Source organism: Streptomyces sp. NPDC091289 (genome assembly GCF_044757365.1).
Classification (GTDB): Bacteria; Actinomycetota; Actinomycetes; order Streptomycetales; family Streptomycetaceae; genus Streptomyces.
Genome location: NZ_JBIVUT010000028.1, coordinates 56,256 through 113,926, shown reverse-complemented (window position 1 = coordinate 113,926; position 57,671 = coordinate 56,256). Strand labels below are relative to the sequence as shown.

The window sequence follows — 57,671 nt, the reverse complement described above, 5'->3', positions numbered from 1 at the left end:
GCGTGCGTTCGCGGAGTTTGCCGAGCAGTTCGGCGTCCGCTCCGTCATCCACCACGAGGTGGTCCAGGTCGGCGACGGGCCCCACCCGGTGCAACGCGGTCCGGGCCAGCTTGGTGTGGTCCATGAGCATCACCTTCGTCGCCGCCGACGCCAGCATCGCCCGCTTCACCAGCACCACATCCTGCTCCTGGTGGTAGGCCATCCTGGCGTCGAGAGCCGACGTGGAGACCGCGACAACGTCAACAGACAACGCCTCCACCGCCTCGACGCACGGCATCCCGAGGAAGGAGTCATGGGTACGTGAGTACTCGCCGCCCAGTGCGATCAGACGGATGCCCTCGCACCCGGTGAAGACGTCGAGCACCCGGCGGGCGTTGGTGACCACGGTGAGCGGGGCGAGGTCGACCAGCAGGCCGGCCATGACCAGCACCGTGGTGGAATCGTCGAGCATCACCGACATGCCGGGCTCCACCAGTTCGGCGGCGGCGCGCGCGACGGCGTTCTTCTCCGCCGTGTTGACGCCGAGCCGGTAGTCGAGGCTCGACTCGAACACCGTGGACGGCAGAGCCGAAGCGCCGCCGCGGAAACGTCGCAGGACCCCTTGCCGCGCGAGGTCGTCGAGGTCGCGGTGGACGGTCATCAGGCTGACGCCCGTGAGCTGGGCGAGAGCGGCGCCCGTGGCCGTGCCCTGCTCCACGACATGGTCGGCGATGAGCCGTCGGCGTTCTTCGGCGGATCTCTTGGTCATGGGGGTCAGTCTCCCGCAGGGCTCGGGCCGGGCGCGGGGGCGGGGAGTGCGGGGGTGGGGAGCCCGGTCGTGGGGAGCGCGGTCGTGGGTACGTTGAGCGAGCGCAGCGCCGTGTCCGTGCCCCGCATCTCGATCTCCGTGACGGCTCCGTTGTCCAGGCGCGGGAAGATCCGCCGGTAGTGCCCGAGGGGAAGTCCGAGGAGTTCGCACAGGGCGATGCGCAGCAGGGTGTTGTGGGCGACGACGAGCACCTTGCCTCCCTGGTGACGGTGCGCGAGGTCGCGCAGGGAGCCGGTCGCCCGGGCTGCGGCGCGGGCGACGGGCTCCGAGCCGGGGAAGGCGCCGGCGTCGGCGTCCTCGCGGAACCTCCGTACGGCTTCGGGGTCCTCCTCGGCCATCTCCTCGACGGTCCGGCCCTCCCCCCATCCGAAGTCGACCTCCCGCAGCCCCTCCTGGACCTCCACCGCCAGGCCCAGCGCCACCGCCGCGGGGCTCGCCGTCAGGCGGGCGCGGCTGAGCGGGGAGCAGGCGACCGCGTCCACGCCGGCATGGGCGGCCCAGGATCCGAGGTCGGCCGCCTGGGCCAGGCCTCTGGGCGTGAGGGCTACGTCGGTGACCCCGGCGTACCGGTTCTCCGCGTGCCACTCGGTCTCGCCGTGCCGCACCAGCAGGAGACGAGAGGTCATGGAGACCGCCCTTCGCGTCGAGGTCGAGAGGTCGATGCCGAGTGTGGGTGGAGCCGGGTGGGTGGAGCCGTTCGCGGCCCGGTGCATTGCCGGTTCACGTGGGCGCTGTTAAATTTAACAGAAATTCCACAGCCCAGGACCGGCCTGTCGCGGCTCGGATCACGCTCCGACCTGCTCGCCACGCAATCCCCCGGCTCCCTCGCAGAAGGAATCCGATGTCATGCGCATCCTCGCCGCAGGCGACCACTTCGTCCGTCCCTCGTTGATTCGCGCGGCTGTGAGCCAGGAGTTGTCCCGCACGGGCGGGGAGCTTCCGGAGTTCGCGGAGCTGACCCTCCCCTGGCCCCACGAGCCCTTCGGTCCGGTCGCGGAGGTCCGTGAGGCGAGCGGCACGGAGGACGAGCTCGTCGAGGCGCTGACCGGGGCGTCCGTCTGTGTGACGCAGATGGCCCCGTTCACCGAGCGGGTGTTCGCCGCATCGCCCGGTCTGCGTCTCGTCAGCGTTTCGCGGGGCGGGCCGGTGAATGTGGACCTGGCCGCCGCCACTCGTCACGGAGTCAGGGTCAGCTTCGCCCCCGGCCGCAACGCGCCTGCCGCCGCCGAGTTCGCCGTGGGGCTGATGCTCGCCGCGATGCGGCGTATCGGCACCGCCGACGCGGAGCTCAAGCGGGGTGTCTGGCGGGGCGATCTGTACGCGTACGAGGAGAGCGGCGGCGAGCTCGGCGGGGCCACGGTCGGACTGGTCGGTTACGGCGCCATCGGCCGCATCGTGGCTCGGGTGATGCGCGCCTTCGGTGCTCATGTGCTCGCGGCCGATCCGTACGCCGACGCTGCCGCGGTCACGGCGGACGGGGTCGAACTCGTCGAGCTGGACGCCCTCCTGAGCCGGAGTTCGGTGGTGAGCCTGCATGCCCGTCTGACCGAGGAGACCCACCACCTGATCGACGCCCGACGTCTCGGGCTGCTGCCGCACGGCGCGGTCCTGGTGAACTCGGCCCGGGGCGGGCTCCTCGACCACGCACCGTTGCCGGAGTTGCTGCGCGGTGGCAGTCTCGGGGCGCTCGCCCTCGATGTGTACGACATCGAGCCGATCCCCGCCGACTGGGCCCTGCGGGACGTACCGAACGTGATCACCACCCCCCATCTCGCGGGCGCGACCCGGCAGACGGCACACCGTGCGGCGACCATCACCGCCGCCGAGGTCGGCCGCTTCCTGCGGGGGGAGGAGTTGTCGCACCTCGCGAATCGGGATGTCCTGGCGGCCGGTCGGCCCTGACGGCCGCCGCCGACGACGCCCGGGAACCCATCGGCCCGCACAGGAGGTACCAGGCGTGAGCACCATCATCGGCGTGGACATCGGGACGTCGGTCACCAAGGCCGTGGCGTTCGACGGGACCGGCGGCGCCCTGGCCTCCGCGAGTCGGCGCTCGCATGTGGAGATGTTGTCGGGCGGGCGGGTCGAGCAGGATCTCGACGATGTCGTGGCCGGGGTCGTCGATGTCGTTCGCGAGGTCGCCGCGGCCCTCGGCCGTACGCCGGACGCCGTGGCGCTCACCGGGCAGGGGGACGGTCTGTGGCTGCGGGACTCCGAGGGCCGTCCGGTGCGGCCCGCCATTTCCTGGATGGACGCGCGGGCCTCGGACCTGGTGACCCGCTGGCTGGTCGACGGCACGATCAGCACGGCCTACGCGCACACCGGCTCCGGAATGTTCCCCGGGTGCCACGGCCCGCTGCTGAGCTGGCTCCAGGAGCACGAGCCGGACTCGCTGGACCGGGCCGCCGTCGCGGGGTACTGCGTCGACGCGGTCGCCCAGCGCCTGACCGGCCGGGTGTGCCTCGACGCCTCCGACGCGACGCTGCCGTTCCTCGACCCCCGTACCCGCCGTTACGCGCCCCGGGCCCTGGCGGCGTGCGGTGTCGAGGACCGGGCGGGGCTGCTGCCGCTTCCGGCCGCTCCCGGGACGGTGCTCGGGCTGGACGGTCGGGGTGCCGGACTCCTGGGGCTGCCCGAGGGGTTGCCGGTCGTGGCGGGGCCCTACGATCTGCCGGCCTGCGCGATCGGCAGCGGGGTGCGTGAGGTGGGGGACGGGGTCCTCATCCTCGGCACGACCCTCGCGAGCCAGGTGCTGACCGACCGCGTCGATCTCGATCCGCTCGCCGAGCCCGCCGGCATGTGGCTGTGCACGCCCGACCCCGGCCGGTGGCTGCGGGCCATGCCCGCCATGGTGGGAACGGCGGCGCTGGAGTGGGTGCTGGCCCTCGTCGGCGCGACCACGGCCGATGTCGACGCCCTGCTCACGGACAGCCCGCCCGGCGCCCGGGGCGTCCGGGCCTTCCCCTTCCTGTCCGAGGCGGGCGAACGGGCCCCGTTCGTCGAGCCGTCGGCCCAGGGCAGGCTCGACGGGCTCAGTCTGGCGACCGGCCGGGCGGACGCCGTCCGGGCCGTCTGCGAGGCCATCGGGTACGCGGCCCGGCACTGCCTGGACACGGCGGGGCTGAGCGGCACGCTCGCCCTGTGCGGCGGCGGCACGCGGTCGGTGATGTGGGCCCGGCTGATCGCCGACGTCCTCGGTCGGCCCGTCCGTATTCCGCTGGAGGAGCAGGTCGGGGCGCTCGGTGTGGTGTCCGTCGCCCGGGCCTCGCTGTCCCCCGGGTACGAGGCGCCGCCGGGGCGCCATCAGGTGGTCGATCCGCGGGAGGACGTACGGGCACTGTACGAGGACGGATACGAGCGGTACCGGGCCGAGCTGGCGACGGCCCGGACCGCGTGGGGAGCTCCCGCGCGGTTACGTGGACGGCTCTGAACGCTCGCGCTGTCCTGCCGCTGTCCTGCCCGTCGCTCTGTCGGCTGTCCTGACCGCCTCCTGTTATTTATGACATGGCCATTGACACTACTAACATCTGCGCTGTTAATTTGACACGGAGGAGGCTCTCCGCCTGAAGACCGGGAGATTCCAGTGAAGCAACGCTCTGTCAGATCGTTTGCCGCAGCCTTATCCGTGATGACGGTGATCGTCTCCGCCGCTGCCTGCACGACGAAAGCACCGAACGGGTCGAACGGCTCGGACGGCAGCTCGTCGAAGGACGCGAAGATCGCATTTCTGATGCCCGATATCGCCTCCACCCGGTACGAGCTGTACGACGCACCGCTCTTCAAGGCCAAGGTGAAGGAGCTCTGCGGCGGTTGCCAGGTGCTGTACCAGAACGCGGGCGGCGATGCCGCCAAACAGCAGCAGCAGGCCGACTCCGCTCTCGCGCAGGGCGCCGACGTCATCGTGATCGACCCGGTGGACTCCGCAGCGGCGGCCAGCACCGTCCGCACGGCGCAGGGGCGAGGGGTCCCCGTCATCGCGTACGACCGGCCGATCCCGGCGGTCAAGGCGGACTACTACGTCTCCTTCGACAACGAGAAGATCGGCTCCATGATCGGCAAGTCCCTGGTGGACCATCTCAAGGCCGGCTCGGCCGAGGGCGGTCTCCTCCAGGTCAACGGATCACCGACCGACGCGGCGGCGGGCCTGATCAAGAAGGGCATCCACAGCGCGGTCGACTCCAGCGGATTCGATCTCCTCGCCGAGTACGACACCCCTGCCTGGGAACCCGGGAAGGCCCAGAGCTGGGTCAGCGGCCAGATCAGCAAGTTCCCGGGAAAGATCGCCGGAGTGGTGGCCGCCAACGACGGCACGGGCGGCGGATCCATCGCCGCGTTCAAAGCAGCCGGGGTGACCGTGCCGCCGGTGACCGGGAACGACGCCGAACTCGCCGCCGCGCAGCGGATCATCAAGGGCGATCAGTACAACACCATCTCCAAGCCCATCAAGACCGTCGCGGAAGCGGCGGCCACCGCGGCCTACGCCTTCGCCCAGGGAAAGAAGCCCCGGGGCGACACCACGCTCTTCGGCACCCCCTCGGAACTCTTCACCCCCACCGTGGTCACCCGGAAGAACATCGCCGAGGTTCTGGTGGGCGACGGAAAGCCGCTGAAGACCGCTGAGGTGTGCACGGCGACGTATGCGGCCGCCTGCGCCGAGGCAGGCGTCACGTAGTCGCACGAGACGGCTGCGGCACCGCACGGACATCCACGGTGCCGCGCGGTCGTCCACGGAGGGCAGGACACGTTCCCGCCCTGCCGGGGCCACCACTCCCCTGCCCGCCCGCCTGCCTCGGAAGGTCGGTCGATGTCTGCTGAGTCCTTGCCCTCCCCTCAAGGGACACCGGGCGACTCGCTGCTCTCCCTGCGCGGGATCAGCAAGTCCTTCGGCGCGGTCGCCGCACTCACCGATGTCGCCCTCGACGTCGCCGCGGGCCAGGCCGTCGCTCTGGTCGGCGACAACGGCGCGGGAAAGACCACCCTGGTCAAGGTCCTCTCCGGGGTGCACCAGCCCGACGCCGGAACCATCGGCTTCGGCATCGGGACCGTCTCCATCCCCTCCCCCGCCACCGCACAGCAGCTCGGCATCGCGACCGTGTTCCAGGACCTCGCCCTGTGCGAGAACCTGAACGTGGTGGAAAACCTGTTCCTCGGGCGGGAGTTGCGTGGGCTGCGCCTGGACGAGGTGGCCATGGAGGTCCGCTCCCGTGCTCTTCTCGGCGAGCTGTCGGCGAAGATCCCCTCCGTGCGCGTCCCGGTCGCGGCCCTGTCCGGCGGCCAGCGGCAGACGGTGGCCATCGCGCGGACCCTCCTGGGCGACCCCAAGGTGATCATCCTCGACGAGCCGACGGCCGCTCTGGGGGTGGCGCAGACAGCTGAGGTGCTCAACCTGATCGAGCGTCTGAAGGAGCGTGGCCTGGGCGTCATCATGGTCAGCCACAACATGGCCGATGTGCGGGCCGTCGCCGACACCGTGGCCGTCCTGCGGCTCGGCCGCAACAACGGCGTCTTCGACGCGGCCGAGGCGACGGCGTCGGACCTGGTGGCGGCCATCACCGGAGCCACGGACAACGTGGTCAGCCGCCGCGCCGGCCGGGACCGGAGCGTGGGCGGCGGCACGGAAGCCGCGGGCGAGGGGGAGGCATCATGACGGAACCGGCCACGGCCACGAGCCCGGAGCTCTCCAAGGGCGGCCTCCGGAAGCCGGCGACCTGGTCCGACGCGTTGCGCGACCAGGGGCGGGCGGTGTCCGGCCGGCTGCGCGGCGGCGACCTCGGGCTCCTGCCCGTCCTCGCCGGGCTCGTGGTCATCTGGGTCGTGATGCAGATCCTCAACCCCATCTTCCTGTCGAGCGCGAACCTCACGAACCTCGCCCTCGAAAGCGTGCCGGTCGGCATCATCGCCCTGGGGGTCGTCTGTGTCCTCCTCGTCGGCCAGATCGATCTGTCGGTCGGCTCGGTCAGCGGACTCGGCGCCGCCGTCCTGGCGGTCCTCTTCGTGGACCGGGGGTTGCCGGTCTGCCTCGCCGTGACCGCCTCGCTCGTCCTCGCGGGGCTGATCGGCTGGTTCTACGCCCAGGTCCACAACCGGATCGGGGTGCCCAGCTTCGTCATCACCCTCGGCGGTCTCCTCGGCTTTCTCGGCGTGCAGTTGTGGATACTCGGGCCCAAGGGCTCGATCAACCTGCCCTTCGACTCGGGTCTGGTGACCTTCGCCCAACTCCAGTTCCTGCCGCCCTGGCTGGCGTACACGCTGGTCGTCGCGGGCGCGGCGGTGCTGTACGCGACCGGTGCCGCCCGCGCCGGGGAGCGCCGCCGGGCGGGCCTCGCCGCCACCTCCCGGCGCCTGCTCGTCGGACGGAGCCTGGCGCTGCTGGCCGGCCTCGGCGCGGCGGTCTGGTATCTCAACCGGGACCGGGGGGTGGGCTGGATGTTCGTGTTCTTCCTGGCCCTGGTGCTGGCGTTGCACTACGTCCTGTCCCGTACCTCGTTCGGCAAGTCGATGTATGCGGTCGGCGGCAACATGGAAGCCGCCCGGCGTGCGGGCGTGAACGTGAAGGCCGTTCTCACCACCGCGTTCGTGCTGTGCACGACGCTGGCGTGCGTCGGCGGGATCCTCTCCGCCTCGCGGCTCGCGGCGGCCAACCAGAGCAGTGGCGGCGGTGACGTCAACCTCAACGCCATCGCGGCGGCTGTCATCGGCGGCACCAGCCTGTTCGGCGGCCGGGGCACGGCGTTCGCCGCTCTGCTCGGCGTTCTGGTGATCCAGTCGATCTCCAGTGGGCTCACGCTGCTGAATCTCGACTCCGCCTACCGCTTCATGGTCACCGGCGGGGTATTGCTGCTGGCGGTGTCGCTGGACGCCGTGGCCCGGCGTTCGCGGGTCTCCCACGGCAGGGCCTGAAGTACCGCAGGGCCTGAGACACCGCGGGACCTGACGTACCGCAGGGCCTGAAGTACCGCTCGTATCCGGTGGCGCCGCTCACCCCAGGATCACGATCTCGGAGGAACCATGCGAAGCCGCGCACTCGCTCACACCGCCGCCCTGTTCCTGTCCACCGCCGTCGCGTCGGCCCTCCTCTCGGCGGGCGGGGGCGCGGCCCATGCCCGTACGCCGTCCCCGCCCTCCTCCTCCCCTTCCTCCGCCTCACACAACGGCGCCGTGCCGCCCTCGCCTTCGCTGCCCGCTTCCGTCGACGGCGGGGCCTGGCGGTCCGGGCATCTCCAGGGCACGGCCATCGACCGCCGCCGGGGCCACATGTACTTCTCCTTCACCGATCTGCTGGTGAAAACCGATCTTGAGGGCAGACCCATCGGGTCGGTCACCGGATTCACCGGTCACCTGGGCGATCTGGACTTCAACAGCGGCGACGGCCGGGTCTACGGCTCCCTCGAATACAAAGCCGCCAAGGCGTTCTACATCGCGATCTTCGACGGGGCCCGCATCACCCGGATGAACATGGACGCCCGGACCACCCATGTGGTCTCCACCGTCCATCTCCGGGAAGTCGTACGGGACTACACCGCCGACATGAACGGCGACGGGGTCTTCGACGGCGACACCGCCAATACCCCCGACCACCGCTACGGCTGCAGCGGGATCGACGGTGTCGCCTTCGGACCCGACCTGAACCGCAGGGGCGGCGGCCGGCTCACTGTCGCGTACGGGATCTACGCCAACACCACCCGCACCGACAACGACCACCAGGTGCTGCTCCAGTACGACGTGCGTGACTGGAGAAGGTACGAGAGGCCGCTCACGGAAGGTGCGCTGCACACCAGCGGCCCCGCCTCTCCCGGCGGCAAGTTCTTCGCCTACACCGGCAACACCAGATACGGCGTCCAGAACCTGGAGTACGACGGGCACAGCGGCAACTGGCTGATGGCCGTGTACAAGGGCACGAAGACGGCCTTCCCCAACTACTCGCTCTACGTGCTGGACGGGTCGAAGCCCGCCCGCCGGGGAGTGGTGAAGGGACAGCCGCGGCCCGAGTCCGGCCGCATCGTCTCTCTTCTCCCGCGCGGGCTGTTCCACGAGCCGTCCGGTGTGTACGGGTACGAGTCGGCGGGCCAGTACGGTCTGGTCTCGCTCGACAACGGCCGCTTCTACCTGGGCGAGGCGGGTACGGCCGACTCCGGAGGGACCGTCTTGCAGACCGGCCGGGCGGTGCTGCACCGCTGGACGGGCGGGGTGCCGAACCCCTTCACGGTGCCGGACACCCCATAGGCCGTGCCTTTCGGATCTTGCATGGTGACCGGCATGTCCGTCCACGGAAGCCTGCGACCCGGCCGAGTTGGCCGCTCTCCGCGAGATCTTCGCGTCCCGCCCCGAGCGCCTGCTTGCCGAAGCTCTTTCCGCTCACGGAGGCATGGCGGGGGGAGACGGAGCGCGACGAGTGTGTTCGACGTAGTCGGCGAGATTGACCGTCGGCGTCTCGGTGGACTCCACCATCGTGCGCGCGCACAGCACGCGGCCGGCGCCAGGACCGACCCGCCACCGGCACCTGCCGGCTGCGGTCATGAATCGCCGTGCTGGTCATCCGTCCCGGACGCAACCGGCTCGGCGTCGAGCGGCCGGCGACAGCCGGCGTCATGCAACTTGCTCATCGCCGAGTAGCCATGGGACACCAGCACCTGGGCCAACCGGGCTGCCGCGGCGACCACGGCAGGCCAGTCCGGTGAGTCCAGATAGACCTCGTCGCGGGCAGCGGAGCCGACCGAGTCCTGCACCGCGTTATAGGCGGTAGCAAGACCTGCCATCAGTTCGACCTCCTCCTCGCTGCGAAGGCACTGCCCCAGCCAGGGCGACGGATGGTCCGCATCGCAGAAATCGTCGAAAAGCACATGCACCGTGTAGTCGAGGTCCTCGGACTGACCCGGGTCGAGCCACACCTCTCGCTGCCATGTCGGGCTCGCCAGCGCCACGACGGCAGACACGACATGGAGGCGGTGGTACGGCAGAGCAATACCGTGATCAATCACGAGCCAAGAATCGCATGATCGGGCCGGACAGCTCCTAGTGTTGTCCGGCGGACCCCTGGAGAATCCCGCCCACGACGCAGGCAACTATCCTCGCGTCGTGAACAGTCACGCGTTCGAGCTGATGTGGGGAGGCGTCGCTCTCGTGGGCGGGGGGCTCCTGGCTGCCAATGTCCGAGGGTCGGCCGACCGGTTCCAGGCGATGTCCTACGCCTACCGATCATGGCCGGGGAGTGTCATGACGTGCAGAGTGATAGGGGGCGTCTTCGCCCTCGTGGGAGCGGGGAGCCTCGTTGCCGCCGGACTCTGAACCGCACGCGGTGTGGCGGCGTCTGCGCTGTTTCATGACCTTGGCTGTCAGCGTCCGAGCCAGAGAGCCGGATCGCCGCGGCAGCGGATGCCGGTCGTCCTCGGCACGCCCCTGTCGGGGTGCGATACGTTGCCCGGCATGGCTGAACTCGGTCTCGCCCCCTGGCCTCCCGCCCCGATCCGGACCGAACGGCTCGTGCTCCGCGCGTCCGAGGCCCGGGACCGTGCGGTGTTCATCGAGTTGTTCGCGTCGCCGGAGGTGGGTACCTACCTCGGTGGCCCGCGGCCACGTGATGCTCTCGAGCGCGCGGTGCCCGAGGTGCCCGGGCGGCGCCCCGGTCTCTTCGTGACGGAGCTCGACGGGGAGATGATCGGCATGGTCACGCTCGACCGGCGCGACGCGGAGCGTCCGGGGCATGTCCGTCCGGATGCCGGGGAGGCCGAGCTCGGCTATCTGTTCCTGCCGGAAGCGTGGGGGCGCGGGTACGCCGCCGAGGCGTGCGCCGCCGCACTCGGCTGGTTCGCCGGTGTGCTTCCCGGTGAGCCGGTGGTGCTCTGTACGCAGACCGCCAACGGCCGCGCGATGCGCCTCGCGGCCACGCTGGGCTTCGTCGAGGTGGAGCGGTTCGAGGAGTTCGGCGCGGAGCAGTGGTTCGGGGCCCGGTCCCCGGTCACGCCGTCCGGTTGAGTCCGTAGCGGACAACTGCCTCACGGGCCCTGCCGAGTTGAGCCGGTTCATGCCGGACGGCTGTTACACAACGATCATTGAGTGCGTTCGAGCGGCCTCTGCATACTTCAGAAATCCGGGGCGTACACATATCCGAACACGTCCCGTGCGGCCGGGTTTTCGCCCGCCCGATTCACTCCTGAGCAGGGACTGTCTTGAGTAAACGATCAATGAAGGCCTACGCCGTCGTGGCGGCCGCCGTGGCCGTGACGATGGGCATGACCGGCCCGGCGTCGGGGAGGACCGGCGGCCCGGACACGGCATCCCCGGTCACCGCCGAGGCCTTGGAAGCAGCCGGCGGGACCGTGCACACCGTCACCCTGATCACCGGCGACCGGGTTCTCGTGGACGCCGAGGGCCGGGTCGGTGGCATTCAGCGGGCCGAGGGCCGCGAGGACATTCCCTTCTTCACCGAGATCCACGACGGCCGCACCCATGTGGTGCCGCGTGACGCACGGCAGTTGATCGCCGACGGCACCCTGGACCGGCGGCTGTTCGACATCACCGGACTCGCCGAGCCGGAGAGCCGCAAGGCCCACCGGGCCGGCCTGAAGGTGATCGTCGGCTACCGGGGGGCGGCGGCCGGGTCGGCCCGCGCCGAGGTGCGGTCCGCCGACGGCACCACCGTCCGCCGGACCCTGTCGGCGCTCGACGCCGATGCCGTCACCACTGCCGCCGCCACCGACAGCACGGGCGCGCTGTGGGACGCCCTGACGCGTCAGCGGCGCGACGGTTCGGCGGCCGCCGCGTCCGGCGTCGCGCGGATCTGGCTGGACGGTGTGCGCAAGGCGTCGCTCGACCGCAGCACCGGCCGGATCGGCGCCCCGGCGGCCTGGGCCCGGTCGTTCGACGGCACCGGTGTGAAGATCGCCGTCGTGGACACGGGCATCGACGCCACTCATCCGGACCTGGCGGGCCGGGTCGCGGCGGAGCGCAACTTCAGCGCCTCCCCGGACGCCGAGGACCGTAACGGGCACGGCACCCATGTGGCGTCCACGGCGGCCGGCACCGGAGCGAAGGACGCCCGGTTCAAGGGCGTGGCCCCCGGAGCTCAGCTGATCAACGCCAAGGTGCTGGACGATGAGGGTTTCGGTGACGACTCCGGCATCATCGCGGGGGTCGACTGGGCTGTCGCCCAGGGCGCCGACGTCATCAGCATGAGCCTGGGCGGCCTCGACACCCCCGGCATCGACCCGATGGAAGCCCAGGTCAACAAGGTCTCCGCGGAGAAGGGCGTCCTGTTCACGATAGCGGCGGGCAACAACGGTCCCGGCCAGGGCACCGTCGCGTCGCCGGGCAGCGCCGACGCGGCCCTGACCGTGGGCGCCGTCGACGACGACGACCTTATCGCCGACTTCTCCAGCGTCGGCCCCCGTAACGGTGACAAGGCCGTCAAGCCCGACATCACCGCGCCGGGCGTGTCCATCACGGCGGCCGCGGCGGCGGGAACGGAGGATCAGGACCCGCCCGGCTACCGGAGCCTGAGCGGTACGTCGATGGCGACCCCGCACGTCGCGGGCGCCGCGGCGATCCTCAAGCAGAAGAACCCCACCTGGACGGGCGCACAGATCAAGGCCACCCTGACGGGCTCGGCCGAGGGCGGCTCCCACTCGGTGTTCCAGCAGGGCGCGGGCCGGCTCGCCGTCGACAGGGCGATCGACCAGAGCGTCGTCGCCGACCCGGTGTCGGTCTCCCTGGGCACCCAGCAGTGGCCCCACACCGACGACTCCCCCGTCACCGAGCAGGTGACGTACCGGAACAACGGCAGCGCCGATGTGACGCTGGATCTGTCGCTGGCGGCACCCACCGGCGCGGACGGACAGCCCGCTCCGGACGGGTTCTTCACCCTCGGGGCACAGCGGGTCATGGTCCCGGCGGGCGGTACCGCCGCCGTGGACCTGACGGCCGATACCCGGCTCGGCGGTACGGTCGACGGCTCCTACTCGGCCACCGTCGTCGCGTCCGGGGACGGCCGGAGCGTACGCACGGCGGCAGCGGTGGAGCGCGAGGCGGAGTCGTACGAGGTCACCTTCACCACCACCGGGCGGGACGGCGCGCCCAGCACCGGCTGGCAGGCCGACCTGAAGGGGTACGACGGCTCCGCCTCGGGCCTGCGGTTCTTCCCGGATCTCTCGTCCGGTTCGGCCACGGTCCGGCTGCCGCGCGGCACCTACAACCTGTCGGCGGACCTGCTGGTCGACCCCGCGGCCCCGGGGAAGGGCGCCGATCTGATCAACAACCCGCAGTTCTCGGTGACCGGCCCGACCACGGTCGACCTCGACGCCCGGACCACCCGGCCGGTGTCGTTCACGGTGCCGGACACGACGGCCACGCCGACGCGCGCGGGGATGATGTACTCCCTGAACACGCCCGACGCGGGCATCACTCTGTGGAGCGACTTCACGAGCTTCGACAACGTGCGCACCGCCTTCCAGGGGTCCCCGGTGACCGGCGATTCTTCCCTCTACCAGCAGTGGTCCGCGCACTGGAAGCAGGGGGCCACCGAGTACAACGCGCTCGCCGGCAGCCTGGTTCCGGAGCTGGCGACCGGCTACAGCAAGACCTACACGACCAAGAACATGGCCCTGGTGAAGGTGGGGATCGGGTCGTCCGTGCCCGGCCTCGACGGCATCGTCAAGGCGTACGGCGAAGTGGCCGAGGGCGGTGTCGACCCGGTCTTCTCCGTGCGTTCCCTGCCGGAGACCCGGAAGGTGTATCTGTCCACGGACGACGGGGCGGTCTGGAACATCCTGGCGGGTGTGCTGGGTGAGAAGGACCCGGCGGGCAACCGGCAGATCGAAGCGGTCTACTCCTTCGAGGGGACGCGGCGGTTCGAGCCGGGGACGACGCACACCGAGAACTTCCATGTCGGGGTGATGGGGCCGAAGATGAGTGCGGGCGACGGGATCGTCCGCGACGGCGACGACATCCACGGCTCGCTGATGCTGGTCAGCGACGGGCCGGGCCACCCCGGGTTCGCCCGGTACGACAGCGCGAGCACCACCATCCACCGTAACGGCGTGCTGTACGCGAAGGAGGACGCGGCCGTCGACGAGCGGTTCTTCACGCTGCCTCCGGAGTCCGCCACGTACAAGGTGGCGACCACAATCAACCGGAACCCGGCGGTCTACCGCGCCGGTACGCGGATCGACGCCTCGTGGACCTTCACCTCGGCCCGCACGGAAGCCCCGACGACGCTGCCGGTCTCCACGGTGCGTTTCCTGCCGCGGCTCGCTCCGGACTCCACTGTTCCGGCGGGCGGCAAGCAGACGTTCCCGGTCGTGGTGCAGGGCGCGGCGGCCGGAGCCGGTCTCAAGTCGCTGCGGGTGCTGGTCTCGTACGACGGCACGAAGTGGCTGCCCGCCGAGGTCACCGCGGGCAAGGTCACCGTGCGCGCCCCGGAGAAGGGCAAGGCGGTGTCGCTGAAGGCGGTCGTCGTCGACAAGAAGGACAACGAGTCGACGGTCACGATCCACAACGCCTTCTTCGGCAGGTGAAGTACCGCCGCCGGGTTGGCGGGGCACGGCCCGGGGTGAGTTGAGTCGAGGAGAGCGGCTCGCCGGAACGCATGTTCCGGCGAGCCGCTGTCTCTGCGTGCGGGCCGACCGTTCTCCTTCTTCGTCCGGGGATCAGCCTGCCGGTGCCGGGACCGGGCGCACGGGGCAGTCGGCCGGGGCGAGGCGTCCGTCCTGCCCGACCAGGGTGACGGACACGGCCCCCTTCGCGTGCGCCGCGTACGCGGCCGTGCAGACGAGCTGATCGCGGGCGGGGGCGGCCAGCCGCGTCACCCGCAGGCGCAGCTCGACCGCGACGGTGGTGCCGTCCACCTCGACCCGGTCCACGGAGGTAGCCGCGCGCGGCAGGGTGGGGGCGTTGCGCATTCCGGCCCCTCGTTCGGCCTTGTCCGGTCCGGCGAGCAGGGCGGTGACGGCCGCGAGCGGTGAGGACTCTCCCGTCTCCTCGTCCGCCGTGCCCGGCCCGTCGGCGCCCGTGCTCGCCCTCTCCCAGGGATGCTCGACGATCCGGGGCACGGGCAGGAGTTCGTCGTCGGGAGAGAGGAAGAACAGCAGGACGCGTCCCTCACGTGGGGGAAGCAGATCGGCGACGACCGGCCGGCCCGCCTCGATCACGGCCGTCTCCTGGATGCCGCAGCCGGCGAGCGTGCTCCCGGCGAGCATCAGGAGCGCGGCGAGCCGAACCGCCGGGCGCCTGGGGAACGTCGGCTTCCTCATGCGGTGGCCTCCGTTCGTCGGTCGCGGCTGTCCGCCGGCTCGGGGTCGTGGGCGGGATCCGGGCCGTCCGGCGCGTCGTTTCCGCACGCGGGCCCGTCGAAGGGCAGCCGTACCGTGAACCTGGCTCCGCCGTCGGGGGTGTTCTCCGCGTGGATCGTGCCGCCGTGCAGCCGTACGTTCTCCTCGGTGATCGCGAGTCCGAGGCCGCTGCCCGACGAGCGGGAGCGTGCGGTGTCCGCCTTGTAGAAGCGGTCGAAGATGTGCGGCAACGCGTCGGGGGCTATCCCGGGGCCGCTGTCGCGCACCTCGGTGATCAGCGCGCCTCCGTGTGCCGAGAGCCGTACGGTGACCGGTTCGGCGCCGTGGTCCAGGGCGTTGCCGACGAGGTTGGCGACGATGACGTCGAAGCGGCGCGGGTCGAGGCGGATCCGGAGCCCGTCGGGCAGTTCCGCGCGGACCCGGCCGTGCCACTGTCTGCCGGACAGGGTGCTGCGTACGGCCTCCGCCGCGTCCACCTCGTCGGCGTTGAGCTCCGCCGCGCGGGCGTCGAAGCGGGAGATCTCCATCAGGTCCTCCACCAGCACGGCCAGTTTGCCGGTCTCGGCGCTGATCAGGCGGACCGCTCGCGCGGTGTCGGGGTCGAGCGTCCCGGCGTCCTCGTCCAGCACGTCCGTGACGGCGAGCATCCCGGCGAGCGGGGTGCGCAGTTCGTGCGAGACGTCCGAGGCGAAGCGCCGGGCCCGCCCGCCGGCGTCCCGCAGCTCCTGCACGGAGTGTTCGAGGCGGGCGGCCGAATCGTTGAACGTCCTTGCGAGGTCGGCCATTTCGTCCCGGCCGTGTACGGGGATACGGGTGTCGAGCTGCCCGCCGCCCATGAAGTGCGCGGCGCGCCGCAGTTCGCGTACGGGGCGCAGCACGCTGCGTGCGGCGAGCAGGGCGGGCACCAGGGCCACGGCCAGTCCCGGGAGTGCGCCGTCGCGGGCGGCGGTCACCAGTGCGTCGATGTCCACCTCCTCGTTCGTCATGGGCATCACGGCGTACAGGACGAGACCGCTGGGCACCACGTCACCACCGGCGACGACCCTGGTCATCACCGGCATCCCGATCGTCAGGTAGGCGCGCCCGTCCTTGACGACCCGTTGGAAGCTGCCGTGCGGGGATGTGAGCGCGGTGCGGCGGAGCTTCTCGGTCAGCACCCCGGAGGCGGGGCGGTCACCCGAGGAGACGCGGAGCGTGCCGTACTCCGCGAAGACGATCCACGGATGGGGTTGGGAGCGTGCCGCGATGTCGTAGAGGTGCCACCGGAGCGATTCCTGGTCCATGGGCAGGCTGGGGACGAACCGTTCGGCCTCCTCGCGGAAGGAGACGACGGCGGTGTCCTGCGCGCGTTCGAGGACCGCGCTGCGGGCCTCCCGGTAGGTCAGTGCGGCGGTTGTGACGGCGCTGACGGCGGCCACCAGCAGGAACGCGAGGACGAGGCGGGTGCGCAGCCCGAACGCGGCGATCGTCGCGGGCCTTCTCACAGGGGGCCGAAGCGGTAGCCGAAGCCTCGCAGGGTCTGGATGTACCGGGGGTCGCGGGACGGGTCCTCGATCTTGATGCGCAGTCGGCGCACGCAGGCGTCCACCAGCCGGACGTCGCTGTGGTACGTGTGCTCCCAGACGGCTTCCAGGAGCTGCTGCCGGCTGAAGACCTGATGGGGTGTCGCGGACAGGTGCAGGAGCAGCTTCAGTTCGGAGGGGGCGAGGGCGACCGGCTCGCCCGACGTGAGGACGGTGTGGCCGGCGCGGTCGATGGTGAGTTCGCCGTGGTGCTCGACGGCGGGTCTCGCGTCGTCCGGTCTTTCGATGCGGCGCAGTACGGCGCGTATGCGGGCTTCGATGACTTCGGTACGGGCGGGCTTGACGATGTAGTCGTCCGCGCCCGCGTCCAGGCCGACGACGATGTCCAGGCCGTCGCCGAGCGCGGTCAGCATGATGATCGGCAGCTGGCTGGTCTCGCGCACGCGGCGGCATACCTGGACGCCGTCCATGACGGGCAGCATCAGGTCGAGCAGCAGGAGATCGGGGCGGAAGGTGCGCAGCGCCTCCAGGCCGGTCTCGCCGGTGGCGGTGGCGAGGACCTCGTGCCCGCGCCGGCGCAGCCCCATCTCGACGCCCTCGCGTACGGAGGGGTCGTCTTCGACGAGGAGGACGCGTGGCATCGAGGTGGCTCCGGGGCGTGAGGAAGAGGAAGGGCAGACAGCGGTGAGGAGGTCGGCGGATGGTCCGTCGGCTCCCGCGCGCGAGCTCATGCGCGCGGACTCATGCGGCACAGGCTCATGCGGCGGGGCGGGAGTGCACACTCACGGCGTAGCCGCAGCCGTGCTCGTAGGGGTCGCCGCTCCAGGTCGCGTAACGCTGCCGCAGGGTCAGTCCGGCTCCGGTGCACCAGGCGTCGAACTCGGTGAGCGTCAGGGGCGGTTCCGGCAGCGGCAGGTGTGCCGCGTCGAGCCCCATGCCCGTGACCAGCAGTCCGCCGGGGCGCAGCGCGGTCGCCAGGTGCCCGACGACGGCCGGTCCGGTGCCGGGGGCCAGCAGGGGGATGACGTTCCCGGCGGCGAGCGCCAGGTCGAAGCCCGGTTCCAGGCCGAGGGCGTCCAGACGGGACAGGTCGCCGAGGAGCCACTCCTGGGCGGGTGCCTCGCGGCGGGCGACGGTGAGCATCGAGGAGTCGACGTCCACGCCGGTGCAGTGGTGGCCCAGCTCGGCGAGCCGGATCGCGATCCGGCCGGTGCCGCAGCCGGCGTCGAGCACCCGCGCGGCGGGCTCCAGCAGCGTGTCGCAGAAGGAGGCCTCGCCATGGATGTCATGGCCCGATGCGGCGAGCCGGGCGAACCGCCGGGCGTATTCCTCCCCGGCTTCTCCACCGGTCAGTTCCGCCCAGCGGTCGTGTTGCCCAGTCATGTTCCGTATGCCTTCCGGTAGGGCTCCCCCACGGTCGTGTGCGGTGAGCCGGGGTCAGGCGGCCCAGCCGATGGAGGAGACGTTGCTGTAGCCGTCGTAGTCGGAGCCCAGGTCCTCGATGATCCGGTCCCAGATGGCGTCGAGCTCCTGGGCGTCGTCGTCGAGCCAGGCGTCGACTGCCCGGTCCCAGACGCCGCGGACGTTGATGCTGCGGCTGACCAGATCGCGTCGGTACTTGCGCTCCACCGCGGTCTGGTCGACGGGGTTGATCTCGACGCGGGTGCCGCGACCGTTGTTGTTGAGCCGGTGCTTGAGGTCGGTGGCCACGTTGCGGCGGCGCAGGTCCCAGTAGGCGGCGTCCAGGCGGGTGCGGTTGGCGCGGTTGGGGGTGCGTTCCTCGGCGAGCCAGGCGATGAGGGTGCGGGGGGAGACGTGGACGCCGGCGCGGTCCATGGCCTCGTAGCCGGCGTCGGTGGTGGTGAGGTAGCGCAGGCGGGCGGCGAGGCCGCGTTCGGTGTCGACGGACGAGGCGATGCCGGTGACCATGTTCTCGATCGCGATGCCGAGGGCGTCGGCGCCGGGGACGCCGTTGGCGTTGTACTGGCCGAGGTTCATCCAGCGGCCTGCCATCAGCGGGTCACCGTGCCGATCGTGTACTCACCGGACGCCTTGCCCTCGCCGTGCTTGATCTTCATCTGGGACACGCCCCGGCCCTCGGGGAAGACCTGGCGCCAGTCGCCGGTTACGTGGAGCTCGTCGGTGCCCGTCATCGCGACGACGTCGAGGCCCGCCAGGTGCGCTTTGTGGGCCTTGCCCCAGAGGTTGGCGTAGGCCTGGCTGTGGATGATGTGCATCCAGTCCGGCCGGACCATCTCCCGGTTGTGGATCGACTCCCCCATCGTCGAGATGAACTTGCTGTACATCGCCTTGACGTACTCCAGCGTCAGGAGATCGTCCTCGGCGATGGCCTCCTCGCGGGCGGCCCCGAGGGTCTTGCGCAGGGCGTCGAGGAAGTTCTCCGTGGCACCGGACGTCCACGACTCGTGGATGACGGGCGCCTCGGTGAGTCCGTGCTTGGGGCCGGAGAGGCGTTGCAGCAGGCGCAGGGTGGCGTCGGTGACCCAGAGGGCGCCGGGTTCGTCGCGGTCGCCGATCGGGTCCGGCAGGTGCGGGTGGGGCCAGGGGGCGGGCGTGATCAGGTGGACGCCGGCGCGTTTGGGGCCGACACCGTCGGCGCCGGTGGTGTGTTCGAGCTTCCCGATGGGGAGCCAGCACTTCAGCGCGGACAGGTAGGCGGCGTTGACGTCGAGGGCGGTGACCCTGGTGTCGCCGGGGGCCTTGAGGGAGTAGCCCGGGTGGTGGAAGCGGGGGCGGGCTTCCCAGATCTGGTCCGGGTCCTTCTTCGAGGGCTTCTTCAGGATGTCGGGCAGGGCGGGGTAGGCCGTGTAGTCGTAACGGGCGGTGGCCCGGGTCTCGTTGAACAGGTGCATCACGTCCGGGATCGCCCGCTTGATCAGAGCCTTGAGCGCGGTTTCCTCGTCGCCGCCGGAGCGTTCGGCTTCTTCCTGGACAGCGCGGCTGATCTGCGAGGTCGTCTCGGCCTGGGCGCGGGCGGCCGACCGGGCCCGGCGCTGCGGCCGGGTCGGGACCGGTGCCGGGGTGGGTGAGGCGGCTGCCGGGGCGGGGACGTTCGGGAGTCCTGGTACGAGCGGGCCGGCGGCCGGGACGGGGACGGTTGTGGCAGGGGCGGTTGCGGGCGGGGCGGCGTTCGGGGGCGCGGCGGGCACGCAGAAGGCCCCGGCGTGCAGCGGATGGCCGTCGGTGGACCGGAATGTGGTGGTGACGCCGCAGCGGACGCAGGGGCCCGGGTCGCCCTCGACGGCGAGCCCGTCCGGGCCGCGCAGCGTGTCGTGACCGGTGAACACGGGTGCGGGCACCGCCGGTTCGGGGTCCGCGACAGCGGCGGGCGGGGGTGCCGTCGTGGCAGCGGGGGCGGGCGTGGGGGCTGTCGGGTAAATCTCGACGAGGCCCTTCAGCAGCCGCAGGTAGGGCAGGCGTGCGGGGGGCTGCGGGTCGGAGACCCCGGTCTCCCAGTTGGCGACGGTGGAACGTCCGACACCGACCGCCGACGCGACCTGGGCACGGGACAGTCCGGCCGCTTCACGCAGCCGCTGCCGCTCGGCCGGCGGCGGAAGAGCGGCCGTCAGGCGGGCCTCTTCGAGGAGCGCTTCGACACTGTTCTCACTCACCGCCTCACCGTACAACAATTGGACATGTCCTGCGCGTACATTGGACGGGTGTTGGACGTCGCTCTGATGCGATCGCCCCGGGCGGGCAGACACGGCCGGAGCACGGAGTGTCGCTATTGTCTGACGTCCGGGCTCGTCGAATCCGTCGATTCCATCGGGTATGGGGAGTACAAGAGTGGTGAATGTCCAAGGAATCAGCCTTCGCCCGCATCAGGCGGAGGCCGTCGACGCCGTCGTCGAGGGCCTTTCCCTCCCCTCATTCCCCGCCGACGGGTCGGTGCCAGATCGAGGTCGGCGCGGTCAGGTCCGGATGGCGACCGGCTCGGGCAAGACGATCATGGCGGCCGTGGCTTCGCTGCGGATGGTTCCGCGCGGCGGCCTGATCGGTGTCCTGGTGCCGACCTTGGAGCTGTTGACGCAGACGGTCGAGGCCTGGCGCGCGGTGGGGCACGACGGCCCGGCGGTGGCGGTGTGCGGTCTCGGTTCGGACCCGCTGCTCGACGCCCTCGGCGTCCGGTGCACGACGAACCCCACGCAGTTGGCGCTGTGGGCCGGCAGCGGTCCGATGCTGGTGTTCGCGACGTACGCGAGCCTGTCGCCCCAGGGCCTGGAGGACGATCAGGGTGACGAGGACGGCCGGGGCGCCGGAGAGGGCGCTGCGGCCCCGGGGGTGCTGGAGCGGGCCCTGCTCGGCTCGTACGGACAACGCATGGCCCCCTTCGACCTGCTCGTCATCGACGAGGCCCACCGGACCTCCGGCGCTCTCGGGAAGGCGTGGGCGGCCGTCCACGACCAGAGGCGGATCCCCGCCGAGCGGCGGCTCTACATGACGGCCACCCCGCGCCTGTGGGAGGCGGCGCCGGGCGGCGGCACCGGGGCGGACGGGCCGGGCGGGGGGCTGGTGGCGTCGATGGACGACGAAGAGCTCTACGGGCCGGTGCTGTTCGAGTTCGGGCTGATGGAGAGCGTCGAGCGCGGGGTCCTGGCACGGTTCGAGATCGACGTGCTGGAAATCCGCGACCCCGCACCGCCCGGACCGGACGCGTCCCCGGAGGAACGGCGGGGGCGGCGGCTCGCCGCGCTGCAGGCGGCGCTGTTGAAGCATGCGGACACCACCGGGATGCGGTCGTTCATGACGTTCCACTCCCGCACCTTGGACGCCATGGCGTTCGCCCGCGGCCTCCCGGAGACCGCTGCCGAACTCCATGCGGTGGACCCGGTCGCGTATCCGCGGCGGATCGGGGCGGACTGGCTGTGCGGTGAGCACCCGGCCGCGCACCGCCGGGCCGTACTCAGCCGGTTCGCGGACGGGCTGGACGCGGATGGCTGGGTGACGGACCTGAGTTTCCTGTGCAGTTGTCGGGTCCTCGGTGAGGGGGTCGATATCCGGGGCAAGCGCGGGGTGGCCGGAGTCGTCTTCGCCGACACCCGCAGCTCCCCCGTCGAGATCGTGCAGATCGCCGGCCGGGGCCTGCGCCAGGAACCCGGCGAGGGGAAGGTGTCCCGGCTGATCATCCCGGTGTTCCTCCGCCCCGGTGAAGACCCGGACCACATGATGGCCTCGGCGAGCTACCGCCCTCTGGTCGCCGTGCTGCAGGGGCTCCGGGCACACGACGAACGGCTCGTCGAACGCATGACCGCCCGGGGGCGGGCCCTTTCCGTGGTCGGCCTCGACCCGGTCCAGGAGGACGACACCGGCGAGGACGCGGTGTCAGCGGCCCCGGGCGGCGACGCGGACGCAGACGCGCACAGCGATACGGCCGCGGGCACAGGCGCAGGCACAGGCAGTGGCGCAGGCAGCGAAGCGGAGGTGCCCCTGCTCCGGTTCTCCGTGCCCCATGACCCCGGCGTCATCGCCGCGTTCCTGCGTACCCGCGTCCTGCAACCGGACTCCGAGGTCTGGCTCACCGGCTACAACGCCCTGTACACCTGGGCGCAGGAGCACGGGGACGCCCGCGTTCCCATGGGCACCGTCGTCCCCCTCGACGGCGACGGGGGCACCCTTCCGCTCGGGTCCTGGGTCAGCGAGCAGCGAAGGGCGTTCCGCCTCGGGACCCTGAAGCCGTGGCGGGCCGGGCTTCTCGACGAACTCGGCATGATCTGGTCCGTCGCGGATGCCGCCTTCCGGCAGAAGCTCGCGTCCGCCCGCGCCTACCACGCGAAGCACGCCACGCTCGCCGCGCCGAAGGACGCCGTGACGGACGGTGTGGCCGTCGGCCAGTGGCTCGCCAACCTCCGCAAGCCCGGCGGCCTCGGCAGGAACGCGGAGCGCGCGGAACAGCGTCGCGAAGCCCTGGCGGCGATCGACCCGGACTGGAATCCGCGGTGGCCCGTCGACTGGCAGCGGCACTACGCCGCCGTCCGCGTGCTGCTCGCCGAGGAGCACGGCCCCGCCGAAATCCTGCCCGGCGTCACCGTCCACGGACTCGACGTCGGGACGTGGGTCCGCCGGCAGCGTGATCCGGCCGTGTGGCGGGGCCTGATGCCCGAGCAGCGCGAACGCCTGGAACGGCTCGGCCTGCACCCCCTGTTCGAACCGGAGCGGCCAACGGTCAGGAAGACGGGGTCCTTCGAGCGCGGCGTACGGGCCCTCGCTCAGTACGCCGCCCGCGAAGGCCACCACCGGGTTCCCCGCGCCCACACGGAGGAGATCACGGTGGAGGGCGAGCCCGGGCCGGTGAGGGTGAAGCTCGGGGTGTGGATCTCCAACACCAGGAGCCGCCGCGACAAGCTGGCCGAGGAACAGCGCGCCGCGCTCACGGAGCTCGGTGTGGAATGGACGTGACTTCGGAAACGTCAGCACCTCGCCGCACACCGGCACCGGCACCGCGCTGACACCGGCACCGGCACCGGCACTGACCGTGCAGGTGCCCCTTGCTCGGCGCTCGGACTGCCGGGCCGACGGCTGGCTAGAATGGCCGCCATGAGTGATCGCTCCGCTCCCCGGACCGTGTCGCCGGCGCTGCTCGGCATGGAGGGCGACTGGCTGCCGGTCACCGCGGGCGAATCGGGAGCGTTCGTCTTTCGCAGCGCGGACGCCACCCGGTATGCCAAGTGCGTACCCGCTGCGGACGTGGCCGATCTGGCGGCCGAGCGCGATCGGATCGCCTGGCTGAGCGGCCAGGGCGTACCGGGCCCCCGGGTCCTCGACTGGTACGCCGGTGATGCGGGCTCCTGCCTGGTCACCCGTGCCGTCTCCGGTGTATCCGCGGATCAGGTGCGCGCCGAGGACCTTCGAGCATCCTGGGGGCACATCGCGGACGCGGTACGTCGACTGCACGAGGTGCCGGTGTCCTCGTGTCCGTTCCACCGGGGGCTCGACGACGTGGTCGCCGTCGCGCGCGACGTTGTGGCCCGTGACGCCGTGAATCCGGAGTTCCTCCCCCTGGAGCAGCAACACGTGCCCCCGGCCGAGCTGTTGACCCGCCTCGGCGGGGAGATCCCTCGGCGACGGGATCAGGCGGTCGCCGACACGGTCGTCTGCCACGGAGATCTGTGTCTGCCCAACATCATCCTCGATCCGGGGACCTCGCGGGTGTCGGGCTTCATCGACCTGGGCCGTCTCGGGGCGGCCGACCGTCACGCCGACCTGGCGCTGCTGCTCGCGCAGGCGCGGGAGACATGGGTGGACGAGGGGCGGGCACGGGCCGCGGACATGGCGTTCGCCGAGCGGTACGGCATCGCCCTGGACCATGACCGCCTGCGCTTCTACCTCCATCTCGACCCGCTCACCTGGGGCTAGAGAGATGTCCGGCGGATCAGCTCGGCCGGATCGGATAGCGTCCTGGCATGACACAAGGGTTCGATCTTGCCGCGTCTCTCGCCAGGGGCGTCGATGGCCGCCGTGGTGCGTGGAGCTTCGTCCAGGGCTTTGCCGCTCATTGGGCCGACGGTCTCAAGGACGGTGACGGGTGGGCGGACGCTGATCTGGCGGAGGCGGAGGAGCGGCTCGGTGTCCGGCTGCCGGCAGCCCTGCGCGAGGCGTATCTGCTGTTCGGTCGCCGCCAGGATCTGACCAGTAATCACGATGAGTTGCTGGGTCCGGCCGCCCTGTACGTGGATGACGCGGGGGAAGCTCTGGTCTTCCGGCACGAGAATCAGGGGGCCGCGTCCTGGGGCATCCTCCTGGGAAGCCTCCGGGACGACGATCCCGCGGTGTGCGTGCGGCCCGATCTGGCCGACAAGAGCGCCGAGCGGTGGGAGAACTGGCTGGAACGCACGTCCCTCTGTTTCGTCGAGATCATCCTGTCGGAGTCTCTGCAGGCGGATGAGGAGCGGTGCGATTACCTCGACGCGGATGACGACACCATCGGGATCCTGGAGAAGAACGCCGTCCGGCTGCCGTTCCCCGTATATCCCGCCGGGCAGGAACACGGGTCGCGGTGGTTCCTGGGCCAGGACGTTCTCCTGCGCGAGGACGACGGCGCTGCCGTCCTGGCCCGGGGCCGAACGGCAGCGGACCTCGACCGCGTCCGCGAGCTGATTCCGGGCGACTGGCTCAACGGCTGACGACGGCCGCGCCCGCCGTTCCTGTCGCCCGGTTGCACGGATCTCGCCCACTGCTCCTGTCGCCCGGTTTCACGTAACATCAGCAGCCCCGTGCCCGTCAGCGTGCGGATCCCGCGGGCTTGCGCCCCCAGGCCGTGAGCATGCCGGCCGACAGCGCGGCGCACGCGGTGCTTTCCAGGTACCGGATCGCCGCGTCGACCGCCGCGTCGTCGACCAGGCCGGTGGAGAGCATCGCCTCCCTGCCGCGCCGCCAGGTGTCGGCCCAGAAGCGGCTGATGGCGCTGCCGGGCAGCAGCGGCGGTACGTGCATCTCGGCGGCGACGGGCTCCAGTCCCGCCTCGCGCAGGAGGTGCGGGTACGACGGGACCCAGGAGACATCGGTCCCGATGGTGGCCCGAAGCCCTTGCCACATCGCCCGCATCGCCGTGGAGTACGGGGTGGTGGGCGTGCGGTCGCTCGTCAGGTCGACCGCGTCGCTGAGCACCAGGACACCGCCGGGCGTGAGGAGTTCGGCCAGCTTGCCGATCAGACGGTCCCGCTCCGGCAGGTGCATCAGTACGAAGCGCGCGTGAACGAGCTGGAAGCGGCCGGGGGCGAAGCAGGGGGCGGTGATGTCGGCCTCCAGCACCTCGAGGCCGGGCGCGGGGCGTGCGTTCAGGAAGCGCACGTCGCGGTCCACGGCGAGCACGCTCCGCACCCCGGCCTCGTCCAGCAGCCGGTGCGCGACCGTGCCCGTCCCGGCGCCGATGTCGAGGCAGTGCCATCCCGGCCCGGCTCCGAGCGCCAGCAGGCGGCCATGGTCACGTCGTCGTAGGCGAGAGCACCGAAGTCGATGCGCTCTGCCTCCCCCGCCCGGTCGGGGCGGAAGAAGGACTCGCCGTAACGGCCGCCGCCCGACGCGTCTTCGGGCGGAGGCGCGTTCACGCCGCCACCGTTACGGCGCCGAACCGGGCGTCCCTGTCCGGTCGTGGTCCTCGGCTGCCGGCCAGGGGGATCTGCGGTTCGTCGAGCTGTTTCATGGCCGGGCCTCTCCTCGCGACAGGACAGCACGGGGCGGCCCGGGGCCGCCCCCGGCCATCCTGCACCGGAGGTCGTCGGAGCGGCCGAGGCTCGCCGCGGCCCGCTGCCGGGCACCCCCGGTAGCCGGACCCTGAGGAGCCCTTCGTACGATCGGGCGCCCCGGACGACGACGGATGGAGGACCCGATGGGCGGTCAGGTCACCGCGGTGAGCCGCAGCGAGCAGTACGCGTTCAGCAAGCCCAACCGCCCCTTCATCACCCTGCTCGCCGGGCTCGGCGTGGAAGGGGATGTGCATGCGGGGAAGACGATTCGCCATCAGTTCCGTATGACGTACGAACCGGATCTGCCCAATCTGCGCCAGGTCCACCTGATGCACGAGGAGCTCTTCGACGAGCTCGCGCTCAAGGGTTTCGACGTATCGGCCGGCCGGCTCGGCGAGAACATCACCACCGGAGGAGTGGACCTCCTCGGCCTGCCCACCGGGGCGCTGCTGCGCCTCGGCGAGGAGGCGGTGCTGGAGGTGACGGGGCTGCGCAACCCGTGCGCGAAGATCAATGACTTCCGCACGGGGCTGCTCGGCGAGGTCTTCGCCCTGGATCCCGGGTCGGGCGAGTTCACCTTCAAGTCGGGCGTCATGGCGGTGGTCCGCAGCGGAGGAACGGTCCGCGCCGGCGACCCCGTCGAGATCGAGCTGCCGCCCCTCCCCCACTCGCCTCTGGAGCGCGTCTGAGAATCGGGCCGTGTCAGTGGTCGGTGACAGGCTTGTGGAGTGCTGATCAAGGGATACGACGAGGGCCCGCTGGTTGCCGGGGAGCCACTGCTGACGCGACCGGGCTTCTGGTCGAGCTACCTCATGACGATGGGCGGTGCCGGAACAGGCGTTGAGCGTCCCGTTCCGGAGTGGTTCGGCGATGACGGCGCCGATACGGATGCCGTCACCGACATTCTCTTCGATCCCGAGCGCTGGCCGGTGTTCCGGGTACCCGCTGCGGACGGCGCTGGTGTCGCGGTGATCTACCGCAATCTGGAGGGTGATCACGGCATCGACTACCTCCTCACCCGTCCGGGCCGGAGCTGCGCAGAGCGGATCACCGGCGGGGACGGAGGGTTCTCGGGGACCGGGCTGACCTGGCACGAGCTGGTCCGCTTCGCCGACAGTCCCGCCCCCGCGGCCGACGGTGTCCTGGACTCCGCCGCCCGCCTCCTGCTCCTCCTTCCCCTTCTCGACGAACTGGCCGTGCCGGGGACGGCGCCGGCACAGCTCGGTGCCGCTCTGACCGCGGCGGGTGCCCCACAGGACACCGCCCCGAGCACGGCGGAGTACCTGCTCTCCCACCTGATGGGCAGACCGCGGCACGACTCCACATGGGACTCGCCGCTGAGCGGTTTCTAGCCGCCGTCGGCTGCTTCCAGGGCCTCGGGTTCGCTTCATCTCGGGCTGTTAGAGTGCAGCCCTGCGGCGACAATTCGCCGCGTTGCTTTGGCACTTCGTTCGTCGAGCGGAATCCACCGGGACAGGGAGCGTAGGAATGCGCTGCAAGGAGATGCTGGCCTTCTACGCCGGTATCGCCGCGCTCCTGATCGTTTCCGCGTTCGCCCTCGGCGCCCCCGATCCGACTCCGGGAACCGTCGCCACGGCAGATCGCTCTCAGGCCGTGTCCGTATTCGATGGATCAGGGCTGAACACTCCGTTGGAGGGCGTGGACGGTGACGTCACCCTCCAGCAGCGCCACAAGGCGGGGAGCACGACGGCATCGCCCACCGTTCAGGCCGCCATTCCCTTCTCCTCGGCGGATCTTCACGACTGCGCGGCGGACGTGACCCGACAGCATTCTTCGCACCCCGGATCGCGCGGCCCCGACCGCGCCCGGATCCTTCGCTGCTGAGCGAAGAATCCGACACCTCTGTCACCTCCTGCGGCAGCCCTCCGGGCCCCGAATCGCCTGACACATTCGACGGTTCGTTCCTCGGCATTTCATAGAACGTGCGCGCCGCATCGCACTTCTCGCATTCCCGGAATGAGATCCGTTCGGGATCGCGCGCTTCCGTAATTCCGCGCTTCCGTAATTCCGCGCTTCCGTACTTCCGTGCTTCTCCGCGCGCCGCTGTAGCTGCCGCTGAGTTGCGGAACGCTCGGCCCGTCCGGATATCCGGCCATGCGGCAATGCGGTCAGTCCCCCCTCCTCAACACCCCGACTCAGTCCTGGAGCAAACGCGCATGCATCAATTTCCCCTCGCCTCGGAGCCGGCCGGCGGCATCGCGGGGTGGGCCACCAGCCTCGTCGACACCATGGGCGGCCCCGGGGCCGGGCTGGCGATCGCCCTGGAGAATCTCTTCCCTCCGTTGCCGAGCGAAGTCATCCTGCCGCTCACGGGCTTTGCCGCAGGACAGGGAGTGATCAGCCTGTTCTCCGCCCTGTTCTGGACCACGCTGGGGTCGGTGGTGGGGGCTGTCGCTCTTTACCAGATCGGCGCTCTCTTCGGCCGGGACCGCATGTACGCGCTGTGGGAGCGGATCCCCCTGGTGAAGGTGTCGGATCTGAAGAAGACCGAGCAATGGTTCGTCAAGCACGGCATGAAGGCCATCTTCTTCGGCCGGATGATTCCGATCTTTCGCAGCCTGATCAGCATCCCGGCAGGCCTCGAGCGGATGCCCCTGCCGACCTTCGTGCTGCTCACCGCCCTGGGCAGCTTCATATGGAACTTCATCCTCGTCATGGCCGGATATCTGCTGGGTGACCAGTGGGACCTCGTGGAGAGTTACGTCGGCGTCCTCTCGAAGGCCGTCCTGGTGCTGGTGGTCGCGGCGCTGGCGGTAGCGGTCGTTCGCAGGGTGCGTGCCCGTCGAGCCGATCGGCAGCAGGACCGTGTCCGCACGGACGGATGACGCCGGGGGCGGCCCGCCCGTCACTCTTCGAGGGCCGCCGGAAACGGTCCACGAAGAGTCGCTGCGACAGGCCGCGCGCAGGGCGCGGGAAATCGATCCGATGGACAAGGTGGCACACATGGCCATGTGGGACCGCATCAAGGACCAGGCCAAGGGGCTGCAGCAGCAGTCGCAGGGCGCGAGGGGCCCCGCCGGTCAACGGCAGGCGGGTACGGGAGCTTCCGGGGGTTCGAAGGAGAAGCTGGTCGGGCTGCTCAAGTCCCAACTCAGCTCGCTCAAGGCGGAACTCAAGAGCGGGGCCTATCGGGACGCGAGCATGGCGATGTGCGCTCTGGTCGCCGCCGCCGACGGGTCCGTCGACCCGGCCGAGCGGCATCACGTGGAGTCGCTGATCGTTCAGAACGACGTCCTGCAGAACTTCCCGCCCGAGCAGTTGAGGCAGAGGTTCAACAAGCACGTCGACCAGATGATGGCCAACTTCCCCCAGGGCAAGGCCGAGGCGATGCAGGAGATCGCCAAGGCGGCGAAGAAGCCCGTGGAGGCCAAGGCGGTCGTCCAGACGGGCTTCGTGATCGCCGGTGCGGACGGGTACATCGCCCCGGCAGAGGCCCAGGTTCTGCGGGAAGCCTGCGTGGCACTCGGAGTGTCCCCGCAGGAGTTCGGCCTCTGATCCGGTCAGGCAACGCCCTGGGCTCGCCTCCTGCCGGTTCGCGGGGCCCGCACCGTGCATGAGGTGCGGGCCCCGGCCCACCGGTGGTGTGCACGCCGCCTGACGAGTCGTCGGCGTAAGGGGTGAGGGGCGGATTGCCGCGCACAACCTTGCGGCTTCCTTGATCGTCCAACCACTGCCGGGGGCGCCTCAGCCGTCGGCAGGAGTGCATCGTGCCCAGTCACTGGAGAACCATGAGACCCGTCTCCGTCCACCCTTTCGTACGCTTCGGCGCAAGTGCCGTCGCGACCGCAGGAATCCTCCTGGCCGGTCTGTCCGTGCCGGCGTCCGCCGGGGAGTCCGCCACGGAGTCCGACCAGCTGTGGATCAACGCGCCGTACGAGAAAAACCTGCAGACAGGCGCCGAGACCGGTACGCCTGTCGAGGTCGGCCTCTACCACGACAACGACAACTTCACCGTCACGGACGGCCGTCTCACCGTCGACGTCTCCGGCATCGCGCAGGTGGCCGAGGTGACCTGGCCCGAGAACTGCGCGCCCACCGGGACGACCGCCGTGTGCAGTGTCGACCACGTGCCCGCGATCGGCGACGACTACAGCCCCCAGGTGCGGCTCGAGGTCCGCGCCGCCGAGACCGCCGAGGCGGGGGCGCACGGTCGCATCACCTACGCCGCGACCGCCACCGGTGGCCCGGACGGAACGTTGGAGGCTCCCCTGGACTCCTTCGAGACGACGCTCACCGTCACCTCCGGCCCGAACCTCGTCCTGAACGGGCTCGACCCGGTCGAGGGCGCCACCCCGGGCACCGTCCACACGGTGCCGCTCTCGGTGACCAACGAGGGGCACGAGCCCGCCCAGGGCTTCACCCTCGACATGACCGCGTCGCACGGTCTCGGGTTCGACGCGCGCTACGCCGCGTGCGCGTACACGCGGACGGGCGGCTCGTACGCGCCCATGTCCCGCGCCGAGTGCGTCTTCGACCAGGTGCTCCTGCCCGGTGACACCTTCACGCTGCCGGAGCCGTTCCGGATCTCCGTCGAGGACCACGCGCTCAGGGAGCGCCTCGACATCGACGTGCAGCCCGCGGGCGGGGCCACCGACATCGACACGAGCGACAATTTCGGGATCGTCGCCGTGGACGCGGTCAACACGGCCGACTTCACGGTGCGCGGCTCCCGGGTCAACGGCGCCGTCGGGGAGACCGTCGAGGCCGCACTCACCTTCCGTAACAAGGGCCCGGGCTGGGTCGGGAACCTCGGTTCCGGCGACCCGGTCGCCCTCGTCGACTTCACCGTTCCCGAGGGTGTCACCGTCACCGGCGCCCCCGACGCGTGTCAGGCCAGGACGTCGGCCGGCGGCTACCGGTCGGGCCGGCTCGGCGCATCGCGTTACGTGTGCGAAATGCCGTACTGGGTGCTGGAGAACACCGTTCGCACCTTCCGCTTCGACCTGCGCATCGACACCGTCGTCCCCAACGCCGAGGGCCGCGTGACCCTGCGGCCGGTGATCGCGAACGCGGGCTTCCCGTTCGACCCCGAGCCCGGTAACAACGAGGGCCGGGTGACGGTCAACCCGACCCCCGCCGCGTAACCGCGGAAACCGGCGGGGCGCAAGCCAGTTGCGCCCCGCCGGGCAGGCCCCGGGTGTATGTGGCGGCCGGGCGGCCCGCCGCGGTCCCGGGCCGTCAGTCGTCGGTCAGGGCCACCGCCCCCACCGGACAGGCGCGTACGGCTTCCCGCACCAGCGGGTGGTCCCCCGTCTCCGCCGGGCGGCCGGGAAGCATCTCGCTGAACCCGTCGTCGTCCTGCGTGAACACGTCCGGGGCCGTCAGCGCGCACATGCCGGCCCCCACGCAGCGTTCCTTGTCGACCCGGACGCCCATGCCGCTCACCACGCCACGGGGAGTTCCAGCAGGCCCTGGACCGTGTCCCCGGGTTTGTGCTGGATCTCGTGCGCGGGCACGGCGAGCCGGAGGGCCGGCAGCCGTTCGAAGAGCGTGCGCAGCGCGATATCGAGCTCGGTGCGCGCCAGGTTCTGGCCCAGGCACTGGTGGACGCCGAAGCCGAACGCGAGATGGTGGCGGGCCGACCGGTCCCAGTCGAGCGTCTCCGGATCGGCGAACACCTCGGTGTCGCGGTTGATGAGCGAGGTCGAGAACATGACGCCCTCGCCCTTGCGGATCGTCGTCCCGGCCACCTCGATGTCCTCGGCCGCCAGCCGTTGCAGCCCGTCGGCGATGGACAGGAAGCGCAGGAGTTCCTCGACCACCACGGACGTCGTCGTCTCTCCGGCGCGCAGTGCCTCGAGTTGTCCGGGGTGCCCCAACAGCGTGAACGTGCCGAGCGAGATCATGTTCGCCGTCGTCTCGTGTCCCGCGATGAGCAGGATCATGGCGAACGAGACGAGGTCCTCGCGGCCGACGGGCCCGTCCGGGCCGTCGCGGTGGATCAGCTCGTCCAGCAGCCCCTCCCCCGGCTCCGCCCGCTTGCGGTCGATCAGGGCGCCCAGGTACTCCTCCAGCTCGATCCGGGCCTGGTCCACATCGGCCGCGCCCGGCCCGCGCAGGAGCCGCCGCGAACACCCCTCGAAGAACTCGTGGTCGGCGTACGGCACACCGAGGAGCGCGCAGATCACCATCGACGGCACCGGCAGCGCGAAGTCGGCCACCAGCTCGGCGGGCGGCCCTTTCCGCTCCATCGCGTCCAGCTGCCGGTCCACGGTCTCCTGGATGCTCGGGCGCAGAGCGGCGATCCGCTTCACGGAGAAGCTCGGGATGAGCATCCTGCGCTGGGCGTTGTGCTCGGGATCGTCGACGCCGAGCAGAGCCACGCGCCGCTGCCGCGCGTTGGCGAACCGCTCGGCCGGTACGGGAAAGGCGGGGTCGGTGCGGTCGGTGGACAGCCGTGGGTCCGCCAGCAGTCGACGGGCCAGGGCGTGCCCGGTGACCGCCCAGACCGGGCGTCCGTCGTAGAGGGTGACCCGGCTCAGCGGCCGGTCCTCGCGCAGCGGCGCGTACCCGGCGGGCGGGTGGTAGGGGCAGTCGCGGTCCTGCGGGAACGGCGTCGCGGCGGACGGTTCGGTGGTCGGTTCGGTGGCGGGGCAGGTGGAGGCAGGGTCCTGGCGGGCCGGTTCCGTCGTGGATTGCGTCATGGAGCGGTCGCCTCGCAGAGCTCGGTGATAGGTACGGAGCGGGTCGCTCCACACCGCACACCCAATTGGATGCCCTAGGCACCTATGTGGTCGATGTGCGGACCGGCCAGTTCTTGTGACGGCCGATCTGGCCGATGTCTTTCGCACCCGCCCGAGCCCTGCCGTATCGGCTCAGGTCCAGCGGGTGCGACGGGCCGGCACCGGGCGGAACACCGGACCGTCCACGGCCGGAACTGTTCAGGACGACGTCCGGAATCATGCCGTCCACGGTCGGCGGGATGTCCGCGCCTTCGTGTTCGCCACCAGCGGCCCGCCCGAGACGCCGGTGATCCCGCTCCCCCACCCTCACACCGTCACCGTGCCGTCACCTTGGTGATGAACGCGCCGAGATTCGCCATGGTTCGCTGGATCTGCTGCTCCAGGGTGAGCGACTCGCGGAGCCGCGCCCCGACTCCCGCGTCCTTCTTCCCGCGTACGTAGAGCGAGCAGGCGAGGTCGCTGCACATGTAGGCGCCGACCGAGTTGCCCTGCTGGCCCGCCTTCCCGGACCTCGGGGCGACCAGCAGGGAGACGCCCCCGGTGTGGGTGGTCACGCACATCGAGCACATGCTGCGGCGGGTCTGCCAGGAGCCGGCGTCGGAGGAGCGCAGCTGGATCCCGACGGGGCCCTGGTCGGACGGGACCACCAGGTAACCCCGGCCGGGGGCCTGGGGGTCGCGCCAGCCCAGGAAGTCCAGGTCGCCCCAGGGGCGGTCGGCCAGGTCGCGCGGGACGGACAGGCGTTTGGCCTCGCCCTTGGTGCAGTTCACGAATGCGGAGCGGATCTCTTGCTCGGTCAGCGGTTCCATGCGGCCCACGCTAATTTGCCTAAAACTCTTAGGCAAATCTATATTTGTTTAGGTAACCGCGGAGAAGCGTTCGGAGGACGGCATGGCAAGAGCAGGACTGGCCGTGGAGCGGGTGGTGCGGGCGGGAGCCGAGCTGGCGGACGAGATCGGCTTCGAGCATGTGACACCTTCGGAGCTCGCCCGGAAGCTGGGCATCAGGACCGCGAGCCTCTACTCACACGTCAAGAACGCCCACGACCTCAGGACGAAGATCGCCCTGCTCGCCCTGGAGGAGCTCGCCGACCGGGCGTCGGCCGCTATCGCCGGCCGGGCCGGCAAGGACGCGCTCCGCGCCTTCGCCGACGCCTACCGCGACTACGCCCTCCAGTACCCGGGCCGCTTCACCGCGGCCCGGTTCCGGCTCGACCCGGACGCGGCGGTGGCGAGCGCGGGCATCCGGCACTCCCGGATGACGCGGGCGATCCTGCGCGGCTACGCCCTGACCGAGCTCCAGGAGACACACGCGGTACGACTCCTGGGCAGCGTCTTCAACGGTTACGTGGAGCTGGAGACGGCCGGCGCCTTCCGCCACAGCTCTCCCGGCTCCGAGGAGAGCTGGAACGAGATCATCGATGCGCTCGACGCCCTGCTGCGCAACTGGCCCGCTCATTCCTGACCGAACCTCCCAGCCCCCGACGGATGAAGGCACAGAGATCATGACCACCCGGCACGACTGGACGACGACTCCCATCACCCCCGGCATCCTGCGTGGCGCGCTCGACCTGGAGCACACCGATCGCGGCGTGCTGCCGCACCGGTTGCCCGCGCGCGCACGGCTGCAGATTCCCGACGGTCAACTGGCCATGGCCGAGTCGCAGCCCTCCGGGGTCCGGCTGGCGTTCCGCACCCGGGCCACCGCCGTCGAGCTGGACGTGGTGGCCACCAAGCGGGTCTACGTCGGCGCGCCGCCGCGCCCCGACGGGGTGTACGAGCTCCTCGTGGACGGTCGCCCGGCCGCCCGGGCCAGTGCCGCCGACGGCGATACGCTCACCATCGATCCGGCCACGATGACCACACAGTCCCGGCCCGGCCCCGTGGAGACGCTCCGGTTCACCGGTCTGCCGGACGCCGAGAAGGACGTCGAGATCTGGCTGCCCCACGACGAGACCACGCACCTGGTCGCCCTGCGCACCGACGCCCCCGTCCTGAGCCCCCGGCCGAGCGGCCGTCCGGTCTGGCTGCACCACGGCAGTTCCATCAGCCACGGGTCCAACGCCACCACCCCGACCGGCACCTGGCCCGCCCTGGCCGCCGCCCTCGGCGCAGCCGAACTGATCAACCTGGGGTTCGGCGGCAGTGCGCTGCTCGACCCCTTCACCGCCCGCGCCATACGCGACACATCCGCCGACCTGATCAGCGTCAAGATCGGCATCAACATCGTCAACGCCGATCTGATGCGGCTGCGCGCGTTCGGCCCGGCCGTCCACGGCTTCCTCGACACCGTCCGCGAAGGGCACCCCACCGCCCCGCTGTTGGTCGTCTCGCCGATCTGCTGCCCCATCCACGAGACCACGCCCGGCCCCTGCGCCCTGGACTACAGCGGGATGAGCGAAGGGCGACTGCGGTTCAAAGCCACCGGCGACCCGGCCGAGACCGCCGCCGGGAAGCTCACCCTCACCGTCATCCGGGACGAACTGGCCCGGATCGTCGGACAACGCGCCGCCGCCGACCCGCATCTGCACTACCTCGACGGCCTCGCCCTCTACAGCGGGAGCGACCACGCCGAACTCCCGCTGCCCGACGACCTGCACCCGGACCCCGCCACCCACCGCCTCATCGCCGAACGCTTCGCCCGTCTCGCGTTCGGCGACGGCGGCCCCTTCGGTACGAAGAGTCGGTGACGGTGCCCGGGGGCGGCCGAGGACCGGGTTCGGAACGAGGCCGGAGCCTCACCCGTCCTCGGACGACCGGTTACGGGGCGTCCACCAGGACGCGACCGTCGGCCGGGGTGCGCGAGGCGAAGCCGCCCGCGTAGGCGGATTCGACACGGGCCTGCTCGGCCGCGTCCGGGACGGCGTTCGTGCAGCTCGTACCGGCGCTGGAGCCCGACATCAGCTGGGCGCAGGGGCCGGGCTTGGTGTCCGGCAGCCCCAGGCTGTGACCGAGCTCGTGGGCGGCGATACGGGTCTTGTCGTGACCCTCGGTGACCGCCTGACTGCCCAGCTCCACCCTGGCCTGACCACCGGGGCGGACCGGTCCGAGTGTGGCCTGCGGCCAGCCGCTGGTGGCCACGATCTGTATCTCGGCCGGTGTGCCGGGGGCGGCCTCGACGAGCTCGACGTTGTCGACGTTCGCGTTCCACGAGGCGACCCCGGCCGCGATCGCCGCCTCCCAGCCGCCGGCACGGCTGTCGTCGTACCGGAGCGTCACCACCGCCGACGCGTTCTCCGTCGCCGCCGGGTCCGGCGCGGGAGCGGCGTGCGCCGCCGTAGCCGTGGCCAGGGTGATCGCCGCTGCGACACCGGCCGCCTTGAGCCATCTGGAATTCGGCATTGCTGTCCCTTCACTCATGGGGGGCTCGGCTCCGCAGGGGAGCCGAGGGAGTGGGAGGACGGTCACGGCGAACCGAACCGCCGAGCGGGTGTGGCCGGTCGCCGGTCCTCCCGGGGCCGCAGAACCTATGCCGCACCCGCAGCTTGATCATGCCCCTGTCAATAGAAATAGGCCGGAAACGCACCCTGCGCGGTCTCCGGCCGGCGACGCTCGGCGCCATCGCCCTCATCGGCGTCAGGAGCCGCTTCCGTACCCTGGGGGCATGCGTATGCGACCCACTCTGAGCTGGACCTCCACCGAGGAGCCGCCGCCGGCCACCACGGACCTGGAGCCGGTCACCGAGGCTCTGGGCGGTGGCGGTGTCCTGGTCCTGAGCGGGGCGGGCATCTCCACGGAGTCGGGCATCCCCGACTACCGCGGCGAGGGCGGAAGCCTCAGCCGGCACACCCCGATGACCTACCAGGACTTCACCGCCGAGGCCCCGGCGCGTCGGCGGTACTGGGCACGCAGCCATCTCGGCTGGCGCACGTTCGGCCGGGCCAGGCCCAACACCGGGCACCGGGCCGTGGCCGCGTTCGGGCGGCACGGTCTGCTCTCGGGTGTGATCACCCAGAATGTCGACGGTCTGCACCAGGCCGCCGGCAGCGAGGGAGTCGTGGATCTCCACGGGCGCCTGGACCGGGTCGTCTGCCTCTCCTGCGGCGCGTTCAGCCACCGGCGCGAACTCGCCCATCGGCTGGAGGAGGCCAACGAGGGCTTCGCGCCGGTGGCCGCCGCGATCAACCCGGACGGGGACGCCGACCTCACGGACGAGCAGGTCGGGGACTTCCGGGTGGTGCCCTGCACCGTCTGCGGGGGCATCCTCAAACCGGATGTGGTGTTCTTCGGCGAGGCCGTGCCCCCGCAACGGGTCGAGATCTGCCGCGAACTGGTCCATGAGGCGTCCGCGCTGCTGGTTCTGGGGTCCTCCCTGACGGTGATGTCCGGGCTCCGGTTCGTCCGTCAGGCCGCCGGGGCCGGAACGCCGGTGCTGATCGTCAACCGGGACCCGACCCGGGGCGACCGGCACGCCCTCACCCGCGTCGCCCTTCCGCTGGGAGCGGCCCTCACCACCGTGGCCGGCCGGCTGGGCGTTCCCGTCGACGACGACGGGGCGGCGGCCGGGACCGGGTGAGGTGGTGGGGACCGGGTGAGGTGGTGGGGCGTCAGCTTTCGGCCATCGACGCCGTGTCGGGCCGGGGCTACCGGGCGAACGTCCGCAGGTCCTCCGCCAGTGAGCTGATGGCGGCGGGGTTGCGCGGGCTCTCGACCAGGTCCACGTAGTCGAGGACGACGATCCGGTCGTTCTTGATCGCGGACACGCCGGCGAGCGGCTTGTAGGACTTCAGGAACTTCCGCTTCTGGTCGGCGCCGGTGCCCCCGTAGTTGTTGATGACGATGACCTCGGGGTCGCGGTCGACCACGGTCTCCCACCCCACCGTCGTCCAACTGTCCTTGAGGTCCTTCATGATGTGGTCGCCGCCGGCCTTGGTGATGATGTCGTGCGGTCCGGCGTACGCGCCCGAGGTCAGCGGCTTGTCCTTCCCGTCGTCGTACAGGAAGACGCGGAGGCGGTCGCCGCCCTTCGCCGCCTTCGCCCGGGCGTCGGCGACCTCCTTCTCGAAGGCCGTGATGAGGGTGTCCGCCCGGTCCTCGACGTCGAAGATCTTCCCGAGGTTCCGCAGGTCGGTGTAGAGCGCTTCGAGCGGGGGCATGACCCCGCGGGCCTTGCCCTGCCCGTTGCGGCACGATTCGCTGAGCAGGTAGGAGTCGACGCCCACGCGCTTCAGTTCGGCGGGGGTGAACCCTTCGCCTTCGTTGAAGCCGTAGTTCCAGCCGGCGAAGACCAGGTCGGCGCGTGCGTCGAGGACCAGTTCCTTGTTGATCCGCTCCTTGGAGAGCCACTTGGTCTTCGTGTAGCCGTCCTTCCAGGGGACGGACGTCATGTCGCCCTTGTCGTCGGGCATCACGTATCCGGCCATGTGGTCCGCCAGTCCGAGGGCGAACATGATCTCGGTGATGCCGACGTCGTTGGTCACGACGCGCTGCGGGGCCTTGGCGTAGCTCTTCTTCTCACCGCAGTTCTCGACGGTCACCGGGTAGTGCCGGTCGGCTCCGGCGGCGTCGTCCTTCCCATCGGCCTTCGACGTGACGTCCGCTCCGCAGCCGGTGAGGGCCAGGGCGGCTACGAGAACGAGGGCTGCGGGACGCAGGGGGTTCGGCATGGTGGTCGATGGCTCCTCAGGAGGTGGGGCGGGCGGGGGGAAGGTCGAAGAGAAGTTGGAGCGCTCCGGTCTCGGGGTGGGCGACGCGGTGTGCCCGTACGCCGAAGACGTCGGCCAGCAATTCGGTGGTCAGGACGGTGTGCGGGGCCCCGGATGCGACGATCCGGCCGCGGTCGATGACGTGGAGGAGGTCGCAGTGCAGGGCGGCGAGGTTCAGGTCGTGCAGGGCGGTGAGCACGGTCAGGCCGCTGCCGCGGACCAGGGCGAGGACTTCCAGCTGATGGGCGATGTCCAAGTGGTTGGTGGGCTCGTCGAGGACCAGGACCCGGGGCTGCTGGGCGAGGGCGCGGGCGATCAGGACGCGCTGCCGCTCGCCGCCGGAGAGGGTGAGGAATCCGCGTCCGGCGAGGTGTTCCGCGCCGACCCCCTCCAGGGCGTCGGCGCAGAGCCGGCGGTCCTCGTCGGTCGTCCGGGCCACCGGCCCCTGATGCGGCAGACGCCCCATGGCGACGATCTCGGCCACGGTGAAGTCGAATTCCGCGACCGCGTCCTGCGGAAGCGCGGCCAGCCGGCGGGCGCCTTCCCGGGTGCTCAGGGCGTGGAGGTCCTCACCGCCGATCCTGACGGCGCCGGCCGAGGGGCGCAGGGCCCGGTAGACGCAGCGCAGCAGCGTGGACTTCCCGCTGCCGTTGGGGCCGACCAGGCCGACGAGCTGTCCGTCGGCCGCGCCGAGGGTGACCTGGTCCACCAGCCGTGCACCGGCGATCTCGACGGTGAGCGCGTCGACGTCGATCCGCATCAGATGCCTCCGAAGGAGTAGGCGCGCCGGCGCATGAGGAGGATGAAGCAGGGAACGCCGATGACCGCGGTGAGGACGCCCACCGGCAGTTCGGCCGGTGCCAGCACCACGCGCGAGAGGATGTCCACCCAGATCAGCAGGACGGCTCCCGCGAGGGGGGCGACGGCCAGGAGCCGGCGGTGGTCGGCGCCGATCACCATCCGTGCGGCGTGCGGGACCATCAGGCCGACGAAGCCGATCGCTCCGCTCACCGCGACGACCGCACCGGTGACGGCCGCGGAGACGAGGAAGAGCTCCTTGCGCAGTCGCCCGGGATCGACCCCGAGTGCGGCGGCGGTCTCGTCGCCCATGGCGAGGGCGTTCAGGCGCCGTGCCGACCAGCCGAGGTGCGCGAGGCCGGCGAGCACCGCCCCGGCGGCGATCGGCACGGCGGCCCAGTTGGCCCCGCTGAGGCTGCCGAGCAGCCACATCATCGCGGAGCGGGCCGCTTCCCCGCGCTCGGCGGCGAACACCATGAACGTGGTGACGGCCGAGAAGCCGTAGTACATCGCGGTCCCCGTCAGGACGAGGCGGAGCGGGGTCAGTCCGCGTTCGGTGCGGGCGACCGCGTACACGAGCAGCATGGCGAGGAGAGCGGAGAGGAACGCCGCCGTGGACAGGGCCCAGATGCCGAGGGCGCCCAAGGCCCCGAAGATGAGTACGGCGTTGGCGCCGACCGCCGCGCCCGAGGAGATGCCGAGCACGAACGGGTCGGCGAGCGCGTTGCGCACCATGGCCTGGACGGCGACGCCGATGGCGGAGAGACCGGCTCCCACGACGGCGGCCAGCACGGCGCGCGGCAGGCGCAGTTCCCAGACGATGGTGTAGGCGGGGACCTCGTCGGGGCCGATGGCTCCGCCGGTCAGTCCCGCCCAGAGGTAGCGCAGCACTTCGGCCCAGGAGAGCCCCGAGGACCCGAGGCCCGCCCCGCAGACGAGCGAGAGGGGAAGGGCCAGGCAGAGTCCGGTCAGGAGGATCGGCAGGGGTACGCGCCGTGGTGGCGCCGGTCCGGTGCCGACCCGCGCCGGGCGCGAGGGCTTGGAGGGTATGCGGTCGAGCGACGTGGCCACGGGTCGGTCGCTTTCGCCTCGGGCCGTACGTCTGCGCGAGGAGGAGCGGCCCGGACGACGGCCGCCCCGTGCAGCGCCCTTTTCGCAGTCCACGGCGAATGGTCAGGAGCCTTCTCCCCCACGGGTGATCGGGCTCACGGAACCGATGGTTCCGCCTACCGTTGCGGGTCAGCGCCGGATTTCGACCGGACTTCCCCCGCGGGGAATGCGCAGCTTAGCGCGTGGATGCGGCCCGCTCCCGCGGAGGGCGAACCGCGCGGGGCGAGCGAGGGCGGGCCGTGCGGGCGTCTCAGGCGGCCGGCGGAGGCAGGAGCTCCGTCATCACCGCGTGCGGCAGCGAGGGGTTGGCGGCGGCCGCTTCCGCCGACCGCGCATCGGGACCCGCCACCAAAGCCGTGATGACGTCCGGCGGAAGCGCCTGATGCCCGGCGGCCACGGGTCGTGCCTCGGCGTCGTCCAGGCAGGCGAGGAGCGCCGGGGCCGTGGCGTTGCGGTGCCGGGCGATGACCCGGAGCGCCTTCCGCACGGGTGGTTCGTTGCGGGCCAGCTCCTCCAGCAGCGCCGACGTCGCATCGGGGTTGGCGGCGATCCTCGCGATGACCTGGCCGCCGTGCCGGCCGGCCATGGCGCGGAGCCGCGACTCCTGGAACCCGGGGTGCGGAGCGATGGACTTGACCACTGCGGCGTCGGGGTCGGTGGCCAGGGCGTCGCGGATCTCCACGGGGAGGTCGCGTCGTTGCGCCACGAGCATCCGCGCGGCCGGGTTCGGCGATCCGGCCAGCGCCTCGACCTCGGCGGGGGAAGCGGAGGCGATCCGCGGCAGCAGGGTGGCGCCGATCCTCGTACCGCGGGCCAGGCGGGTGAGGACGTCGAGCGGTACGGCCGGGTGGTGCGCGAGCCCCCGCCGCACGTCGTGGCTGTCGTCGTCCGCCAGCGCGCGGATCAGGGCGTCGCCGATCGCGGGGTTCTCCGCCAGGTCGGCGCGGACCCCGGAGTTGGGGTCGGAGGCGAGGCGTTCGTACACCGCGGACGGCAGATCACGGCGGGCCGCCAGTGCCCAGCGCAGCAGCAGTGACGGGTGGTCGACGAAGCCGGTGAGGGCTCCGGCCGGGGTGGCCGGGTTGCGGAGCGCCGCCTGCAGCAGGTCGTGGGTGGTGGATGCGTGGGAGCCGTCGCAGGAGGCTCCCGGCCGCAGGTCGCAGTCGTCACGCGGACACCGCGGATCGTGGGTGAACGGGAGCGTTTCCCGGTCGCAGACCAGGCAGTGCCGCGCGGCGGGCAGCCCTTCGCCGCTGACCAGGGCCTCCAGTACGGACGGGGGTGTCGCTTCGTTGACCGCCGCCGCGCGGCGCACCTCGGCGTGCGGATGCGCCGCGAGCCGGGCGGCCACGTCCGCCGGGGCCCACAGGGCGACCTCCGCGACGACCCGTATCTCCGTGTCCGCCGACAGGGCGTCGACCACGTCCGGCGGAAGGTCCGGGCAGGCGGCCAGCTTCTCCCGGTGTTCGACGACCGGATCGGCTGCGAGGAGGCGCGCCCACGCGGCGGGGCCTTCGCCCCTGTCGAGCAGAGCGAGTGCGACGTCGGGCCGGGCCAGGGGGTCGACGTCCGCAGCCGTCAGCCGTCCCTCGTACGCGAGCCGTACCGCGCTCTCCTCGACGCGCGCGGCCAGGGCGACGGCCTGGGCGTGGCTGAGGTCCGCCCGTTCGGCGAGGTGTTCGGCGACCTCGGCGTCGGCGACGGCGATCAGCCGGTCGACCAGCGGGGGCGGCAGGTTCTCGTTCGCGGCGAGCCCGCACAGGAGGTGGTTCACGGAGGGCATCCTGCCGGGTCGTCGGCCGGAGGGCAGGTGGATTTTCGCGTCGGTGCGGACGGCCCGTGGAATCTCGGGGGGGGGGAGGGCTCCGGACGTGTCCGGGCCTTCCTCGGCGTTCACCAGCTGATGCGGGCCGCCACCGGCCGGTGGTCGCTGCCGGTGGCGGGCAGGACCCACGAGCTGTTCGGCTCCACGCCCCGGACCATGATGTGGTCGATCCGCACCACCGGGAACGTGGCCGGCCAGCTGAAGCCGAAGCCGTCCCCCGCCGCTTCCTGGGCCGATTCCATCCGCGAGGTGATGTCGGCGTACGCGCGGTCGTCCATGGTGCCGTTCAGGTCGCCGAGCAGCACCACCCGCTCGTTCCGTTCGGCGGCGAGGGCCTGGCCCAGCGACCGCGCGCCGGCGTCCCGCTGACCCGTCGAAAGCCCCGCCCTGGGGTTGACGCGTACGGACCCCAGATGTGCCACGTACACCGCCAGTGGTCCATGGTCCGTGGCCACCGTGGTCCGCAGCCCCCGGTTGTAGACCATCTTGACCTCGGCGGGCTTGGCGTCCCCGAGCGGCCCGATGTCCATCTTCACGTCGACCGGCCGGGTGTCCGACAACGGGAACCTGCTCCACAGCCCGACCGTGCCCCGCACCGTGTGGTGCGGGTACGCCTTCGCCAGTTCCTTCTCGTACGTCCCCCGGGCGTCCGCGGCCAGCTCCTCCAGTGCCAGCACGTCCGCACCGGAGCCGGCCAGGGCGCGGGCCGTGCCGACCGGATCGGAGTTGTCCGCGCCGACGTTGTGGGAGGCGACCGTGAGGTCGCCGCCCGCTCGGGACCTGTCGGTGAGCAGGCCACCGAAGAGGGCCAGCCACGCCACGACCGGCAGGAGCAGAGCGATGACCGCGAGGGGGGAGCGGCGCAGCACCGCCCCGGCCAGCAGCACCGGGACGAACAGGCCGAACCACGGCAGGAAGGTCTCGACCAGGCTGCCGAGGTTCCCGATCCGGTTGGGGATGCTCGCGTGCAGCAGCAGGATCAGGCCCAGCAGCAGTGCCGACGCCGCGAGGACCCGGCCGCGCTTCCAGAGCCCGGGCCGGGAGCCGGACGGGGTCTCGCGCTGTTCGGTGACGCCCGGTCCTGTGACGCCCGGTCCTGTGACGTCCGGTGCGGTCCCGGCCGTGTCCACCTGCGTCATCGTCTCTCCTCGCTCACTGCCGCTCACGGCCGCATCCTCGGGTCCTGCATGGGGTCGGCGGATCCGGTGGGTCGTGGTGCGCGCCGATGGCGGTGGTCGAGTCATGCTGCCAGTCAAGGCAGCGTGGAGTTGCCGGCGCGTATGCGCTTTTCGATACGCCGACGATATGCGCCGACTCCTACCATCGGGGACATGCGTGTGCTGATCGTCGAGGACGAGCCCTACCTGGCAGAAGCCATCCGCGACGGTCTGCGCCTCGAAGCGATCGCGGCCGATATCGCGGGCGACGGCGACACCGCACTGGAGCTGCTGGGCGTCAACACCTACGACATCGCCGTCCTCGACCGTGACGTCCCCGGCCCTTCCGGTGACGAGATCGCCCGGCACATCGTCGCCTCCGGCAGCGGAACGCCGATCCTCATGCTCACCGCGGCCGACCGGCTCGACGACAAGGCCTCCGGGTTCGAGCTCGGCGCCGACGACTACCTCACGAAACCCTTCGAACTCCGGGAACTCGCGCTCCGGCTCCGGGCGCTCGACCGCAGACGCGCCCACAGCAGGCCTCCCGTGCGGGAGATCGCGGGTCTGCGGCTCGACCCGTTCCGCAGAGAGGTGTACCGCGACGGCCGGTACGTCGCGCTGACCCGGAAACAGTTCGCCGTGCTCGAAGTCCTGATCGCCGCCCAGGGCGGTGTCGTCAGCGCGGAAGAACTCCTCGAACGCGCCTGGGACGAGAACGCCGATCCGTTCACCAACGCCGTGCGCATCACCGTATCGGCTCTGCGCAAACGCCTCGGGGAGCCCTGGATCATCGCGACCGTGCCCGGCGTCGGCTACCGCATCGACGCGGCGGCCGACACCGGAAGCGGCGGCGGAGGGGACCGTGGATAGGCGGCCCGGGTTGAGCGTCCGTCTCAAGCTCACCCTCAGTTACGCCGGATTCCTCATGGTCGCGGGCGTCCTGCTGCTCACAGCGGTGTGGGTGTACCTCCTGGAGTACGTTCCCGACGACTGGGACCAGCGCATGCTCCACGAGAACCCCAATCGTCAGCTCCTGACGTACACCTTCGCCCCGGCGGCGGCCACCGTACTGGCGATCCTTCTGGTCCTCGGGCTCCTGGGAGGCTGGTTCCTGGCCGGCCGCATGCTCGCTCCTCTGACCCGTATTACGGAGGCCACCCGTACGGCCACGCACGGGTCGCTCTCCCACCGGATCCGGCTGCCGGGCCGCAAGGACGAGTTCCGGGAACTCGCCGACGCCTTCGACACGATGCTCGCCCGGCTCGAAGCGCACGTCGCCGAGCAGGAGAGGTTCGCGGCCAACGCCTCCCACGAACTGCGCACCCCTCTCGCGATCTCGAAGACGCTTCTCGAGGTGGCCCGCACCGATCCGGACCGCGACACGGGCGAGATTATCGACCGCCTGTACGCCGTCAACGGCCGGGCCATCGACCTCACCGAGGCGCTGCTCGTGCTCAGCCGGGCCGGCCGGGGTTCCTTCGCCCGGGAACCCGTCGATCTGTCGCTCCTGGCGGAAGAGGCCACCGAGACCCTGCTGCCCCTCGCGGAAGAACATGGCGTCACCGTCGAGACGCACGGTGACATCACCCCCACGGTCGGGGCGCCGACGCTGTTGCTGCAGCTGACGACGAACCTCGTGCACAACGCGATCGTCCACAACCTGCCCGGGAATGTGCCCGGACAGGGCAGGGTCCAGGTCACCACCGTCGTCCGCCCGGAGACCGTCGTGCTCACGGTCGAGAACACCGGTGCCCAGCTCACCCCCCAGTTGGTGGCGACGCTCACCGAACCGTTCCGGCGCGGCGCCGAACGCACGCGCACCCACCACGCGGGCGTCGGACTCGGACTGGCCATCGTCGAGACCATCACCCGCGCACACGACGGAACACTCACGCTCACCCCGCGCGCCGGCGGCGGGCTCCGGGCCACGGTGTCGCTACCGGCGACGGCTCCGCGCGGGTGAGAGATCGCCGTTGTCAGAAGACCGTCGTCAGCAGAGACAGAGTCAGCAGAGACAGGGTCAGAAGAGACGGAGACGGACGTGGTCCGTGAGGATCTCGCGCAGCCAGGGGCTGCGGACAGCCGGCAGACGGACCATCGTGTGCTGGAAGACGCCCCAGTCGGCCCGGAACAGGTGAGGCGCGCGCGGTGCCGGCGGGTCGTCGCGGAGGACGCCGTCGGGCAGGACACCGGACGCGGGTCGGTGCAGGGGCGGCTCGGGCCGGGCCAGCCACAGCCACACCCCGAAGGGCAGCGGCACCGGACCGCCCGCCGCGCCCGCCCCGTCCGGGTTCCACCACTCCCCCGTCTGCGGATGTACGGGTACGAGAAAGATGTCCGCGTCCGCGTCGGGTGCCGGCTGTCCCGGTCCGGCCAGGGCGGCCCGCTTCCTCGGCGGCCCCGTGGGGAGGAGGGCGTCGAGGGTGCGCTGGAAGACGTCCTGGGCCAGGCCGTCCGGGACGGTCACCGGTCGGCCTTCCGAAGCCGCCAGCAGGTGGGCGAGCGCCCGGCCGGCCGCCGCTTCCCACCGCGGGCTCCAGAGCCACCAGTGGCGCGTCCCCCGACGCGATCCCCATGAGGCGATCGGTTCGAAGGGGGGCGTTCTCCTCTCCTCCGCCAGCAGCTCCGCCCAGGAGAGCGGTACGCGGTCGGCGTCCCCGACCGGGTGACGGCGCACGGCGTCCGGGGCGAGCCAGACCGCCTGCCAGAGCGAGCAGTCGTCGATCCTGCTCGCCACGGGCAGACCGCACGCCTCGCAGGCCATGTTGGGTCCGTCCGCCCCGTCGAGGCCGCAGCAGGAGCCGGCGCCCTTCTCGGGGATCAGCAGGGTGCCACGGGCGTCTCCGGGGGCGATGGCGATCGCGCCCGGCAAGCCGTGGGACAGGGCGTGGACCGGCGCGTGGATGCCGCGAGCCGCGGCCTCCTCCGGCCCGGTCTCCTCCCACACCCGCCACGGCGGCCCCCACGGCTCGGGTTCCACGGCGAAGGTGCCCGGCTCCATCAGCACGGGGAGCTGTACCCCGTTCCCGTACGTCTGATGGGCGTGGACCGGCAGGGCGACCTCGGACAGCGGGGCGGTCAGGCGCGCGCCGCACCCCGCACACACGAAAACGACCACATGTCCTCCGCTGGGGAAAGAGGCATCGTCGCAGCTCGGTGGTGGTCGGCCAAGGTGTTTTCGTCCACCCTGGGGCGTCGGGGCCCGGACGCCGTACGGCAGGATGGTGCCATGAGCGTAGTCAAGATCAATGTGCTGACCGTTCCCGCCGAACAGCGGGAAACCCTCGAGAAGCGCTTCGCGTCACGCGCCGGCGCCGTCGAGAACTCCGACGGCTTCGAATGGTTCGAGCTTCTCCGCCCCGTCGAAGGGACTGACGACTACCTGGTGTACACGCGGTGGCGTGACGAGGAGTCGTTCCAGGCGTGGATGGAGGGCCCGATGAAGGCGGCTCACCAGGGCGGCGGCGACCGCCCGAAGCCGGCCTCCAGCAGTTCCTCGGTGTGGTCCTTCGAGGTCGTGCAGCAGGCCGCGCCGAAGAGCGCGTAGGCGAGCGCGTACCCGATGTGTCACCTGCCCGGACCGGCCCATGACCGGCCGGGCAGGGCTCTGTGGGCTGCCGGGATCGGGGCGCGTCAGCGGTCGGTCGGCGGCGGCCCGGACAGGCCGGTGTCGAGCATGATGCGTTCGACAGTGCCGTCCAGGACGCTGTCGGAGCCGATCACGGTCTCGGCGAACGGCACGTCCAGGTAGTACCCGTGGGTCCGGGCCCGGCCCGAGCCGAACACCTCCCGCCAGGCTCCATCACGTCACTCCCAGGGTGCATGCGGTCTCCTCCCGGCGGTTGATTCCCCACGACTCGCACGTTTTTAAGATCATTCTGCGAGGAACGGACCGATCGACCGGTGGAGCACCACATGACACTGCTGGATGTACTGCTGGACGCGGTCCGTGAGGCTCCCGGGCAGGTCGTCGTGCATGTGCGCGGCGACGGCAGCGAACTGACCGTCACGCTGCGCGAACTCCTGGACGATTCCTTGCGCGTGGCCGGCGGATTCCGGGAGGCGGGGGTGGCGCCGGGGACCTGTGTGCCGTTGCTGGCGGACCGCAGCGAGGACTTCCAGCCGATGTTCTGGGGTGCGTTGGCGGCCGGTCTGGTTCCGGTTCCGCTGGCTCCGGACGCCCGTCGGGTGCTGCCGGTCTGGGAGCACCTGGGGCGGCCGCCCGTCGTCGTGGACGGCTCGACCGCGTCTCTGGCGGGCGAACTCCCCGACGGTGTACGCGCCCTGGCTCTCGATGTCCTGCGGGAGGGGCCGGCCCTGCGGGAGCCGGCCCCTCCCTCGGGCCCCGATGATGTCGCGTTCGTGCAGTTCTCCTCGGGGAGCACCGGTGCGCCCAAGGGGGTGGAGGTGACGCACGGTGCGGTGCTGGCCAATCTGGAGCAGATACGGGCCGCATCGGCGCTCGGCGCCGACGACGTGGTGGTCAGCTGGATGCCGTACTTCCACGACATGGGGCTCATCGGCACCCATCTCGCTCCGCTGGCCGCCCGGGCCAGGCAGGTCAAGATCGGCCCGTTGACGTTCGCCAAGCGGCCCCGCGTGTGGTTCGAGGTGGCGGCCCGGCACCGGGCCACGGTGCTGTCCGCGGCCAACTTCGCGCTGGCGCTGGCCGTACGCCGTGTTCCCGACGAGGTCCTGGCCCGGCTGGACCTCTCGGCCGTACGGCTGCTCCTGGTCGGCGCGGAGCCGATCGCGCCCGCGGTGTGGCGTGCGTTCGCCCTCAAGACGCGGCCGGCGGGGCTGGATCCGGCGGCGGCCCAGCCCGTCTACGGCCTGGCGGAGGCGACGCTGGCGGTGACCTTCCCGCCGCCCGGGGAAGTGGCCGAGCCGCTGATCCTGGACCGGGCGTCGTTGAGCCGTGGAGTGGCGGTGGACGCCGAACCGGGCGAAGGAACCGTCGAGTTGATGGATGTGGGGCGGCCCGTGGCGGGCTGCGCCGTCCGGATCGTCGATGACGCGGGCACCGTTCTCGGGGACCGGCGCGTCGGCCACATCGTGGTGAGCGGGCCCCAACTGGCCCGTGGCTACCACCGCCTTCCCGGCGTGAGCGCGGAGGTGTTCGCCGAGGGGTGGCTCCGCACCGGTGATCTCGGGTTCCTGCGGGACGGGCGGCTGTGCGTCACCGGCCGGCACAAGGACGTGCTGTTCCTCAACGGCCGCACCTTCCACGCCACGGACCTGGAGTCGGTCGCGGCGGCGACGCCCGGGCTGCCGCCCGGCGTCCCGGCGGTGATCGGTTCGACCGACCCGGTCAGCGGTGCGGAGCGCGTCGTGGTGTTCGTCCCCTGGGCGCGGCCCCCGCGCGATGCGGCGGAGGTGCTCGAACGTGTCGCGGGCCGGGTGCGCGAGGCCCTGTTCCATGACGATGTGCGGGTGCTGGCCCTGCCGCCGGGGGCGTTCCCCCGGACGACGAGCGGCAAGCTGCAGCGTCGGCGGTTGCGGGAGCGGTTCGAGGAGGGCGCGTTCGCGGGCGGTGAGCGGCGGGCGGCCGAGTTCGCGGCGGGTGGCGGCGCTGGTCCCCCGTCCGCCGCGGCTGCCGGCCCGGCGGAGGCGCCGCGGTCGCCGGCGGAGCCCCGCGCGGAGGCGCCCCGGGCGTGGGCCGGGACCGTCGAGGCCGTGCGGGAGGTGTGGGCGCGGGTACTGGGCCGGTCCGCCGGGTCGATCGGGGCGTACGAGTCTTTCGGGAGCCTCGGAGGGACGTCGCTGAAGGCCATGGAGGTGTTGGTGGCGCTGGAGGACGCGTTCGGTGTGACGTTGCCGCCGGCGGTCATCCGTGACCACGGCACGGTGACCGCTCTCGCCGGGCACCTTCTGACCATTGTCCCCGGGGCGGACGCGGCCTCCGCCTCCACACCCACTTCCGCGCCCGCCTTCTCGCCTGCTTCCCCCGGAGCCGCTACCTCTGCGGCCGTCATCGGGATGGCCTGCCGGTTCCCCGGCGCCGACACCCCCGAGGCCTTCTGGGACCTGCTCGTCGACGGGCACGACGCCGTCATCCCCGTACCGCACGGGCGTTGGGACGACGGCCATGACGGCCACGACGGTCCGGGGGCCGGGCCGGCAGTTCCCCGGAGGCGTTGGGCGGCGTTGCTGGAGGACCCGGCCGTTTTCGACGCCGGATACTTCGGCATCGGCGAGGACGAGGCACGCGTGCTCGACCCGCAGGCGCGGCTCTTCCTCGAACTCGCGCACGAGGCCCTCGAACGTGCCGGATACGCGGGGCCCCGTCGGCTCGGTCGCAGGGTCGGTGTGTTCGTGGCGGTCGGGGACAGTGGCTACCGGGAGGTCCTGGACCGGGCCTCGGCCGACGGTTCTCCGCCGCCCGCCACGCTCACCGGGAATCTGCCCGCCCTCATCGCCGCCCGGGTCTCCCAGTGTCTCGACCTCGACGGTCCCGCGCTCGCCGTGGACACGGCCTGCTCGTCGGGTCTCGTGGCGCTGCATCTGGCCCGGCGCAGCCTCCTGGACGGTGAGTGCGACCTCGCCGTCGTCGGCGGGGTCAACCTCCATCTGACCTCCGCCCCGCACCGGCTGCTGGAAGAGGCGGGGGCCCTGTCCCCCACCGGGCGCAGCCGCGCTTTCAGCGCCGACGCCGACGGCTTCGTGCCCGGCGAGGGAGGTGCGGCGATCGTCCTGACGCGTCTCGACGCGGCCCGGCTCGCGGACGATCCGGTGCTCGCTGTGGTCCGGGGCACGGCCGTCAACAACGACGGCCGGTCGATGAGCCTCATGGCGCCCAACCCGTTGCGGCAGCGCGAGGCCATCACCCGGGCGTACGAGGCGGCGGGCGTCGATCCCGCCTCGGTGAGCTATGTGGAGGCCCACGGGACCGGCACGGCCGTAGGGGACCCGATCGAGCTGCGGTCGCTGGCCCACGCGTTTCCCGTACGGCCCGACGGCGAGCCGCGGTTGCTCGGTTCGGTGAAGACGAACATCGGGCATCTGCTGAACGCCGCCGCGCTGCCCGCGCTGGTGAAGGTCGTGCTGGCCCTGGGCCATCGCAGGCTGCCGCCGTCGCTGCACCACACCCCTGCCTCGTCGGGCCTCGCCCCCGCCGGCTTCTCCGTGGTGACCGAGGCCCGGGAGTGGACGTCCGCCGGGCCTCTCGTCGCGGGGATCAACGCGTTCGGTTTCGGCGGTACGAACGCCCATGCCGTTCTCGAGCAGGCTCCGCTCCCGCCGTCGCCGGGTCCCGCGCGCGAAGTCGCGGCCGAGGGGCCTCACTTGCTGACCCTCTCGGCGCGCAGTGCGGGCGGGCTGCGTGACGCGGTGGCCCAGCTCGCCGTGCATCTGGAGACCCGTCCGCACCTGCGCGAGGGCGACGTCTGCCGGACCGCGAGCTCGTCCCGGGACGAGGGACCTCACCGGCTCGCCCTCGTCGCGGACGGTGAGCTGCGGGAACAGCTCACCGCTGTCGCCGCCGGGCCGGGCGAGGCGGGCGGGCGCGTCGGGAGCCTCGTCCGTTCCCGGCCGCGCGTGGCGTTCCTGTTTCCCGGGCAGGGAGCGCAGTTCCCCGGCCAGGATTTGGCGCTGTACCGGACGGCGTCGGTGTTCCGGGACACGTTCGACGAGGCGTCCGCCGTCCTCGGCCCGGTGTGCGGGCGGACCCTGCTGGACTGGGGGCTGGACCCGGAGGTGGACGCCGCCGCGCAGGCCGTGACGGAGGTGGCGCAGCCGCTCCTCGTCGCCTCCGGGGTGGCGCTCGCCCGCCAGCTGCGTGCCTGGGGCGTGGCGCCCGACGCGGTCGCCGGGCACAGCGTCGGGGAGATCACCGCCGCCTGTTCCAGCGGGGTGCTGACACTTCGGGAGGCGGTGCGGTTCGCGGCCGAACGCGGCCGTCTCATGGGTACGTTCACCGAGCCGGGCGCCATGATCGCCGTCCGTGGAGGTGAGGACGCGGTCGCCGCGGTGGTGACGGCGTCCGACGGGGCGCTCGCGGTGGCCGCGTACAACGGTCCCGGGCTCCAGGTCCTCTCCGGGACCGTCTCCGCCGTGGAGCGCGCCGTCCTCGCCCTCGACGCCCAGTCCGTCCCCACCCGTCGCCTGCGGGTCTCCCGGGCCTTTCACTCACCGCTGATGCGGCCGGTCGCCGGCCGGCTCGCCGACGCGGCCCGTGCGCTGACCCCGCAGGCCCCGTCCGTTCCGCTCATGAGCACCGTCACCGCCGAGTGGCAGCCGGTCCTCGGCCCGCAGTATCTGCGCGAGCACGCCGAGCGCCCGGTGCTGTTCGGGGCGGCCGTGGATCGTCTGGCCCGGGAGGGGTACGACACCTTCGTCGAGGTCGGCCACGGAGCGATCCTGTCGGGCGCGGTCCGCGCGGCGGTGGGGGTGGGGGCGGGGAGGTACGCGAGTGGCGCGGCCGGTAGCTCCGGTGCGGCTGATACATCCCGTGCGGCCGATGCCTCCAGCGCTTCCGACGCGACACGTGGCTCGGTCACGGTGATGTCCGCCCTGCCGGGGCGTACTGACGACCGCGCGGACGCGGAGCGGCTGCCCGGTGACGAGCACGGCGGGCGCAGGGCGCTCCTGAAGACCGTCGGCCGCCTGTGGTCGCTCGGCGTGCCGCTGGACCGGACCGCCCTCGACGCGGACCACCGCCGGATTCCCCTGCCCACCTACCCCTTCCAGCGCAGCCGGTACTGGGCCGGTCCGCCCGCGAGTCCTCTCCTGCACCGGGTCCTGTGGGCGGACGCCGCACTGCCCGGAAAGGCAGCGGGGACCGTGCGTTCGGTGCTGCTGACAGGACCCGACTCCGCGTCCGTCGACCGGCTCGCGTCGCAACTCGCAGCCGAGGGCGTCCGGATGTACGAACCGGGCGACGGGCCGCCGGACGCCGTGGTTTTGGTGGCCGGGCCCGCCCCCGGTCAGGACACCGGCGACGCGCTCGGCCGGGCCCAGGACGCCGCGCTGGCCGCCTTCGACGAGGCACTCGCACGGTGGGACGAGACGCGTGCGGACCGGCTGCTGGTGCTGACCGAGGACGTGCACGTCACGGGGGCCGTACGGGAAAATCCGCAGCCGGCCCACGCCGTGCTCGGCGGACTGCTGCTGGCTCTGCCGCAGGAGACTCCGGGTGCTTCGGCCATCGCCGTCGACCTCTGTTCGCTGGACACCCCGTCCCAGCGCCTGGTGGCCGTGCTGGCCGAGCTGGCGTCGGGCGGTGTTCCGGGCAGCGTCGACACCGTCGCCTGGCGCGCGGGGCGCAGGCTCGCCCGCCGCTTCGTACCGCTGCCGGGCGGCGGCACAGCACCGGCCGAGGCGACGCGGTCACCGCTGCCGCCCGACGGCACCTTCCTCATCACCGGGGGCGGCGGCGGAATCGGAGCTGCGCTCGCCCGGGACCTCGCCGGCCGGGGCCGCCCGACCCTCGTGCTCGCCGGACGCTCCCCGCGACCGCCCGAGGGGCTGGCCGAGGAACTCCGGGCGCTGGGCGCCACGGTCCACTACCGCGTGGCCGACGTCTCGGTGGAGCGGGATGTCGACGCGCTCCTCGCCGGACTGCCCCGCCTCGACGCCCTCTTCCACGCCGCGGGGGTGGTGCGGCCCGGCACCCTGCGGAACAGGCGCGCGGAGGAGACGGCGGACGTCATGGCCGCCAAGACCCGGGGCAGCCTGCTGCTCTCGCTGGCCCTGCGCCGGCACGGGCTCGACCCGGCGGTCCGTATCGCCTTCTCCTCCGTCGGTGCCGTGCTGCCCGGCCTGGCGGGCGCGCTGGGCGACTACGCCGGCGCCAACGCCTTCCTCGACGCGTTCGCCGCGTCGGAACGACACGCGGGCAGGCCCTGGCAGTCGGTGAACCTCGCCGCCATCGCCGGGACGGGGATGGCAGCGGCGCTCGGCACCGGGCCCGATGGGGAATCCGCCCCTGTGCGGAGCGCCGGGGGCCGGCCCGTCGCCCCCGGTCCCGCACTGGCGGCGCTCCGCACGGCATGCGGCGTCGACGCGGCTCAGCTGCTGCTCGCCGACCTCACGCCGTTCCCGCGACCTGCGGTCGTCACGCCCCCGACCGTGACGGCGGCAGCCACGGGAACGGGGCTGGCGGCGTCGGGCCGGGTACTCAGCCCCGCCGCCGCCACCATCGGTGCCGGCACCGGCACGAGCGTGAGCATGGGCCGCAGTACGCGCCCGGGGGGCCAACCCCGTACCGGTACCGCCGCGTTGCTCCGTGGGCTGCTGGCCTCGGCGCTGGGTCTGCCTCCCGCCGGGATTCCCGACGACGAGCCGTTCCTCACCCTCGGCCTCGACTCGCTCGCCGCCGTCGACCTCGTCAAGCAGCTCGAACGGGAGCTGGACAGGCCCCTGCCCGCGACGCTCTTCTTCGAATACCGGACCGTCGGCGAGCTGGCCGCGCACCTCGACACCACCCCCGCCCCGGCTCCGGTGGCGACCCCTGGGCCTGCCGCTGTGCCCGCCCCCGTGCCGGACGGGGTGGCCTTCCCCCTCACCCCCGTCCAACGGGCCCTGTACACCAGCAGTCGGCTCCACCCGGAGGTGCCGGCCCACGGCTACGTCCGCCAGACCGTCCAAGGCCCCCTGGACACCCGGCTCCTGGGCCGGGCGCTCGCCGCGCTCGCCGACCGGCACACCATGCTGAGGATCCGCGTCGAGAGCATCGGGAGCACCCCGGACGGGATCGGCTCGGCGACACCGCGGCAGTACGTCGCACCGCCCGCCGATCTCTCCACCTGGTACGAGGTACACGAGCTTTCCGGACGTATCGAGGAGCTCGAAACGGCTCTGTGCAACCGGCCGTTCGACCTCGCCGCCGAGCCTCCCGTACGCGCGGTCCTCGCCCGGGAGAGTCCGGAGCTGTCCCATCTGGTGCTGGTGATCCACCATGCGGCCGGTGACGGATACAGCCTCAACGTCCTTGCCGGGGAGCTCTGGTCGCTCTACACCGCCCTCGCCCACGGTCACGGGGACGAGCACGGGCACGGGCACGGGCACGCACCGACGCTGCCTGCACTCGGCACCGACTTCGCGCGGTACGCGGCGGCCGCTGCCGATGAGCGGTCCTCCACGGACGGCGCGAGGGCTCTCGCCGCCGACCGGCGGTACTGGTCGGAGCGGCTGGCCTCCCGGGGCGAGCCGCTGCGCCTGCCGTACGACGGTGATCCGTCGGCCCTTCCGACGGCTCCCCTGGCCACGCATCAGAGCGCCCTCGACGCGGCGCTGACCGCCGCGTTGGAGAAGCGGGCCGCGGCTCACGGGGTGAGCCTGTTCCATCTGCTGCTGGCCGTGCACGTGCGCTGTCTCGCCCGGTGGAGCGGTCAGCGGGAGATCGCGGTGAACGTCGCCCGCGCCCGGCGGGAGGGCCGGCTGCCGGGTCTGGACCGGCTTGTGGGGCCGCTCGCCGACACCCTCCCCCTGCTGTGCGCGACGGACCCGGACGAACCGGTCGAGGCCCTGGCCGAACGGCTCGCGAGGATCTGGCTGGAGAGCGAGCAGCACGCGGGCCTCACCGGCCTCGACCTGGCGGGGCTGCTGCCGACGGACCCGTCCGAGGCCGGACCCCGCACGGTGAGCCCGGCCGGCTTCAGCTTCTCGCGCTTCCCCGCTGCCCTCGACGGGCGTTGTCCGGTGAGCGTGCGGCCGACCGCCGCCGGCACCGCCACCGCCGCGACCCGCCTGAGCCTGCTGTGCTGGCAGGACGAGACGGTCCTGCGCTTCTCGTGGAACTTTCCCGTCCGGCTCTTCGACCCGGCGACCGTCGCCCGCCTGGACCGCGACTTCCACGACGAGCTCGCCGCTCTCGTCCGGCCTCGGCCCGACGTCCCGGATCTTCCCGTGGCCCGGACCCCGGTCGGGCCCCTGACCCGGCCCCTGGCCGCTGCCGGAACCGTGCGGGACGAGCCCGCTTCCGCCGCACCGGCGGTCACGGGAGCCACGGAAACCACGTCACGGCGGGACACCGGGTCGGCCACCCTCGTGCGCCGGCTGGTCGAACGGTTCCGGGCCACCCCGGACGCGGTCGCCGTCGACACCGGCGACGCCACCCTGACGTACGCCGAACTCGACCGCGCCTCCCACGCCCTCGCGGCCTCGCTCCCGGCCCGCGGCGTCACCCCGGGCAGCCTCGTCGGGCTGCTCACCGAGCCCGGCGCGGACACCGTCGTCGCGGTCGTCGCGGCCCTGCGCGCCGGGGCGGGCTGGGTTCCGCTGGACGCAGGTCACCCGGCCGCGCGGCTGGTGGACCAGCTCACGCGCTCGGGGGCACGTACGGTGCTGTGTCACGCCGCCACCCGGGAGGTGGGGGAAACGCTCGGCGACGACATCACCCTGGTGTCCGTCGACGCGTCCGCGCCGCTCCCGTCCGTCGACGCCGGTGCCGTCCGGTCCCCGGACGCGGCCCCCGCACCCGACGGCCCGGTCGGCGCGGGCGAGACCGCCTATGTGATCTTCACTTCCGGATCCACCGGCCGGCCCAAGGCCGTGCCCATCGCCCACCGGTCGATGGAGAACTACCTCGACTGGGCGATCGGCGCCTTCGGGTACGACGAGCGCGACCGGCTCGCCCAGACCGCGTCACCCTGCTTCGACGCCTCCGTCCGCCAGCTCCTCGCCCCGCTGCTCGTCGGCGCCACCGTCGTCACGGTGGCCTGGGACCTGCTGCGCGACCCCGACCGGCTGCTGACGTACGTCGAACGGAGCCGGATCACCGTCTGGAGCTCCGTCCCCACGCTCTGGGAACAGCTCCTCGGCGCATCCGAGGAGCGAGTACGGCGCGGCGCACCGCGGCCGGACCTCTCCGCGCTCCGGTGGATCCATGTCGGCGGCGAGGCCCTGTCACCCGCCCACGTACGCCGCTGGTTCGACCTCTTCGGCGACGGCCAGCACATCGCCAACCTGTACGGCCCGACCGAGGCGACCATCAACACGAGCTGCCACATCATCCGCACCCGGCCCGGCGACCAGGTGCGGCGACTCCCCATCGGCCGCCCGGTCTCGGGCACGGAGGTGGAGGTCGTCGGCCCCGACGGGGAGCGCCTGCGGCCCGGCGAGGCCGGCGAGCTCCTCATCTCCGGCATCGGCCTGACCCCGGGGTACCTCGGCGAACCCGCCCTGACCGAGGCCGCGTTCACCGTCCGTCACGGGCGGCGCTGGTACCGCAGCGGCGACCGGGTGCAGTGTTCCGAGGACGGCACCCTGGAGTTCCTCGGGCGGCTGGACGACCAGGTGAAGATCCGGGGCAACCGGGTCGAGCCGGGCGAGATCGAGGCGGTGCTCGAGACCCACCCGGACGTCACCCACGCCGTCGTCCTCGCCGAGGACGGACGCCTCACCGCCTTCGTGACACCCGGGCCCGGATCGTCCCGGGCGGATGCCGTGGCGCTGCGGCTCCATCTGGCGAAGTCGCTGCCTCCGTACATGCTTCCGTCCCGGATCACCCGTATCGGCAGGATGCCGCTCACCAACACGGGCAAGATCGACCGCCGTACACTGCCGACACTCCCGACGCTCCCGACACACCGGACGCTTCAGGAAGCGACCGTCGCGCCCGGGGCGGACCCCGATGCCGGCCTCGGCGCGCGTACGGGCGATGTCCGTACACCGCCCCGCACGCCGACCGAGGTCCGGCTGGCCGCCGTCTGGTCCGCCCTGTTCCGGACCGACGACGTGTGCCGTGAGGACGACTTCTTCGCGCTGGGCGGCGACTCCCTGCTCGTGCTGGAGGTGTTCGCCCGGCTGGAGCAGCAGGGCGGGCCGCTCCCCCGGCCGACCGTGATCTACCGTCACCGTACGCTCGCCGCCCTCGCGGGCGCGGTGGACGCGGTGGACGCGGGCGGCGACGCCGTGGCGCACGTGTCGGCGTGGGAACCCGATGAGGCCGCCACCCTCTCCCGGGCCCTCGATCCGGCCGCGAGTCCGGCGCCCTTCCCTCTCACCCCCACCCAGCGGGGCTTCCTGCTGGCCGAAGCCATCGCACCGGGCGCGACCTCGTCCGGGCTCACGCGGCTGCGGCTGCGCGGAACCCTCGACCGCGACCGCTTCCAGAGCGCGGTGGACACGCTCGTCGTACGCCATCCGATGCTGCGCACTGTCTTCCCGGCCGGGGCCCGCCCGGCCGTTCAGCAGGAACTTCCGCCCTCACTGCGCCTGCCGGTCGACTTCGAGTCCCTCACCGACCCGGAGCAGGTGGAAGAACGGGTCACCGCCGAACGGGCCCGCCGTTTCGAACCCTGGGCCTGGCCGCTGCTGCGCCTGCGGGTGCTTACCGTCGCCCCCGACGAACACGTCCTGGTGGCACACGCCCACCACATCATCGGCGACGGTTACAGCGCCGCGCTCCTGGTACGGGAGCTGACGACCGTGTACGACGCCCTGTCCCGCGGTGAGGAACCGGCGGCGGCCCCCTTGCGCCCCTTGCGCAGCACCTTCCGCGACCACGCCGTCCGGCTCGCGGAACGCACCTCCTCCGCCTCCGCGACGGCCCCCGGTTCGGGCTCCGTCACGACGAGCGGCGAGGACCGGTGGGCACGCCTCGGTGCGCCCTACCGGCCGCCCGTGCTCTCCGCCGGTCGGGCCGCCGGCACGCCTCCGGGGACCGCCGCGA

44 protein-coding genes, 1 pseudogene and 1 riboswitch (2 of these 46 cut by a window edge) are annotated in these 57,671 nt (G+C 71.9%); of the genes and pseudogenes, 24 read left to right on the top strand and 21 right to left on the bottom strand.

The window, feature by feature from the left end; all coding sequences use genetic code 11:
- Positions 1 to 748, bottom strand: partial view of a DeoR/GlpR family DNA-binding transcription regulator gene (locus ACIQPT_RS31680; protein WP_401160890.1) — the 5' portion only. 29 nt of this gene lie to the left of the window's left edge; 748 of the gene's 777 nt are visible here — the first part of the coding sequence; its start codon is at positions 746 to 748; its stop codon lies off the left edge, out of view.
- A gap of 5 nt (positions 749 to 753) precedes the next feature.
- Entirely contained in the window at positions 754 to 1,434 is a 681-nt protein-coding gene (locus ACIQPT_RS31675) for a histidine phosphatase family protein (RefSeq protein ID WP_401160889.1), read from the bottom strand.
- A 220-nt stretch (positions 1,435 to 1,654) separates the two neighbouring features.
- Here ACIQPT_RS31675 and ACIQPT_RS31670 point away from each other — a divergent pair, with 220 nt between their 5' ends.
- The 6 genes from ACIQPT_RS31670 (at position 1,655) to ACIQPT_RS31645 (ending at position 9,031) form a co-directional block, all read left to right on the top strand.
- Positions 1,655 to 2,710 carry a 2-hydroxyacid dehydrogenase gene (locus ACIQPT_RS31670; protein WP_401160888.1) on the top strand — a complete coding sequence of 352 codons (1,056 nt, stop codon included), beginning with the start codon at positions 1,655 to 1,657 and terminating at the stop codon, positions 2,708 to 2,710.
- A gap of 55 nt (positions 2,711 to 2,765) precedes the next feature.
- A complete protein-coding gene (locus ACIQPT_RS31665; RefSeq protein ID WP_401160886.1) occupies positions 2,766 to 4,238 on the top strand; it encodes an FGGY family carbohydrate kinase in 1,473 nt (490 codons plus the stop codon).
- A 198-nt stretch (positions 4,239 to 4,436) separates the two neighbouring features.
- Complete coding sequence (locus tag ACIQPT_RS31660; protein ID WP_401160884.1) at positions 4,437 to 5,480, top strand: substrate-binding domain-containing protein; 1,044 nt, start codon at positions 4,437 to 4,439, stop codon at positions 5,478 to 5,480.
- 132 nt (positions 5,481 to 5,612) lie between these two features.
- Complete coding sequence (locus ACIQPT_RS31655; RefSeq protein ID WP_401160882.1) at positions 5,613 to 6,455, top strand: ATP-binding cassette domain-containing protein; 843 nt, start codon at positions 5,613 to 5,615, stop codon at positions 6,453 to 6,455.
- Complete coding sequence (locus ACIQPT_RS31650; protein ID WP_401160881.1) at positions 6,452 to 7,708, top strand: sugar ABC transporter permease; 1,257 nt, start codon at positions 6,452 to 6,454, stop codon at positions 7,706 to 7,708. The genes ACIQPT_RS31655 and ACIQPT_RS31650 overlap by 4 nt, the downstream gene beginning before the upstream one ends.
- 108 nt (positions 7,709 to 7,816) lie before the next feature.
- Complete coding sequence (locus tag ACIQPT_RS31645) at positions 7,817 to 9,031, top strand: hypothetical protein (protein WP_401160879.1); 1,215 nt, start codon at positions 7,817 to 7,819, stop codon at positions 9,029 to 9,031.
- A 290-nt stretch (positions 9,032 to 9,321) separates the two neighbouring features.
- On the opposite strand, the gene ACIQPT_RS31640 is transcribed toward ACIQPT_RS31645, so the two are convergent.
- Positions 9,322 to 9,786, bottom strand: a complete 465-nt coding sequence (locus ACIQPT_RS31640) for a hypothetical protein (protein ID WP_401160877.1) — start codon at positions 9,784 to 9,786, stop codon at positions 9,322 to 9,324.
- A 445-nt stretch (positions 9,787 to 10,231) separates the two neighbouring features.
- Here ACIQPT_RS31640 and ACIQPT_RS31635 point away from each other — a divergent pair, with 445 nt between their 5' ends.
- Positions 10,232 to 10,780 (top strand): GNAT family N-acetyltransferase, encoded by a 549-nt coding sequence (locus tag ACIQPT_RS31635; RefSeq protein WP_401160876.1) that lies wholly within the window; start codon positions 10,232 to 10,234, stop codon positions 10,778 to 10,780.
- A 194-nt stretch (positions 10,781 to 10,974) separates the two neighbouring features.
- Positions 10,975 to 14,316 carry a S8 family peptidase gene (locus ACIQPT_RS31630; RefSeq protein ID WP_401160874.1) on the top strand — a complete coding sequence of 1,114 codons (3,342 nt, stop codon included), beginning with the start codon at positions 10,975 to 10,977 and terminating at the stop codon, positions 14,314 to 14,316.
- Positions 14,317 to 14,448: 132 nt separating this feature from the next.
- Here ACIQPT_RS31630 and ACIQPT_RS31625 read toward each other — a convergent pair whose 3' ends face one another.
- The 6 genes from ACIQPT_RS31625 to ACIQPT_RS31600 form a co-directional block, all read right to left on the bottom strand.
- Entirely contained in the window at positions 14,449 to 15,051 is a 603-nt protein-coding gene (locus ACIQPT_RS31625; protein ID WP_401160872.1) for a hypothetical protein, read from the bottom strand.
- Positions 15,048 to 16,574, bottom strand: a complete 1,527-nt coding sequence (locus ACIQPT_RS31620; protein WP_401160871.1) for an ATP-binding protein — start codon at positions 16,572 to 16,574, stop codon at positions 15,048 to 15,050. Before ACIQPT_RS31620 ends, ACIQPT_RS31625 begins: the two co-directional genes overlap by 4 nt.
- Positions 16,571 to 17,254: a response regulator gene (locus ACIQPT_RS31615; RefSeq protein WP_401160869.1), complete on the bottom strand. Its 684-nt coding sequence runs from the start codon at positions 17,252 to 17,254 to the stop codon at positions 16,571 to 16,573. Before ACIQPT_RS31615 ends, ACIQPT_RS31620 begins: the two co-directional genes overlap by 4 nt.
- A gap of 115 nt (positions 17,255 to 17,369) precedes the next feature.
- A complete protein-coding gene (locus tag ACIQPT_RS31610) occupies positions 17,370 to 17,996 on the bottom strand; it encodes a class I SAM-dependent methyltransferase (protein ID WP_401160868.1) in 627 nt (208 codons plus the stop codon).
- Positions 17,997 to 18,050: 54 nt separating this feature from the next.
- Positions 18,051 to 18,626 carry a transcriptional regulator gene (locus ACIQPT_RS31605; RefSeq protein ID WP_401160866.1) on the bottom strand — a complete coding sequence of 192 codons (576 nt, stop codon included), beginning with the start codon at positions 18,624 to 18,626 and terminating at the stop codon, positions 18,051 to 18,053.
- Positions 18,626 to 20,245, bottom strand: coding sequence for a helix-turn-helix domain-containing protein (locus tag ACIQPT_RS31600; protein ID WP_401160864.1), 1,620 nt, complete (start codon positions 20,243 to 20,245; stop codon positions 18,626 to 18,628). Before ACIQPT_RS31600 ends, ACIQPT_RS31605 begins: the two co-directional genes overlap by 1 nt.
- A gap of 160 nt (positions 20,246 to 20,405) precedes the next feature.
- On the opposite strand from ACIQPT_RS31600, the gene ACIQPT_RS31595 reads away from it, so the two are divergent.
- The 3 genes from ACIQPT_RS31595 (at position 20,406) to ACIQPT_RS31585 (ending at position 24,754) form a co-directional block, all read left to right on the top strand.
- Positions 20,406 to 23,030 (top strand): Helicase associated domain protein, encoded by a 2,625-nt coding sequence (locus ACIQPT_RS31595; protein ID WP_401160863.1) that lies wholly within the window; start codon positions 20,406 to 20,408, stop codon positions 23,028 to 23,030.
- Positions 23,031 to 23,168: 138 nt separating this feature from the next.
- Positions 23,169 to 23,987: an APH(3'') family aminoglycoside O-phosphotransferase gene (locus tag ACIQPT_RS31590; RefSeq protein WP_401160861.1), complete on the top strand. Its 819-nt coding sequence runs from the start codon at positions 23,169 to 23,171 to the stop codon at positions 23,985 to 23,987.
- Between the two features lie 47 nt (positions 23,988 to 24,034).
- Positions 24,035 to 24,754 (top strand): SMI1/KNR4 family protein, encoded by a 720-nt coding sequence (locus tag ACIQPT_RS31585; protein ID WP_401160859.1) that lies wholly within the window; start codon positions 24,035 to 24,037, stop codon positions 24,752 to 24,754.
- 97 nt (positions 24,755 to 24,851) lie between these two features.
- On the opposite strand, the pseudogene ACIQPT_RS31580 reads toward ACIQPT_RS31585, so the two are convergent.
- Positions 24,852 to 25,678, bottom strand: a pseudogene (locus tag ACIQPT_RS31580) (class I SAM-dependent methyltransferase).
- Between the two features lie 281 nt (positions 25,679 to 25,959).
- Between ACIQPT_RS31580 and ACIQPT_RS31575 the strand changes: the two are divergent.
- From ACIQPT_RS31575 to ACIQPT_RS31550, 6 genes are all read left to right on the top strand, one after another.
- Positions 25,960 to 26,505: an MOSC domain-containing protein gene (locus ACIQPT_RS31575; protein WP_401160857.1), complete on the top strand. Its 546-nt coding sequence runs from the start codon at positions 25,960 to 25,962 to the stop codon at positions 26,503 to 26,505.
- Positions 26,506 to 26,544: 39 nt separating this feature from the next.
- Entirely contained in the window at positions 26,545 to 27,168 is a 624-nt protein-coding gene (locus ACIQPT_RS31570; protein ID WP_401160855.1) for a hypothetical protein, read from the top strand.
- 136 nt (positions 27,169 to 27,304) lie between these two features.
- Positions 27,305 to 27,661 carry a hypothetical protein gene (locus ACIQPT_RS31565; RefSeq protein ID WP_401160853.1) on the top strand — a complete coding sequence of 119 codons (357 nt, stop codon included), beginning with the start codon at positions 27,305 to 27,307 and terminating at the stop codon, positions 27,659 to 27,661.
- Positions 27,662 to 27,993: 332 nt separating this feature from the next.
- Complete coding sequence (locus ACIQPT_RS31560; RefSeq protein WP_401160851.1) at positions 27,994 to 28,662, top strand: DedA family protein; 669 nt, start codon at positions 27,994 to 27,996, stop codon at positions 28,660 to 28,662.
- A gap of 118 nt (positions 28,663 to 28,780) precedes the next feature.
- Complete coding sequence (locus tag ACIQPT_RS31555; RefSeq protein WP_401160849.1) at positions 28,781 to 29,332, top strand: tellurite resistance TerB family protein; 552 nt, start codon at positions 28,781 to 28,783, stop codon at positions 29,330 to 29,332.
- Between the two features lie 233 nt (positions 29,333 to 29,565).
- Complete coding sequence (locus tag ACIQPT_RS31550) at positions 29,566 to 30,921, top strand: hypothetical protein (RefSeq protein WP_401160847.1); 1,356 nt, start codon at positions 29,566 to 29,568, stop codon at positions 30,919 to 30,921.
- A 94-nt stretch (positions 30,922 to 31,015) separates the two neighbouring features.
- Here ACIQPT_RS31550 and ACIQPT_RS31545 read toward each other — a convergent pair whose 3' ends face one another.
- The 3 genes from ACIQPT_RS31545 to ACIQPT_RS31535 all read right to left on the bottom strand — a co-directional run bounded on the left by ACIQPT_RS31545 (position 31,016) and on the right by ACIQPT_RS31535 (position 33,329).
- The gene (locus ACIQPT_RS31545) at positions 31,016 to 31,213 is read right to left on the bottom strand and encodes a ferredoxin (protein WP_401160845.1); all 198 of its coding nucleotides are present in this window, start codon (positions 31,211 to 31,213) and stop codon (positions 31,016 to 31,018) included.
- A gap of 5 nt (positions 31,214 to 31,218) precedes the next feature.
- Entirely contained in the window at positions 31,219 to 32,481 is a 1,263-nt protein-coding gene (locus tag ACIQPT_RS31540) for a cytochrome P450 (protein ID WP_401160843.1), read from the bottom strand.
- A gap of 353 nt (positions 32,482 to 32,834) precedes the next feature.
- Positions 32,835 to 33,329 (bottom strand): FBP domain-containing protein, encoded by a 495-nt coding sequence (locus ACIQPT_RS31535; protein WP_401160841.1) that lies wholly within the window; start codon positions 33,327 to 33,329, stop codon positions 32,835 to 32,837.
- Positions 33,330 to 33,411: 82 nt separating this feature from the next.
- On the opposite strand from ACIQPT_RS31535, the gene ACIQPT_RS31530 reads away from it, so the two are divergent.
- Together ACIQPT_RS31530 and ACIQPT_RS31525 are read left to right on the top strand one after the other, a co-directional pair.
- Positions 33,412 to 33,984: a TetR/AcrR family transcriptional regulator gene (locus ACIQPT_RS31530; protein ID WP_401160839.1), complete on the top strand. Its 573-nt coding sequence runs from the start codon at positions 33,412 to 33,414 to the stop codon at positions 33,982 to 33,984.
- A gap of 40 nt (positions 33,985 to 34,024) precedes the next feature.
- Positions 34,025 to 35,209 (top strand): GDSL-type esterase/lipase family protein, encoded by a 1,185-nt coding sequence (locus ACIQPT_RS31525; RefSeq protein ID WP_401160837.1) that lies wholly within the window; start codon positions 34,025 to 34,027, stop codon positions 35,207 to 35,209.
- Positions 35,210 to 35,279: 70 nt separating this feature from the next.
- On the opposite strand, the gene ACIQPT_RS31520 is transcribed toward ACIQPT_RS31525, so the two are convergent.
- Complete coding sequence (locus ACIQPT_RS31520; RefSeq protein ID WP_401160835.1) at positions 35,280 to 35,861, bottom strand: snapalysin family zinc-dependent metalloprotease; 582 nt, start codon at positions 35,859 to 35,861, stop codon at positions 35,280 to 35,282.
- Positions 35,862 to 36,123: 262 nt separating this feature from the next.
- Here ACIQPT_RS31520 and ACIQPT_RS31515 point away from each other — a divergent pair, with 262 nt between their 5' ends.
- Positions 36,124 to 37,035: an NAD-dependent protein deacetylase gene (locus tag ACIQPT_RS31515; protein WP_401160834.1), complete on the top strand. Its 912-nt coding sequence runs from the start codon at positions 36,124 to 36,126 to the stop codon at positions 37,033 to 37,035.
- Between the two features lie 67 nt (positions 37,036 to 37,102).
- Here ACIQPT_RS31515 and ACIQPT_RS31510 read toward each other — a convergent pair whose 3' ends face one another.
- From ACIQPT_RS31510 to ACIQPT_RS31490, 5 genes are all read right to left on the bottom strand, one after another.
- Entirely contained in the window at positions 37,103 to 38,125 is a 1,023-nt protein-coding gene (locus tag ACIQPT_RS31510) for an ABC transporter substrate-binding protein (protein ID WP_401160832.1), read from the bottom strand.
- Positions 38,126 to 38,141: 16 nt separating this feature from the next.
- Complete coding sequence (locus ACIQPT_RS31505) at positions 38,142 to 38,924, bottom strand: ABC transporter ATP-binding protein (protein ID WP_401160830.1); 783 nt, start codon at positions 38,922 to 38,924, stop codon at positions 38,142 to 38,144.
- Positions 38,924 to 40,033 carry a FecCD family ABC transporter permease gene (locus ACIQPT_RS31500; RefSeq protein ID WP_401160828.1) on the bottom strand — a complete coding sequence of 370 codons (1,110 nt, stop codon included), beginning with the start codon at positions 40,031 to 40,033 and terminating at the stop codon, positions 38,924 to 38,926. The genes ACIQPT_RS31505 and ACIQPT_RS31500 overlap by 1 nt, the downstream gene beginning before the upstream one ends.
- A 101-nt stretch (positions 40,034 to 40,134) precedes the next feature.
- A riboswitch (cobalamin riboswitch) is annotated at positions 40,135 to 40,252 on the bottom strand.
- Between the two features lie 70 nt (positions 40,253 to 40,322).
- Complete coding sequence (locus tag ACIQPT_RS31495; protein ID WP_401160826.1) at positions 40,323 to 41,846, bottom strand: hypothetical protein; 1,524 nt, start codon at positions 41,844 to 41,846, stop codon at positions 40,323 to 40,325.
- Positions 41,847 to 41,965: 119 nt separating this feature from the next.
- Positions 41,966 to 43,036, bottom strand: coding sequence for an endonuclease/exonuclease/phosphatase family protein (locus ACIQPT_RS31490; RefSeq protein WP_401160824.1), 1,071 nt, complete (start codon positions 43,034 to 43,036; stop codon positions 41,966 to 41,968).
- A 192-nt stretch (positions 43,037 to 43,228) separates the two neighbouring features.
- Here ACIQPT_RS31490 and ACIQPT_RS31485 point away from each other — a divergent pair, with 192 nt between their 5' ends.
- Both ACIQPT_RS31485 and ACIQPT_RS31480 read left to right on the top strand, forming a co-directional pair.
- Complete coding sequence (locus ACIQPT_RS31485; RefSeq protein ID WP_401160823.1) at positions 43,229 to 43,927, top strand: response regulator transcription factor; 699 nt, start codon at positions 43,229 to 43,231, stop codon at positions 43,925 to 43,927.
- On the top strand, positions 43,920 to 45,020 hold the full coding sequence (locus tag ACIQPT_RS31480; protein WP_401160821.1) for a sensor histidine kinase: 1,101 nt from the start codon (positions 43,920 to 43,922) through the stop codon (positions 45,018 to 45,020). The genes ACIQPT_RS31485 and ACIQPT_RS31480 overlap by 8 nt, the downstream gene beginning before the upstream one ends.
- 57 nt (positions 45,021 to 45,077) lie before the next feature.
- On the opposite strand, the gene ACIQPT_RS31475 is transcribed toward ACIQPT_RS31480, so the two are convergent.
- Positions 45,078 to 46,175 carry a hypothetical protein gene (locus tag ACIQPT_RS31475; RefSeq protein WP_401160820.1) on the bottom strand — a complete coding sequence of 366 codons (1,098 nt, stop codon included), beginning with the start codon at positions 46,173 to 46,175 and terminating at the stop codon, positions 45,078 to 45,080.
- A gap of 111 nt (positions 46,176 to 46,286) precedes the next feature.
- On the opposite strand from ACIQPT_RS31475, the gene ACIQPT_RS31470 reads away from it, so the two are divergent.
- Positions 46,287 to 46,604, top strand: coding sequence for an antibiotic biosynthesis monooxygenase family protein (locus tag ACIQPT_RS31470; protein WP_401160819.1), 318 nt, complete (start codon positions 46,287 to 46,289; stop codon positions 46,602 to 46,604).
- 86 nt (positions 46,605 to 46,690) lie between these two features.
- Here ACIQPT_RS31470 and ACIQPT_RS31465 read toward each other — a convergent pair whose 3' ends face one another.
- Positions 46,691 to 46,843, bottom strand: a complete 153-nt coding sequence (locus ACIQPT_RS31465) for a hypothetical protein (protein ID WP_401160817.1) — start codon at positions 46,841 to 46,843, stop codon at positions 46,691 to 46,693.
- Between the two features lie 117 nt (positions 46,844 to 46,960).
- Here ACIQPT_RS31465 and ACIQPT_RS31460 point away from each other — a divergent pair, with 117 nt between their 5' ends.
- Positions 46,961 to 57,671, top strand: partial view of an amino acid adenylation domain-containing protein gene (locus ACIQPT_RS31460; protein WP_401160815.1) — the 5' portion only. It continues 1,865 nt past the right edge of the window; only the first 10,711 of its 12,576 coding nucleotides appear in the window; its start codon is at positions 46,961 to 46,963; its stop codon lies beyond the right edge, outside the window.

Excerpts from the sequence above, each read along its gene's own strand:
- ACIQPT_RS31575 (WP_401160857.1), top strand. The coding sequence starts at position 25,960 with ATGGGCGGTCAGGTCACCGCGGTGAGCCGCAGCGAGCAGTACGCGTTC.
- ACIQPT_RS31560 (WP_401160851.1), top strand. The coding sequence starts at position 27,994 with ATGCATCAATTTCCCCTCGCCTCGGAGCCGGCCGGCGGCATCGCGGGG.
- ACIQPT_RS31520 (WP_401160835.1), bottom strand. The coding sequence starts at position 35,861 with ATGCCGAATTCCAGATGGCTCAAGGCGGCCGGTGTCGCAGCGGCGATC.
- ACIQPT_RS31615 (WP_401160869.1), bottom strand. The coding sequence starts at position 17,254 with ATGCCACGCGTCCTCCTCGTCGAAGACGACCCCTCCGTACGCGAGGGC.
- ACIQPT_RS31610 (WP_401160868.1), bottom strand. The coding sequence starts at position 17,996 with ATGACTGGGCAACACGACCGCTGGGCGGAACTGACCGGTGGAGAAGCC.
- ACIQPT_RS31635 (WP_401160876.1), top strand. The coding sequence starts at position 10,232 with ATGGCTGAACTCGGTCTCGCCCCCTGGCCTCCCGCCCCGATCCGGACC.
- ACIQPT_RS31535 (WP_401160841.1), bottom strand. The coding sequence starts at position 33,329 with ATGGAACCGCTGACCGAGCAAGAGATCCGCTCCGCATTCGTGAACTGC.
- ACIQPT_RS31490 (WP_401160824.1), bottom strand. The coding sequence starts at position 43,036 with ATGACGCAGGTGGACACGGCCGGGACCGCACCGGACGTCACAGGACCG.
- ACIQPT_RS31555 (WP_401160849.1), top strand. The coding sequence starts at position 28,781 with ATGGCCATGTGGGACCGCATCAAGGACCAGGCCAAGGGGCTGCAGCAG.
- ACIQPT_RS31605 (WP_401160866.1), bottom strand. The coding sequence starts at position 18,626 with ATGGCAGGCCGCTGGATGAACCTCGGCCAGTACAACGCCAACGGCGTC.
- ACIQPT_RS31585 (WP_401160859.1), top strand. The coding sequence starts at position 24,035 with ATGACACAAGGGTTCGATCTTGCCGCGTCTCTCGCCAGGGGCGTCGAT.
- ACIQPT_RS31470 (WP_401160819.1), top strand. The coding sequence starts at position 46,287 with ATGAGCGTAGTCAAGATCAATGTGCTGACCGTTCCCGCCGAACAGCGG.
- ACIQPT_RS31625 (WP_401160872.1), bottom strand. The coding sequence starts at position 15,051 with ATGAGGAAGCCGACGTTCCCCAGGCGCCCGGCGGTTCGGCTCGCCGCG.
- ACIQPT_RS31645 (WP_401160879.1), top strand. The coding sequence starts at position 7,817 with ATGCGAAGCCGCGCACTCGCTCACACCGCCGCCCTGTTCCTGTCCACC.
- ACIQPT_RS31590 (WP_401160861.1), top strand. The coding sequence starts at position 23,169 with ATGAGTGATCGCTCCGCTCCCCGGACCGTGTCGCCGGCGCTGCTCGGC.
- ACIQPT_RS31550 (WP_401160847.1), top strand. The coding sequence starts at position 29,566 with ATGAGACCCGTCTCCGTCCACCCTTTCGTACGCTTCGGCGCAAGTGCC.
- ACIQPT_RS31675 (WP_401160889.1), bottom strand. The coding sequence starts at position 1,434 with ATGACCTCTCGTCTCCTGCTGGTGCGGCACGGCGAGACCGAGTGGCAC.
- ACIQPT_RS31545 (WP_401160845.1), bottom strand. The coding sequence starts at position 31,213 with ATGGGCGTCCGGGTCGACAAGGAACGCTGCGTGGGGGCCGGCATGTGC.
- ACIQPT_RS31670 (WP_401160888.1), top strand. The coding sequence starts at position 1,655 with ATGCGCATCCTCGCCGCAGGCGACCACTTCGTCCGTCCCTCGTTGATT.
- ACIQPT_RS31485 (WP_401160823.1), top strand. The coding sequence starts at position 43,229 with ATGCGTGTGCTGATCGTCGAGGACGAGCCCTACCTGGCAGAAGCCATC.
- ACIQPT_RS31650 (WP_401160881.1), top strand. The coding sequence starts at position 6,452 with ATGACGGAACCGGCCACGGCCACGAGCCCGGAGCTCTCCAAGGGCGGC.
- ACIQPT_RS31660 (WP_401160884.1), top strand. The coding sequence starts at position 4,437 with ATGACGGTGATCGTCTCCGCCGCTGCCTGCACGACGAAAGCACCGAAC.
- ACIQPT_RS31505 (WP_401160830.1), bottom strand. The coding sequence starts at position 38,924 with ATGCGGATCGACGTCGACGCGCTCACCGTCGAGATCGCCGGTGCACGG.
- ACIQPT_RS31510 (WP_401160832.1), bottom strand. The coding sequence starts at position 38,125 with ATGCCGAACCCCCTGCGTCCCGCAGCCCTCGTTCTCGTAGCCGCCCTG.
- ACIQPT_RS31655 (WP_401160882.1), top strand. The coding sequence starts at position 5,613 with ATGTCTGCTGAGTCCTTGCCCTCCCCTCAAGGGACACCGGGCGACTCG.
- ACIQPT_RS31595 (WP_401160863.1), top strand. The coding sequence starts at position 20,406 with ATGGGGAGTACAAGAGTGGTGAATGTCCAAGGAATCAGCCTTCGCCCG.
- ACIQPT_RS31540 (WP_401160843.1), bottom strand. The coding sequence starts at position 32,481 with ATGACGCAATCCACGACGGAACCGGCCCGCCAGGACCCTGCCTCCACC.
- ACIQPT_RS31565 (WP_401160853.1), top strand. The coding sequence starts at position 27,305 with ATGCGCTGCAAGGAGATGCTGGCCTTCTACGCCGGTATCGCCGCGCTC.
- ACIQPT_RS31530 (WP_401160839.1), top strand. The coding sequence starts at position 33,412 with ATGGCAAGAGCAGGACTGGCCGTGGAGCGGGTGGTGCGGGCGGGAGCC.
- ACIQPT_RS31525 (WP_401160837.1), top strand. The coding sequence starts at position 34,025 with ATGACCACCCGGCACGACTGGACGACGACTCCCATCACCCCCGGCATC.
- ACIQPT_RS31515 (WP_401160834.1), top strand. The coding sequence starts at position 36,124 with ATGCGTATGCGACCCACTCTGAGCTGGACCTCCACCGAGGAGCCGCCG.